This window comes from Vibrio sp. YT-17 (genome assembly GCF_033337375.1).
In the GTDB taxonomy this organism is placed as follows: Bacteria; Pseudomonadota; Gammaproteobacteria; order Enterobacterales; family Vibrionaceae; genus Vibrio; species Vibrio alginolyticus.
This window is the reverse complement of record NZ_JAWOQP010000014.1, coordinates 1-57,671: the sequence shown is the minus strand read 5'-3', so window position 1 is coordinate 57,671 and position 57,671 is coordinate 1. Positions and strand designations below refer to the sequence as shown.

The window sequence follows — 57,671 nt, the reverse complement described above, 5'->3', positions numbered from 1 at the left end:
GAGTGGATGGAAAAGCAGTGGTCTGCTGAAGTAAAAGGTAACTACCGTGAAGAGCTACTGAACGACTCAGCGGACAATGGTCTACGTAAGATGCTATTCGGCATGGGTTCTCTTTCTCTAGGTGAGCTAGCGGGTGAGCGCATGAAAGTGGCACTAGAAGCGAACTCAACTGAAGACGAGCACGATTGTTTCTCAGACAACACGCATAATTCTCACTACTACAACGAGCAAGGCATCTACAACGTTTACACAGGTACATACAAAGGTGTAAACGGCAAAGAGCTATCTGGTCCAAGTATTGCTGATCTTGTTGCTCAAAAAGATAAGAAAGCCGCGACCGACATTCAAAAGCAGTTTGATACAACACTTAGCCAAGTTGGTGAGCTAGTGACTTCTGCAGAGAAGAATAACCAGCATTTTGACCAACTTATTGCGGCGGGTAACGCACAAGGCAACGCGCTGGTAAACGACACCATCATGTCGTTGGTAGCGCAAACTGGTGCGATTGAGCGAGCGGCAAACATTGTCGGCATCGACAGCCTAAGCCCTGATACTGCTGACCACGAGTTTTAATAAGAAAACCATAATAAATAAGGGCTCTTTGTGAGCCCTTTTGCCGTTTGAGCTCGTTGTTATCACCCTTGTTGTCTATGTAGAGCAATGATATGAAGCCATACCTAATTTCTGCGCTAGCCGCGATCCTTTCTTCTTCTGCCATGGCTTACGATGTTAAGTCTGGTGGCAAAACCAGTGTTAAAAAAGATGGCGCGAATGCCTATTCTCTTCCTGCTGCCAACCTGCCGATGAGCAAACGCCTAGATTTTAGTGTGGGTAACAGCTTTTTCCGCAACCCTTGGGTACAAGCGCCAGCGTCAACAGACGCTCGTGATGGCCTAGGTCCGCTTTTTAACACCAACGGTTGTCAGAACTGTCACATCAAAGACGGTCGTGGTCATCCGCCAGAGAAAGATGATTTACATGCCGTGTCTATGTTAGTGCGCTTAAGCATTCCTGCGATGACGCCAGAACAAAAGAAAGCTTACATCAAAGATGGCGGCATACCTGAGCCGACTTATGGTGGCCAGCTTCAAGATTTCGCTCTGCAAGATCAAACGCCAGAAGGCAAAATCGAAATCACTTACACCGATGTCCCAGTGAAATTTAAAGACGGTACGACGGTGACGCTAAGAAAACCTCATTTGAACATTACCGATCTGGGTTACGGCGATATGCACCCAGATACCGAGTTCTCAGCACGCGTGGCACCACCAATGATCGGCCTTGGTTTGTTGGAGAGTATTCCCGACGAAACGCTACTTGCTTGGGCTGATGAACAAGATGCCGACAAAGACGGTATCTCAGGCAAAGTCAATAAGGTGTGGGATATTGAAAAGGACGACTTCTCGATTGGTCGTTTTGGCTGGAAAGCAGGACAACCGACGCTAATGCAGCAAAATGCAGCAGCATTTAATGGTGATGTGGGTCTTACGAGCCATTTATTCCCAAATGAAAACTGTACCTCGAAACAAAGCATTTGTGACGACATGCCAAATGGCGGCAAACCTGAAGTGAGTGAAAATATTCTCGACTTCGTAGAGTTTTACAGCCAACACTTAGCCGTACCTATTCGCCGTAACATCAATGAGCCTAGCGTGAAACTTGGTCAGCAAATCTTTGCTGCGTCTGGTTGTGAAAGCTGCCATAAAACCAGTGTTAAAACGGCGAAGCGACCAGAGTTACCAGCGCTTTCTGAGCAGCTTATCCATCCATACACCGACATGCTTCTGCACGACATGGGTGAAGGCTTAGCCGATAACCGTCCGGAATACTTAGCAAACGGCCGTGAATGGCGAACGGCACCGCTATGGGGCATTGGTTATACCGAAGAAGTAAACGGACACACTTACTTTCTACATGATGGCCGCGCTCGTAACCTGATGGAAGCGGTGTTGTGGCACGGCGGCGAAGCTGAAACGGCGAAACAAAATGTTTTAGCTCTGAACAAAAAAGAACGTGATGCTCTCATTGCGTTTCTGAACTCTCTATAAGGAAGCAACCATGAAAAAAACACTGTTAGTGAGTGCGATTGCCGCAACGTTAAGTTTGGTTGGTTGCCAATCGACCATCGGTTCGAGCTCAGCCAAGCCTGAGAGTACAAGTCATATTTCTCAAAGCGTGTACGAGGTTGAGTTTCAATCAGCTCAGACGTTTTTAGCGCAAACCACAGAACTTGAACAGCGCTTCGCGGATTACTGCGCATCAGAGTCGAAAGATGATGCACAAGTAAAACAGCAATGGCATCAAACGATGCTTGCGTGGATGGCATTACAAGGTCAAGAACGTGGCCCTGCTACGGCGTTGGAGCAAAGCTGGAATGTTCAGTTTTGGCCAGATAAAAAGAATACCACTGGTCGTAAAATGTCTGTACTGACGAAATCTGATCAAGCTTGGAGTGCAGAAGATATCTCCACCCAAAGTGTCACCGTGCAAGGTTTAGGTGCATTGGAATGGCTGCTTTACGATAAAGCGTCGACCTTATCTAGCAACGGCAATACTTGTGTGACAGGCGTAGCGATTGCAGAAAACCTCGATAACAAAGCGCAGATCATCGCGGATTCTTGGGCAGAGAACCCTTGGAAATCGCTAGAGATGACGGAATGGGAGTCTGAGTACATTTCACTGCTCTCGAATCAGCTTGAATACAGCATGAAGAAGTTGAGCCGACCGCTAGCGAAGATTGGTAAGCCTCGCCCGTATTTCTCAGAATCGTGGCGTTCAGAGACCTCGCTTTCAAACTTAAAAGCCAACCTTCAAGGGATGGAAGCGTTGTACTTTGCTAACGGGAATGGTCTAGATGCGCTACTTAGAGAGCAAGGCCATGCAGATCTCGCAGACCGTGTCGTTCATCAGTTTGAAATGGCGTTAGAAACTTGGCCAGAAGATAAGAGCTTGTTTGCTGCACTACAAACAAAAGAAGGCTATCGCATGGTGCTCGCTCAATACAATAAGCTAGAGCAATTGAAGTACCTGATTCACGAAGAAGTGGCGATCGAGCTTGGCGTAGTTATAGGATTTAATGCAACCGATGGTGACTGATCAAACCCGCCGAATCTTGCTGAAAGCCGCTCTATTCGGGGCGGCTACACCTATGATGCCATTTGGTTGTTCTTCAACAAGCTCACGTGAGCCTGCGTTGATCGGCTGCTCTATCATTGGCCGAGACAAATTCGCAGCGGTGGTGGCGGATGAGCATGGTATGCCGCTATCTTCATTGCCGATTCCTGAACGTGGTCATGGTGTAGCAACGAACCAACAAGGCCACGCCGTAGTCTTTGGTCGACGACCTGGTACTTTCTTCATGGTATTTGATTTTCGCTCAGGGCAGATGATCAAACTGCAACTAGCAAAGTCAAATCGCCATTTTTACGGACATGGTGTTTACTCCCATGACGGCACGTTGCTATTTGCCACAGAAGGGGAGAGGGGGACAAGCCGCGGGATCATTGGTGTTTATGATGTACAGAAGCAATATCAAAAGATCGATGAGTTAACAGGCTTTGGCCTTGGCCCTCATGAAGTGATCATGATGCCTGATGGCGCATTGGCGATTGGCGTTGGTGGCGTACACACTAATGGCCGTGAACCTCTCAATCTTGATAGCATGAGACCGAGTCTGAGTTACCTTTCACAAGAAGGGGAGCTATTGGATCAAGTGTCTTTACCGGATCATAAGTTGAGTATTCGCCATTTAGCTCATGATGGTGCGGAAACCGTGCTTTGTGGGCAACAATATCGTGGTGAGCCGGACGAGTATCCAGCCTTGATCGCCATGCACACGCGTGGTGGTGAGATGCAGGATCTACAAGCTGATCCTGAAGAGTGGGCGCGTTTCAATCACTACGTTGCGAGTATTGCAGCAACCGATGAATGGATCTTAGCCACTTCGCCTCCGGGCAGTTGTTATGGTATATGGTCTAAATCTACGGGCAAATTGGTCGAGCTAAGTGCGTTACCAGATGCCTCTGGTGTTGTGGTCTATGGCGATGAGTTCCGAGTCAGTTCTGGGGCGGGAAAAGTGGTAGAGCAAAGACCTGAGGAGTCAAAAAGTACCTTCGCAAGCGGAGTGCAATGGGACAACCATTGGTCGAGAATTATCTAGAAAGATCATTGAGTAATTACTTATAGAGAGTTTTGTTGTCGTTTTCGGCATCAGATTCTTAATTTTAAACCTGCAAGCTGTGAGATATTTGCCATACTTTTTATTATGGCAAGTAGCGCAAGGATCATTTCAGTGTTTGCTAGGGTTTTAATCATGACGGCACTTCTAGTGCCGTTTTGCAGCTTTTCCACCGTCGTTTCTCTCGAAGCTTCAGCGCAAGTCGAGCAAGAGGGAGCGGTACAAAAGCTGTCTGTAGAAAAAATGATCCATTATCCAGAGGTGATTGATCAACTGTATCAAAGCACCAATTACCGTTTGAACTGGGAAAATGAAAGTGATATTGAGCAGTTTCTTTTTCAAGTAAACCTGGTTGCACTTGCGGATGTCACCGATGAATTCGAAAATCAACTTCACCGGATAAACCAAGTAAGGTGGCAGGGAGATAATCTCGACTTCGATTTAGTGATGACAGATTCACTCTTGATGTACCTTAGTTATCTTGAGCAACTCCCCGAAGAAGGGATTAATTGGCTATTTACAGACAAAGCCCATGTTACGTTACCCGCTCCTAGCATCGATACTTTATCGGTTCTGAGTAATGAGATTACGGTTGGCAAACTTGGTCAGTTTTTGGCAAGTCTCCGGTCTCCATTACAAACAGATGATGCTTTCTACTCCGCCTATTCTTCGCTATCGGAACATTCTCAGTACCAATATCCTGCCTATCAACAAACTGGGCTAGCACGTGTTGGCGATATATTAGAAAACAGACCCCTATTGATTGAGCGAATGGAGATCGTAGGCGTAGATGTTTCTTACTTGGATTTAGTCACTGAAGAATATGACGAACAATTAGAGCTTGCGATAAAAGAGTTCCAGCGTATTCATGGTTTGAAAGAAGATGGCGTTATCGGCCCGAATACCATTCGATGGATCAACTTTTCTCCTCAAGAGCGATTGCATCTGCTGGCGTTGAATTCTGAGCGTTCAAGAATTTGGTCGAAAGAAAGGGATAATGTTGTCTTTGTTAACGTGCCTGGATACGAAGTCACGTATTGGCATGATGGTCAACCCTTGTTTGAGTCTAAAGTTGTGGTAGGGAGAGCATCAAGAAAAACGCCCATCATGTCGGTAGCACTGGATTCAGTTATTCTCAACCCAACTTGGAACGTGCCTTGGACTATCATGGTTAAAGACATTATTCCTAAAGTAAAACGTAATCCGATGTATTTGATTAACCATAACATTCAAATCATTCGGTCTTGGACTTCGAACGAAATTATTGACCCTACAACCATCAATTGGGCAACGGTGAATCCGAGAACATTTCCTTATCGTATGCGACAGGCGTCGGGCTTACAAAATGCACTGGGATTGTACAAGTTCAATATGCCTAACCCACAAGCTATTTATTTGCATGACACGCCAAGTAAGAACTTGTTTGAACAGGACAGACGCGCATTCAGCTCAGGATGTGTTCGTGTAGAACATGCGGACCAGTTAGCAGAACTTCTGTTCAAAACTCAGGGGTTGGAAGAACGTTTAGCGAAAAAGCGAGAAAGTTCTCGTCGGTCTAACACGTCAGTTCCTTTGGGAGAGCGCATTCAAGTACACATCATTTATCAAACAGCATGGTTGGAAGAGGGAACGCTTTACTACCGTGATGATATCTATAAGTACGATCACCGCAGTTGAAATCTTTAAGGAAAATTTACAAAACGAAGAATTCTCTTTTCGTTCAATAATTAAGCAATAATTACTGCATCTGAAAATCAAGATGGAGCGTTTTATGCATTTGACGTGACAAATGTGTTTGGTTAATGTCCACGACTTGTCTAGTTGTTGAGCACTGTATTTTGAAATGGTAAGTCGTAACTTTTCCCGCCGAGATTTCCTTAAAATGACCGCTGGTGGTGTGGTGTTGGCGTCTGCCCTGCCATCATTTTCTTGGGCTTCACTCCCTGACGAGCCACGTGCGCTGGCGATGAACAATCTTAATACTGGAGAGATCCTCGAAACATGCTATTTCGATGGAAAAAGATACATTAATGATGAACTTCAAAGGCTGAATGAGTTTTGTCGAGACCATCGACGGAATGAGGTTCATCCGATGGATCGACGCTTGTTCGATCAAATAAGCCAAATTCAAAAGTTAATTGGTACAGAAGCAGAGGTGATCGTCATTTCAGGTTACCGTTCTCCTGCCACTAACGCCTCGCTGCGCAACGGGTCTTCTCGTGTAGCGAAAAAGAGCATGCACATGGAAGGAAAGGCCATTGATTTTCGTTTAGACGGCGTGAAGCTTTCAACGGTTCGTGATGCTGCATTAAGCCTAAAAGCCGGTGGCGTGGGTTATTATCCAGGTAGTAACTTTGTTCATATCGATACGGGAGCTGTTCGTTCCTGGTAGTGCTAGTTGAGACAAGGTTTCTAGTCTCAGAACGTCGTCGATTACCCACAGTTCAAAGCTTGAAGTCGCTAGGCCTTAGTGTCATAGTTGCGGCAGTTTTCATGCAAATTTATTCGGTATAGGTTATCTATGGCTCTGAAATACCAAGTTGTTCCAGTAACATCTTTCTCTCAAAACTGTTCTATTGTCTGGTGTGACGAAACCATGAAAGGTATTGTGGTTGACCCAGGCGGCGATGAAAAGCAGCTCGCTATGCTTATCAAAGAGCTGGGTGTTGACGTGGTAAACCTAGTGCTAACACACGGTCACTTGGACCACGTAGGTGGCACGGAACCGCTGTCTGCACTGCTTGGCGGTACAGAGATTGTTGGTCCTCACAAGGCAGATAACTTCTGGTTGCAAGGTTTGGAAGGTCAGAGCCAAATGTTTGGTTTCCCGCTGACAGAAGCGTTTGAACCGCACCAATGGCTAAATGAAGGTGACACTGTCACTTTTGGTAATCAAGTGCTGAACGTATTCCACACACCTGGTCATACACCTGGTCACGTTGTGCTTTACAGTGAAGAAGCGCGTTTAGCGTTTGTGGGTGACGTTTTGTTTAACGGTAGCATTGGTCGAACTGACTTCCCACAAGGTGATTTCAATACGTTGATTAGTTCTATCAAAGAGAAATTGTGGCCTTTAGGCAATGATGTCACGTTTGTCCCAGGTCACGGCCCTCAATCGACTTTCGGTCATGAGCGTAAAACTAACCCGTTCGTTGCTGACGAGATGCCGCTTTACTAAAAGTGCGTGTACTAAGCATTATTCTGGCTCGGCGGCAGCTAAGTATCGCCGAGTCAGTCCCACAAAATCCTCAGCCTCACGATCTAGATCACTTGCTGATATAAATAGATCGTAGCCATAAAAGCCTCTCTGATACTTCATCCGGTTGGCGAGCATCGCTAACAAACCTTTGTACTCAATCCCATCTCTGTTTATATACGGTTTAGGGTCAAGCACTATATCCTCAAACTTATCTTCACACTGATTTTGTTTCGCGCCTAAGTAAAGCAGTGCTCGCTGGCTGAGGAGAATTTCTGTCGCTATACGAGGGCAGATTGAATTTAAGTAGGGCGAGTAGTGTTTTAGACGAATACCGATCCAAGGTAGCGGTTGGTGCCACCCTTCCTGTTGGTAGCTACAAATACCGATTGACTCAATATTTCGCCATCGGACGACCCAACCTCCTTTAAAAAGGTGTTGCTGAAAGTGAGAAGCTGTCAGCGTAAAAGTGACTTGGCTTTTCTTAATCATCAAGATGGCGAAACCAACGATTGCAGACATCAAAATGACCGACAACATGGCTTGCTTCCATCCCGGAGAAATGGCAACCAAAAACAAAGTGATGAGTGCAACAAGCAACAAAAGTATTCTGTTGATAGGGGAGTCGGGTTTGAAATGTGAATTTGTTAGGTGCAGCGTTTCCATGCTTATAACCTCATCGAATACTTGTCCAAAAATAAGTGGGTAGCTTTATGTGCATTGATTTGCATTTAAAATAAAACAAACCTCTGTTTTTATACCCAGTATTCAATAAATCCGTTCATAAAATATCTGATTAAATAGTAGACGTTCTATACTTTGAGCGCATTTTTCATCGCGTTTCGCCGCTAAAACCTACAAATTGCTTGTGAATTTTGGTATAAAACGCGCTTCAAATTTTCATCCCTGCTGAGATGCAGTGAACTGGAGAAATATTCAATGAGACTTGCTCATAAGCGTAAAGTGCAGATGAAACTGCAAAAACGCATTAAAGCGACAGTAGCAAACTTAGCTGCAGCACCTAAAGCAGTGAAGCCTGTTGCGGAAAAAGCAGTAGCACCTTCTGTTGCTGAAAAAGCTGTTGCGGAGAAAGTAGTAGCTGATAAAAAAGTAGCTGCAGTGAAAACAGTTGATGTTGCCCTTACTCCTAAGCAACAACAAGTATTAGACATCGTTATGGCGAATGCTGAAGGTATTAACCCTAAAGGCATCGGTCTAGCTGCAGGTCAAGAAGATACTAAAGCGGCATCATGGGCTACTGGCGCACTAAAGAAGCTTCTTGAAGAAAACCTAGTTCAAAAAGAGCAGTTAGCAGGTAACAAAGTTATCTACAAAGCAGTTTAATTACCGCTACCGTTCTAGATTGAATACCTCGGCCGATGCCGAGGTATTTTTTTATCTTGGTATTGGAAATAATGCATTAAGTACTGACTTTAACACTGCCAATAAGTGGTTTGTCACATTTTCTTAAATACTATGTAAATTTTTTGGCAGAAAAATACGTACGTATTGTCTTTTATTTTTATTCATAGATAAAAATATAATTTATTGATTTTGCTATTAACAGTCTTTTGTCATGACGGTTGTCCTACGTACTTGTACGTAATACCTTAGGCTAATGCCTTATTGATGAATTACTCGCTTCCGTGTTCATGCCCATTTCGCATTAGACAACATTGTTACATCTTTTATACCGAATACAGCCAATCCTAATGAAATGGATGACAACAATAACCTTGGTGATAAAGGACGTGAACGATGAGTCTAATCCAAAAATCTTTAAAACGAGTGCTCAAAACAACCGCTGTCGCTGCCGCGATGGCACTCGCAGCGACTTCTGTAAACGCTGCTGAAAAAGTCTATCGTTTAAAGCTTGCTGAAACTTGGGGGCCTAATTTCCCAATTTTTGGTGATACCACAAAAAACATGGCCAAAATGGCGGAAGAGATGTCCAACGGACGTTTGCAAATCCGCATTGATTCCGCAAACAAGCATAAAGCGCCTTTTGGGGTGTTTGATATGGTTAAGTCGGGTCAGTATGACATGGGTCACTCAGCGTCTTATTACTGGAAGGGTAAGGTTCCAAACACACTTTACTTCACTTCTATGCCCTTCGGTATGTTGCCAACTGAGCAGTATGCATGGTTTTACTACGGCGGTGGTATGGAGCTGATGGAAAAAGTGTACTCTCCACATAACTTGATGTCTTTCCCTGGCGGTAATACCGATACTCAGATGGGCGGGTGGTTCCAAAAAGAGATCAAGTCCGTCGAGGACTTACAGGGTTTGAAAATGCGTATCCCAGGGTTTGCTGGTGAGATTTTGGCTGAGTTAGGTGCCAAGCCAACGAATATCGCCCCTGGTGAGCTATATACTTCTCTAGAGCGTCGCACAATTGATGCCTTGGAATGGGTTGGTCCATCGCTGGATCTACGTATGGGCTTCCACAAAATCGCGCCTTACTACTACACAGGTTGGCATGAGCCAGCGACTGAGCTTCAGTTCCTCGTTAACAAGCGTACCTGGAATCGTCTACCTGATGACCTAAAAGCGATTTTGCAAGTAGCCATGAAAACGGCCGCTTACGATATGTACACGCAATCGAAACACGAAAGTGGCAAAAACTGGGCATCTATTAAGTCTGAATACCCAAATGTTGAAGTAAAAGATTTCCCACCTGAAGTAGTAGCTGCGTTGCGAGAAGCAAACGATCGTTTGTTGAAAGAACATGCAGAAAAAGATGCTTTGGCGAAAGAGATTCAAGAGTCGCAAGCGAACTATATGAATCAAGTTCGACCATGGTCAGATATTTCGCACCGAGCGTACTTAAACAGTCAAGCTCAACAATAACGTTATGAAGCAGGCGATGCCGAGAGGTTTAGCCTGCTATCGAAGCCCAAGAAAACTTCATAATGAATGCTCCGCACCATAGCGGAGCGCATCTAAACGTTCCACGGAGTTCGGAATGAGAAGTCTTATTTATATTGAGCGATTATTTAACCGCTTTAGCGATTTCCTCGGATGGTTATCCAGCATCCTGTTTATTTTGTTGTTAGCAAACGTTGTGTACGACGTTGTCATGCGTTACGTGTTTAATGATGTGTCTATCGCATTCCAAGAAATGGAATGGCATCTATTCTCTGCCGTGTTCTTGCTTGGTGTGCCTTACGCAATTAAGTCCGGTGGCCATGTTCGCGTCGACATTTTTTATGAACGCTTATCTTACAAAGCACAATCCATCATCGACATCATAGGCACACTATTTTTCTTATTCCCTTTTTGCCTACTGGTAGCTTGGTTTGGTGTTGATTTCGCTAAGGAAAGTTACGCGTTAGGCGAGACGTCTGGTGACCCAGGTGGCTTACCATATCGTTGGATTATCAAAGCGATGATTCCGCTGTCATTTTTCTTTATGGCGGTGAGTGGTATTGGATTGTTACTTCATTCAATCAACAAAATTGTCAACCCTCATCTCATCTATGCCGGTAATAACGGTAAGTCGTAAAAGGAAGTCATTATGATCGGTATAGTGATGTTTTTTGTTGCGCTCTTTGCGCTTCTATTGGGATTTCCCGTTGCCTTTACTTTTGGTGGTATCGCGCTGATTTTTGGTGTTTGGGCTGAAGGCATCGAGATGTTTGCTTTTATGCCATATCGAATTCAGTCCATTATGGAAAATACGGTGCTAATGGCCGTACCGCTGTTCGTTTTTATGGGGCTAGTGCTACAGAAAACGAAGCTTGCTGAACAGCTACTAGAATCAATGGGGCGTTTGTTCGGTGGCGTTCGCGGTGGTATCGCTATTTCTACCGTGTTAGTTGGCGCATTGCTTGCGGCTTCAACGGGTGTGGTAGGCGCATCAGTTGTTGCGATGGGCTTAATATCTCTTCCTGTGATGCTCAAGTACAATTACGACAAAGGTTTAGCGTGTGGGACTATTTGTGCGTCTGGCACGTTGGGCCAAATTATCCCACCTTCTATCGTGTTGATCTTGTTGGGTGATGTACTTGGCGTACCGGTAGGGGACCTATTTCAAGCTGCGATCTGGCCCGGTATTACACTTGTTGGCGCCTATGTGATCTATATTCTCATCTACGCGAAGTTGAACCCTCAAGCCGCACAGGCGATAGAGAGCGATGAGTCGATCAGTCGTAAACAAGAAGTGCTCACCGCACTGAAAGCTGTATTGCCACCTTTAGCATTGATCATCGTGGTATTGGGCTCCATCTTTGCAGGGATTGCAACACCAACAGAGTCAGCGGCACTGGGCGGTGCAGGTGCGATAATTTTATCACTATTGTATAAACAGTTTAGTTGGTCGATGATTTATGATGCATCAAAAGAGACAGTTAAAGTAACCGCAATGGTCTTTGCGATCTTACTTGGTGCGACCGCCTTTTCAATGGCATTTACCTACACTGGTGGTGATTATTTAGTTGAAGAGTGGATGTTAGAACTGCCGGGTGAAAAGTGGGGATTCCTTATTATTACCATGGTGGTGATTCTGATTTTAGGTTTCTTTATCGACTTCGTTGAAATCTGTTTTATCATCGTGCCAATTATTGCGCCAGTCGCTGAATTGATGGGCATTAATATGACGTGGTTTGCGATTCTTATTGCGATGAACTTACAGACGTCGTTCCTCACACCGCCATTTGGCTTTAGTTTGTTCTATCTAAAAGGTGTCGCTCCAGCAGGGGTTACTACGCGAGATATCTACAAAGGTGTGATGCCATTCATCGCGATTCAGATTGTTGTGTTGGCGTCTTTGCTGTTTTTCCCAGGTTTTTACGGTATGAGTTAATCACTCGATAATAAAGAGATTTTGTGAACTGAGAGTTTTTACCTTTTGAGACAAGTTGTTAAGCTGTTAATTATGTCTATGCAGACACAATCGATTCGTTTGTACTGCTAAGATAGTAAGCTGTAAAGGCAGCGTTTCATGGAGGGAAGGGATGCCTCTCAAAGCAAAGTTAATTCTGCTGACACTGATACCCGTGGTATTGGTGTCAGCGAGTATCAGCTGGATCTCTATCTATCAAACCAAGACCCTTGGCAAAAGGGAGGTAGAGATCTTTCATCAAAACCTGATCCAATCAAAAGAAGCGGCGCTGAAAGATACGGTCGACGTCGCTTTTGACTCCATTTCTTACATCTACAACGATCCGACTTTAGAAGAGAGTGTTGCCAAAACGCGTGTGAAAGCGATTTTAAATCGTTTGAGTTATGGGTCGGACGGCTATTTTTTTGCTTATGATAAATATGGTACCAACCTTGTACACCCAGTTCTTCCGGAGCTTGTCGGGGAAAACTTACTCTATCTTGAAGACGAAAATGGCGATCGCTTAATCGAAGCTTTATTGTATCAAGCGCAATCTGGTGGTGGATTTCATCAGTACCTGTGGCAAAAGCCATCTACGGGTGAAGTTGTCCCTAAGCTTAGTTACGCTGCATGGCTCGATAAGTGGGAATGGATGATAGGGACTGGGCTGTATATTGAGGATGTAAGCCGAGAAGTCGCCAATATGCGCGCGGCGGTGAACAAAAATATCGAAACGACATTTTTCTCAGTCGTCGTGATCTTAGCGGTGACCGTTGCTGTAATCATTGTTCTCACTTTGGCGATCAATCTGCACGAGCATCGCCTCGCTGATAAGAACCTGAAAGAACTGGCACATAAAACCGTGATGTTCCAAGAAGATGAGAAAAAGCATTTAGCGCGAGAACTGCACGATGGAATCAATCAGTTGTTAGTCTCCAGTAAATGTCATTTAGACTTAATGAGTCATAGACTGGAAGACGAAAAACTCAAATCCCACTTAGATAAATCACAACGATCGCTCGTTACCGCGATAAACGAGGTGCGGCATATTTCTCATCAGCTCCGTCCAAGCGCCCTCGATGATATCGGTTTAGAAGCAGCACTGACGACCTTGCTACAGGACTTTCATTCCCATTCCGGGATTGATATCGAGAGCAATTTCGATACTCAGCAGCATAAACTGACTTCGGAAGTCGCAACGACACTATATCGCGTCGCTCAGGAGTCTTTGAATAACATTGAAAAACATGCGCGAGCGAAAAAAGTAACGGTTACTTTGCAAAAAATGGGCAATATGCTGCAATTACTCATACGTGACGATGGGCTTGGATTTGTGGTTAACCATGCAGTGCACCAACAAGGGATTGGGTTAAGGAACATGCAAGAGCGTGTAGAGTTCATCGGTGGTGAATTTGAGCTAATGAGTGAGCTTGGCTTGGGAACAGAGATTACCGTGCTGCTTAATTTGGATGAAATAGTTTATGGATAAACCGATTAGTGTAGTGATTGTCGATGATCATCAAGTGGTATTGGATGGCTTCATGGCTCGTTTGGAGTTAGAGCCTGACATCGAAGTGGTGGGTACAGCAAGTAATGGTTTGGAAGCGATAGAGGTCGCAAAGCACTTGCAACCGGACGTCATATTGATGGATATCAGCATGCCAATAATGAACGGTATTGAAGCGACTGGTGTAATTAAAGAAGCGCGCCCAGAGAGCAAAATACTTATGTTGACCATGCACGATAATCGCGAGTACATCATGAAGGTCATGCAAGCTGGTGCCGTAGGATATATGCTCAAGGAAATCTCGGCCGAGAAAATGGTGCAAGCAATAAAAACGGTGAACCAAGGCTCGACGTATTTCTGTGAATCCGTCACACAAACACTCTTTACCCAAGAAGTGGTGCCTGCCACGCAAAAAACGAATCCTCTCAGCCGCAGGGAAGAAGCGGTACTTAAATTAGTTGCTCAAGGAAACAGCAGCAAGAAAATCGCCACTTTACTCAATATTAGTTATCGAACGGTAGAGACGCATCGCCATAACATTAAGCACAAGTTGGACTTACATTCGACGGCAGAGTTAGCAAAATATGCGTTTGAAACTGGGTTGACTGAGTAGGAGAGTAGTGCCCGCAAAAAGCGAGCACGTGGGAGCGAAACTAATCGGCTTTGGTAATGCTACCAAGCTCTAGCATTGGAGCAACATCGATGTCCTCTGCATTCATCATCGTCGAGATGCGTTGAACGGAAGATAGTAGAAGGGATTGCTCCCATTCTTCCAATTTTTGGAATCGATTAATGAAGTGCTCTTGCAGCGGCGTTGGTGCTTGTTTTAAGGCTTCTTGGCCCTTGCTCGTAAGTACAGCATGCACTTTACGCTTGTCTTGAACACTGCGCTGACGCTCAACAAACTGGCCTCGTTCTAGTCTATCTAGAATGGTCGTTGCGGTCGCTTGGCTCATGTTAGTGTGGCTAGACAACTGTTTAATCGTCACGTTATCTAAGTCATTGATAGCGCGCATCAAAATCAACTGTGGAGCAGTCAATCCAGACTCTTTGCTCAGCTTTTTAGAATGTAAATCAATAGCGCGGATGATCTGACGAATCGAGACCAATACTTCTTCGTACTTTTCCAATTTATTCATCCAGTCTGTAGGGAACATTTATCGAGGCGACACTAACTTAAATGCGCCCTTATTTAAAGGGGGGAAATCAAAAATTACCTCTACAATTTTACGCCGTGTCCTCAATACCATTTTGTCGCGCCTTTTCGACAAAATAAGAAGAGCTAAAATTATTATAGCAATAAATGTTTGTGGTCTAACTATTGTAGTAGTGATTTGTTCTATCAAAGGCCGTAACCACACAGTGAAAAGTAAGTTATTGGATTTTTTAATAGCAAAAAGATAGACAAAAACGTGTCAAATGATAGGATCTTGCGCCTTCACGGAATGCAAAACGTATCGTGTTCGAAAGATTTTTTTGTTTGGTACGTAAAAACACTACAAAAATAGAGAGGAACGATGACAAAGGGTATAGATAAGTACAGTATCGATAGTACCGACTATACGGTAGGTCAGGACAACGTTCAAAAATGGGGTTTTGATGTTCATAACCCAGTTTTTGGTATTAGTGCAGGTTTAATTGCGCTGTTTCTTGTCGCTGCATTAGTTCTAGATGCACATACCGCAAAGACGGCACTTGATGGGCTGAAGTGGAAAATTATTGGTTCATTCGATTGGTTGTTCATTATTGCAGGTAACATTTTCGTTATTTTCTGTTTGGCGCTTATCGTCTCACCAATGGGTAAGATCCGACTAGGTGGTAAAGACGCTGTTGCCGATTACTCGTTTATGTCATGGCTTGCAATGCTATTTGCAGCTGGTATGGGTATCGGTTTAATGTTCTGGAGTGTTGCAGAACCTGTCGCTTACTTCACCGGTTGGTATGAAACGCCACTTGGTGTTGAGGCAAATACACCAGAAGCCGCGAGATTGGCACTGGGTGCAACGATGTTCCACTGGGGCCTTCACCCATGGGCAATTTACGGTGTTGTAGCACTTTCTTTAGCATTCTTTGCCTACAACAAAGGTTTACCGCTATCTATGCGTTCGATCTTCTACCCACTTCTGGGTGATCGTGCATGGGGTTGGGCTGGCCACATTGTGGACATTCTGGCTGTGCTTGCGACTTTATTTGGTCTTGCTACATCCCTAGGTCTAGGTGCGCAGCAAGCAGCAAGTGGTATTCATCACGTATTTGGTGTTGAGCCAGGCCTAGGTCTGCAAATCGTCGTTATTACCGTGGTGACTTTACTTGCTGTTGTTTCAGTCGTACGCGGCATCGATGGTGGTGTTAAAGTCATTAGTAACATCAACATGGTTGTGGCGTTCTTGCTACTTCTCCTTGTTGGTCTTATCGGTTGGGCGGCGAGCCTAGGTTCGATTCCAACCACACTTATGGCATATGTAGAGAATATCATCCCACTAAGTAACCCGTTTGGTCGTACGGACGAAGCTTGGTTCCAAGGCTGGACAGTGTTCTACTGGGCTTGGTGGATTTCATGGTCGCCATTCGTAGGCATGTTCATCGCGCGTGTTTCTCGTGGCCGTACCGTTCGCGAGTTCATCACAGCAGTTCTGCTGGTTCCAACGGCGGTTACCGTTGTTTGGATGTCTGTATTTGGTGGCCTGGCGATCGAGCAAGTTGTTGATAAAGTAGGTGAGCTGGGCACAAATGGCTTGACTGACGTATCACTTGCTATGTTCCAAATGTTTGATGTTCTTCCATTTGGTAGCATGCTTTCTATCATCGCTGTTGTGCTGGTACTTGTGTTCTTCATTACGTCTTCTGACTCTGGTTCACTTGTTATCGACAGTATCACGGCAGGTGGTAAAGTCGATGCACCTGTACTTCAACGTGTCTTCTGGGCATTCATGGAAGGTGCAATTGCGGTTGCTCTGCTATGGATTGGTGGCTCCGAGGCGGTTCAAGCTCTTCAGGCTGGTGCCATTTCTACAGCACTGCCATTTACCTTCATTCTGCTTGCAATGTGTGTGAGCTTATTGATGGGTATGCGAACTGAGCGTCAGTAATTCGGCATTTTATAAAACCGTTTGACTAACAATTAATCAAAAGGCCAGCAATTTGCTGGCTTTTTTTGTGCGGTTTTTATGACGCTCGAGACAAAAAAATGACACATGAAAGTTCATATTTTACAAAGAGTTAATGTGCTATTTTGTTTTTTAAAAATTAGTGAATAGTCGTAAAAAAGTGTGTAATATTCATGCACCTTAACTGTTCTCCCAACTCAAAAAACTATAAATATGAAATTATCATTAAAACAAAAGCTTATAGGCGCAAGCCTTTCTGCTGTTGTTGTGATGGCAACAGCACTTACTTGGTTGTCGGCTGGTCAATTATTTGATCAGACTCGTTCAGGTGTCTATTCACGTGCGCAAAGTCTTAGTACTACTGCGTCAGAGGGAATTTCTGATTGGGTCAATATCCGTAAAGATATTGCCACTGCGTTCAACGACTACTCGACCGAGCAAGACGTTGTTCCTTTCCTACAACAAGCTCGCAAGGCTGGTGGCTTCGATGACATCTTCCTTGGTACACCAAACGGTGATATGTACCGCTCTCATCCGGAGCGTAACCGTGCTGATTATGACCCTCGCACACGTCCTTGGTACAAGGATGCTGATGCCGCGGGTAAGCAAATCATCACAGCCGCATATCAAGACGCAATCACGAATGCACTACTTGTGACCATTGCTGAGCCAGTAATGAAAAATGGTCAGTTTGTTGGTGTTGTTGGTGCGGACGTACTGATCGATCAGCTTATCAGCGATGTGATTAACTTAGATGCAGGTGAAAACGCGCATGCGATGCTAATCGACATGAATGAAGGCACCTTCTTAGCGCATCCAGATAAAAGCTTGACGCTTAAGCCTATCACCAGTGTTCTAAAAGATTTTTCAGAAGAGGCAATTGAGCGCGCCGCCGATGAAGGTCGTATCGAAGATACGGTAATCAAAGGAAAAGAGAAGCTTTACTACTTCAATAAAGTTCCTGGTACGCATTGGATGTTTGCGATTGAAATGGATCGCGCAACAGAAGAAGCAGGTCATGCGGTATTGCTACGAGATCTATTGTTCACTGCTGTGGCGATCACGATTGTGGTTATTCTTGCAGTTTCTTGGCTAGTTGGTTTCTTGTTCCGTGACTTGAACCGCGTATCAAATGCACTGGAAGAAATTGCATCTGGCGAAGGTGACTTAACGCAACGCCTAGAACCACGCAGTGATGATGAAGTAGGTAAACTGGCGGAAAACTTCAACCGTTTTGTTGGCAACATGCACACAATGGTTACTAAGCTTAGCCACGTATCTTCTGCGCTTTCAGAGCAAGCACGCACGACAGCACAGCAAGCTGAGGAGCGTAGTCAGCGTATCTCTTACCAGCAAGATGAAATCAACATGGTGGCGACGGCTGTGAACGAAATGGCAGCAGCGACACAAGAAATTGCAGGTAATGCTGATAGCACGGCAAGTAACTCAGAAGAAGCGGTTCAAGCTTGTTCACATGGTTCTAGCCAAGTAACTCAAACGCAAGGCTCTATTCAGAACTTAGCGCAAGAAGTTCAAGTTGCTACTGATGTGATTCAAGAGCTAGAAGCACACGGAAATAGCATCAATACGATTCTATCAACGATTCAAGGCATTGCAGAGCAAACGAACCTACTTGCACTGAACGCGGCGATCGAAGCGGCACGTGCAGGTGAGCAAGGTCGTGGTTTTGCTGTGGTTGCAGATGAAGTCCGCGTATTGAGCCAACGTACTCATGCTTCAACGCAAGAGATTCAAGAAACTATCGAGATGCTACAAGGCACAACAGCCAAAGCGGTCGGTATTATGGGTGACAGTCGTCGTCTAGCTGATACCAGTGTTGATGATGCCAATGCGGCTGCAGCGAGCTTGACGCAAATCCACACTGCTGTTGAGCGTATCAGTGATATGGCAACGCAGATTGCTTCAGCAGCAGAAGAGCAAGCATCGGTAACCACTGAGATCACTCGTAACACTGAAGGTATTCGTGACGTGTCTAACGAGCTGTCAGTCGAAGCTCATCAAGCAGCAGAACAAGCTGCTCACCTGTCTGAGCTATCACACGAACTTGAACAAGAGATTCAACGCTTTAAGCTGTAATCTTGTCTCAACCTAAGTAAAAAGGAGCCATCTGGCTCCTTTTTTGATCGCTATTAAGCGTGAAGTATATTACAGCCAGAACTCACTGATGGGTTGCTCTTCACTGTAATGATGGGCGATTTGCGCTTGCAGTAGCTCTGCGGTAGCAATTGCATCGGTTAATGCATGGTGAGGCGTATAGTCTGGCAGCCCATAACGGCGTCGAGATTGCGCTAGCCGAACCGATTCTGGTTTTTTCCCTTTTAAACGCTCCCAGAGAGAGCCTGAACGTTTCTGTTGAATCGTTTCTTCAAGGTGCAGCGTATCTAAAACAGGAAACTCAATACCTTCCCCTAAACGGCTTTTGAGCGCTTTATCCAGAAACTCTCTCTCGATACGACGGTAATGAACAACAATGATTTTCCCGCTTAAGCATGGTAGCAGCTCGCTTAAGATATCGCCTAAGTCAGGTGCATCGATCAATTCGCTGTGAGTAATACCGTGTATAATGACTGAATCTTCATCGAGTGCACGCTGTGGACGTACCTTCCAATGACGCGAGTTACGTAGGAAAATTCGCTTCAGGTTAAACGGCACCAAACCAATAGTAATGATGTCATGTTTTTCAGGATTCAAACCCGTCGTTTCGAAATCTAACGCCACGAACTCCACCTCAGATAACGGTGTTTCTGGAGCAGGCGGCTTGTTGCTATAAAACGCAATTAAATTCTCATCCTTCGCCATCTCCAGCTTTTGTTCAAACTTCGTTGGCCACTGAATGGTTGGCTTCTGAAAGAGCTTTTTAATCATGCTAAACCTCACTTAAAGCTCTTGTTCGCTTGGTAGCGGAACTTAAGGAAATTTTGACCATTGCTTAGGATCTGGAATGCATCCTTTAGGTTGCGACGTTCAAACTCAGAGAGGTTTTCCGGTTCGATATTGTTATCAGGATCAATGCCTAGTTCCACATCCGTCGCTTGGTGACGAATACGTACCATGGAAATAAATTCTAACGCGTCTTTTAAGTCTTGTGCTCGACCTTTTGGCAAAATGCCAGCATCAATAATGTCGTCAAGACGCTCAAACGAGTTCTGTGCACGTGAACCAACCGCCAGAGAGTGAACGCGAATTAAGTCGACCAGAGGAGCAGTACCGCGACGTTTGAGGTTGATGGAGTTGTTGTGTCTGCCATCTTTTTCCATCACGAAGTCTTTAAAGAAGCCCAGAGGTGGTGTTCTGTTTAGTGCGTTACGAGCCAAACACGCTAAGAAGCGGTTGTTCTTTCGAGCGCGACGAACAATAAAGCTAGTTAACTGTTCTGCCCATTTTAAGCGGCCATAGACGCCATCCAAGTCGAAAAAGATGGAGGCGTTGAGTAGTGCTTTCGGGTTCGGGTTATCAATCCAGTCAGCAAAACACTCTTCCCACTCTGAACGAGTCATGCGCCATAGTGGGTTGGTTGCCATAATATCACCTGTGCAATATTTGTAGCCACAGGCATCTAACCCATCGCTGACGTATTTTGCTAGGGCTTCGAAGTATTTACCATGTTTCTCTTCTTGATAAGTCTCATCTAGAATGATGGCGTTATCTTGGTCAGTCACCAACAGTTGCTCATCTCGCCCCATTGAGCCAAGTGCAAGGAAACAATAAGGAATTGGCGGTGGGCCAAGCTCTTCTTCTGCCATTTCTAGCAGACGCTGTTTGAAGCTTCGGCCAATGACCGACATCGCGCTACCCACCATGTGAGAGTTGGCATCTTCATTGACCAGACGCACGAAGCTGCTTTTCACTTCTTCGGCAACAACAGCTAAATCTTCGATAGTCTGTTGTTGGAAAATACTACTCACCAGCAACAACGAATTCTGAGATTCATAACGAACAATGTCGGTTGTTTCGATAATACCAATTGGTAATTGGTTTTTTACCACTGGTAGGTGATGTACGTTGTAACGCAGCATCGTTAACATTGCTTCATAGATGTAAGCGTTGTGGTCAAGAGACATGACCTCCGTGGTCATCACACTAGACACATCGTCCTGTGGGGACAAACCTTCAGCTAACACACGGGTACACAAATCACGGTCAGTAATGATACCAAGTACTGGGGACTGTGGATCGTCTTCGTCACGAACGAAATCTGGGTCGACGATAAGTAAAGCCGATACGTTGTCATTCGCCATTTGCTGCGCGGCTTGCTGGATTGTCTGACCACGATCAATCGTATGAGCATCGCCAGTCAGCAAGGTTTTCACTTTCGACGTCGTCAGGTCATTGGCGTCTTTGTTTTCTGAAATGGCTTGGCGTAAACGAGCGCTATTTTCAACTTCAACAAAATCCGCAAAGGAATCAAAGTTATCGTAAATTTCTTGGAAAATGTCACCAGGAATACAGTAGAGCAGGGTATCCTCAATGGCTTTTACCGGAAAGCGGACTTTGTTATTGGTGAGCATGCCCATCTGGCCAAATAGGTCACCTTCGTCAAGGCGGTTATACAGCTCACCTTTGCGTCGATAAACTTCAACAACACCGCTTCGCACCACGTATAAATCTTGGATATAGTCTCCAAAATGGATGATGGGGGTATCTTCTCGGTAGTACGAGATTTCGACACTCTCTGTCACCTTGTTTAGTGTTTCTTCAGGGAGTTCATTGAACGGGGGATACTTGGCGAGAAAGTTGTAAATCTCGAGAAGTTCTGCATCCATCGAAGGCGCCTTTTAGTTCGCAAATAATAAAGTAATCTTAACTTAGTTTTAAAACAGAGTCTTATCTGAACCGCGATTTTCGTGCTCAGTCATAAGATTCTGACATATCGCACGATAAGGGAGCTTCATTTTTACTACTATATGGTCACCTCAATTGAAAAAGACGTCGTCGATATGTTTTCTTCGTGATGACTGATTAGATCTTTGGCTGTTTCAGATCGTTATCACGTCTTTAGATTAAGCTATTCTTCTTGAGCCAAGTAGCTCAGGCGATGGAATACAGTGTTTAGATAATTCTCATGAAAGGAAGTCGAATGGTGAGAAATTTATTGCTTGTTTCTTTAGCTGCTTTGCCGGCGATATCAAGCGCAGCGGTCATGGACCAAGCAGAAAAATTTGGGTACGAACACATTCATTTGGATGTTGGTGCCGGAACGACAAACGAAGAATGGTTAGATAACTCTAATGCGACCACAGTTGGACTCGGTGGTAACTATTTGTTTACTGAGAACTGGTTGTTTAATGTTGATTACTCAGCGCAGTTTTTCCATCCGGATGATTTTACTCTTCGCATTGACCGCCTTTTGTTTGGTGGTGGTTACCGTTATGGAGTTACAGAGCAATTCGATATCTACGGGATATATGGAATAGGCGCAATCAAAGCGAAAGCGACGGACGACAAAACGGATAATACGTTGTCTTCCGATAGCGAATTGATTCAAGCTGTAACTGTTGGGGTGAATTACTTGCTCAGTGAAAAGCTTATTGCGACAGCTGAAGTGGAGTTGAACAGTAGTGATATCGTTGATGAGAACAATTTTAAGATCGGTCTTAACTACCAATGGCATAAAGTCATCGGCACTGGTCTTTTTTATCAGTTTAGAGATACTGATTACAGCGGTGAAAGCTCAGATTACGTCAATGAAGTTGGGCTGAGTTTGAAGTTTGTCTACTAGATCGGACGGGTTCGTTTTTGGCGTTAAGTTAAAACAAAAAAGGTCAGCTTATGCTGACCTTTCCTTTTAATGAAGTATGCGACAGTCGATTATAAAACTGCTGCAATGCCTTTACACAGAGGGCCCATATTTGACTTCGTCATACCAGCAACACTGATTCGGCCAGAACCGACAATGTAAATACCGAACTCTTCTTTAAGGCGGTTAACTTGCTCTTTAGAAAGACCAGAGAAAGAGAACATACCATTTTGACGTTCGATGAAACTAAAGTCTGCGTCCACACCCTCTGCTTTTAGTGTCGCTACAAACAGTTCACGCATTTCTTGAATACGGTCACGCATTTCTGCTACTTCAGCTTCCCATTCCGCACGCATTTCGGCGTTGCCAAGAATGTGAGTCACGACAGCGCTGCCGTGTGCAGGTGGGTTAGAGTAGATAGAGCGAATAATGGCTTTAACTTGAGAAAATGCGGTTGTTGCGACTTCTTCTGACTCAGCTACTAACGTGAAGGCACCTACGCGTTCATTGTATAGGCCAAAGTTTTTCGAGAAAGAGCTCGCGACTAGGATTTCTTTGTTGTACTTAGCAAAAGTACGAAGACCTGCAGCATCTTCTTCCACACCTTTAGCAAAGCCTTGGTAGGCGAAGTCGAACAGAGGAAGCAATTTCTTCTCTGCGACAAGTTTCGCCAATGTTTCCCATTCTTCAGCTGTAGGATCGATCCCTGTAGGGTTGTGACAGCAGCCGTGTAGAAGCACGATGTCGCCTTCAGATGCAGATTGAAGATCATTTAGCATCGCATCGAAGTCTTTGTCTTTTGTTTCAGCATTGTAGTAGCTGTATTGTGCCGTTTCGATACCAGCAGCAGTAAATACGCCGTTGTGGTTCGCCCATGTTGGGTTGCTGATCCAGATCTTTACATCGCCTAGTTGACGTTTAATAAACTCGCCGGCAACACGTAGTGCACCAGTACCACCCGGAGCTTGAGCTGTTTTAGCGCGTTTTTCGTTTACAATTTCTGCATCAGAGCCGAAAAGCAGTTTTTGCACTGCAATGCCGTACTCTGCTGTGCCTTCGATGGTTAGGTAAGATTTGGTTTTTTCAGTTTCAACAAGTGCTGCTTCAGCTTTCTTTACTGTCGCAAGAACGGGAGTTTCGCCTTGCTCGTTTTTGTAAATACCTACGCCAAGGTTAATTTTTTCTGCGCGAGCATCTTTTTTAAACTCTTCAGTAAGGCCAAGAATAGGGTCAGCCGGAGCGGCAACTACTTTTTCAAACATAATCTTCATCCATGTTAATCGAAGGGGTGTGCTAACATTTATACCTTTCAGCAATATTGGTTACAACCGTTACTGAAAAGAAAACCTAAAAAAGTTGCGATTTGAAACAGAATTCTAACATAACTAAAGTTTTTGCCATGAAAACGTTTGGTAGGCACAGAGTTTGAAGGGCATTTATGCCATGATTGGAGAAGTTTTGTACACATCCCAATCGTTTCAATTCAGTGCTTTGCGTTAACGCGTTTATAGTTGTCTAGTGAGGATTTGTTGAGACAAAAACGCCCCACCAAAGGTGGAGCGTTTACTGTTAGAAGTATGGATATCGGTTGGGGTTACTTCTTCAGATTGATTTCCGACTCAACCGCATTGGTTTCGATGTCAGGGTTAGAAGAAAGTTTTTCAGTCGCCCAGTCGTTCATATGCTTTAAGATCGCTTTTAATGCGTGTTTTTCGGTTGGTACTTCTGTCTTTTCAACTTCAAGTTTTTGCTTCGGATGCGTACCCGTCGCATCTTCTGCAACGTGTAACCAATCTGGATGCCAGTAATAAGGTTGGCCGGAAGGAGAGCTCCAAGAATGTACGCCGTTGGATTCACCTTTGTATTTAATATCTTCTTCGTTGTATTTCGCCATTATTGTTTTCTCTCATAATCCATGAGTTGAGGTGTGCATCACCATTACTATTTAAATGTAACAGATGTAATGAAAATTAATGTGATAACAATCGACTTATTTTGCCCTTTGAACGCGATAGAAGATGCGTACTTCTCATTCAGAAGAATTTACTATTTGGCAGGTTTTAGCTTTATTTGTGTTTAAAGCATACGACGATGGATTCGCCTACCTAATGCTATTCTTGAACGGTGATAGAGCCTAAACTACTCGTCATTCAAGTGTTTGAGAATCGCCGCTTTTACATGCTCTTCTGTAGCTGTTTCTCCATCAGGGACTTCAAGGTCAGCCTTTTTGTGTTCACCCAAAGCATCTTCAGCGATATGCAGCCAATCAGGATGCCAATAATAAGGGGTGGTACTGCCAGGATGGTCCCAACTATGTACACCTTTATGTTTTCCGCGATACGAGAGATCGTCCATTGTAAAAACTTTCATCGCTTCCTCCTGATTTAAAGACCGTAGCTCGAAGTGAGTTTAACGCACTCAGTCCAACGTAAAACCTTGGCTTTTAGGTATTGCAAAGATGTGAGGCAATATGTGTGTAACAGTCAAAGTATGGGATATAAACGCTCACTTCGTGGCTGAAATATCTATTGATAAGCTTGATAAATTACGTTGCTAAATTGAATACTCCCATATCAGAATGCTGGCGCGAAGTATGCTATGGTGCGGCTGTAAGTGAAATGAGGGAAACATGAACCGATACCGTCAACTGGCTGAGCTGTTCAAAACGCAGATTCAGCAAAATACATGGAGAGCAGGGGAAAAGCTGCCATCAGTGCGTGTAACAAGCCGAAACCATTCTGTCAGCGCAGGTACGGTATTACAAGCTTATCAGTTGCTCGAAGCACAAGGTTGGGTCGCAGCGAAACCTCAGTCTGGATACTTTGTGACTGCGGAGTTGGACCGCTTCGAACCGAGTTCTCCAGCCACTTCCGTTTATCGCTCTAGCATCAACGATGAACTTTACGACTACCTCAAAAATCAGGCCTCATCGAATGCGGTGAAGTTTGGCTCCGCGTTTCCAGACCCAGCATTGTTCCCATTAGAAGCGCTAAACCGCAACCTAGCCAGCTCAGGCAGGAAGATGGGGGCAGAGACGTTATTGGATAACTTGCCGCCGGGCTGTGAGTCTTTACGCCGTTTGATTGCTCAACGGTACATCCAACAAGGTATGGTGTTTACCCATGATGATATTGTCGTTACTTCTGGCGCATTAGAAGCGTTGAATTTGAGCCTTCAGGCCGTGACCCAGCCTGGAGATACTGTTGTAGTTGAATCACCGACGTTTTATGGCGCACTTCAAGCGATTGAACGTTTAGGTCTAAAGGCGATAGAAATAACGGTGGATCCGTTAACTGGACATTCAGTGGATCAAATTGAAGCGACTTTTGCCGACAATGATGTTCGCGCATGTTGGTTAATGACTAACTTTCACAATCCAACAGGAACCTTATTAAGTGACTGGCAGAAGCAACGTATCGTCGAACTGGCTGATAAATACGATGTGTACTTGATCGAAGATGATGTGTATTCAGAGCTTTATTTTTCTGAAAAAAAGCCAAGCTCACTTAAAGCTTTTGATACACAAGAGCGCGTGTTGTATTGTGGATCATTTTCAAAAAGCCTTTGCCCTGGCTATAGGCTGGGCTGGGTGGTAAACAAACGCTTCAATGAGCAACTTCAAAAGCTGCAACTTATCTCGACGTTGTCAGGCAGTGCACCAATCCAGCAGGGTATCGCGCATTACTTGCAAAACGATAGTTATGATAGCCATCTTAGAAAACTGCGAAAGAATCTTGAGCAGCGGCAATTGGCGTTTATTGAACTGGTTGATAAGTACTTTCCCCAATCGATTCGTTACACGCAACCGGAAGGCGGCTATTTTCTTTGGATAGAACTGCCGAAAACAAAGTGCGGAAAAGCGATTTATCAGAAGTTATTGGAAGCGAACATCACTGTAGCATTTGGTCAGTTGTTTTCTATCGCTCCAAATTATGAGAACTACCTGAGGCTTAATACATCGTTACTTGTAAATGATGAATTAGAACAAGCCGTGAAGACGGTCGGAGAATTACTTCATTAGCCAACTGTTTACCTGTTTTTTGCTCAAACTGTATCAGTGGACGATACCGAAGCTGTGTTTCAATCATGGGCAGACAACCATTTAGGTTAGGAGCCGTAATGAAAAAGCAGTTGGTAAAGCATGAACTTAGGTTGATGGGTGTTGCTATTTTTAGCGCATTTTTGTTGGTTTTTGCACACTTGATATTGGCGAAATCTTTTTCTCATATGGTTTGGACGGAATACACTGCTGCCGTTATCCCATTTGTGATGTTTGGCTTGTGTGTGGTTGGAGTAAAATACGCAGCGCGAGCAGATGAGGATGACGACGAAAATAACAACTAGAGTGCATACATCGGTTGCTAGAAAATCATTCGTACAAAATAAAAGACCTCCACATGGGAGGTCTTTTTAATTCCATATCACTAAAAAGTGATTAGAAGTTCGCAGAGCGAGGAGTACGTGGGAATGGGATCACGTCACGAACGTTGCCCATACCAGTTACGTAAGATACTAGGCGCTCGAAGCCCAGACCGAAGCCTGCGTGTGGCACTGTACCGTATTTACGTAGGTCGCGGTACCAGCTCATATGTTCAGGATCGATACCCACTTCACGCATACGTGCATCTAGAATGTCTAGGCGCTCTTCACGCTGAGAACCACCGATGATTTCGCCGATGCCCGGTGCTAGAACGTCCATCGCTGCAACTGTTTTACCGTCATCGTTAGCACGCATGTAGAATGCTTTAATGTCTTTCGGGTAGTTCTTAACGATTACAGGTGCTTTGAAGTGTTCTTCAGCAAGGAAACGCTCGTGCTCAGAAGACATATCGATACCCCATTCAACTGGGAATTCGAACTCACGACCTGAATCAAGAAGGATCTGGATTGCGTCAGTGTAGTCAACTTGCGCGAAGTCAGAAGAAACGAACTGCTCTAGACGAGTGATTGCTTCTTTGTCGATGCGTTGAGCGAAGAACTCAAGGTCATCGCGACACTCTGCAAGCACTGCTTTAAACACGTACTTGAGCATGTCTTCAGCCAGTTTCGCTACATCATCCAGTTCTGCGAACGCAACTTCAGGCTCAACCATCCAGAATTCTGCTAGGTGGCGGCTTGTGTTTGAGTTTTCAGCACGGAAAGTAGGGCCGAAAGTGTAAACTTTGCTTAGCGCACAAGCGTAAGCTTCTGCGTTTAGCTGACCAGATACGGTTAGGAACGTCTCTTTACCGAAGAAGTCTTCGTTGTAGTCCACTTTACCAGCGTCAGTGCGAGGAAGGTTTTCCATGTCTAGCGTAGATACGCGGAACATTTCACCAGCGCCTTCAGCATCTGAAGCCGTGATCAACGGCGCAGATACCCAGAAGTAACCTTGCTCGTGGTAGAAGCGGTGGATTGCTTGAGATAGGCAGTTACGTACACGTGCTACTGCACCGATTACGTTTGTGCGCGGACGTAGGTGCGCAACTTCACGTAGGTACTCGATTGAGTGACGAGTTTTTGCCATTGGGTAAGTTTCAGCATCTTCAACCCAACCAACCACTTTAACGTCAGTGGCAGCAAGTTCGAAGTCTTGACCCTTTGCAGGAGATTCAACAATCTTACCAGTTACTTCAACAGAGCAGCCAGTCGTTAGCTTTAATACTTCGTCTTCGTAATTATTAAGATTATTTGGGACCACGGCCTGAATCGGGTCGAAACAAGAGCCGTCATATATGGCAAGGAAAGAGATTCCAGCTTTGGAATCACGACGTGAACGGATCCAGCCACGAACAGTCACTTCGCTGTCTACTGCTAGCTGACCTTTCAATACGTCTGATACAGGCGCGTAAGTCATGTTTTCAATATTCTCCATTGAGGTAAAAATTCAACTCAACGCTTACTTAAAGTACTTGTCTAATAACATTTTTGTTCAAAAAACAAGCTAAGCGCTGAGTTGGGTAGCATTTTACAGATTCAACGAGACATATTACCTGTCAATTCGCTCGCATCAACCTTTATATTCGTTTTGATGGGGAGAATCTCTCTATTTATTCACTCTTTTGTGCTCTGAAAGTGTGAATTGGTTTAGTAATTGCTCTAAACGTTCGGATAGATGCTCTAAATCAACACTAATATCACGCGTGTGCGATGCTGATTGCGATGTGTCGTTAGCATGCAGTGTGATCACATCTATTTTAGATTGAATATGCTGACTTACATCAGATGTGGTTTGCGTCTGGTTTTGGATATCTTCTGCATGTCTGAGCACTTGGCGCATTTCGTCAACAACGTTATGCATTGTGGCTGATAGTGCCTCGACATCGACAGAGCGTTGATGAGCAAACTGGCAGACGGTATCAACAGAAGTTAATGACTCTTCACTTCCTTGCTGGAATTGAGAAATGATATGTTCAATATTACCAGTGGCCTCAGCCGTCCTAGAAGCCAGGTTACGCACTTCTTCCGCGACGACCGCAAAACCGCGCCCTTGCTCTCCGGCACGGGCGGCTTCAATAGCAGCATTCAACGCGAGCAGATTGGTTTGTTCTGCAATACCCTTAATAACCACAAGAATGGACGACACTTCTTCGGTTCTTTGGTTTAGAGAGCTGATTTTTTCCCGTACGGTATCAATGTTACTTACTAGTTGTTTGATGTCTTCACTTACATTGTGTGCTTGGCTTGCACTATGAGTGGCGACATCAACGGTGTGATTGACCAAAACAGTAGCGTTGTTAGTCGAGTCCTCAACAGCAGTTTGTTGCTGCAGCATATCGGTGATATTGCTTTGTACTTCGCTGGTCTCTAGCTGTTGGTTATTGGCCGCTTTATCTGTGGACTGCGCGACAGCAGTTAGTTTACTCGCGGAGTCGGCAAGTGAGTGAGAGGTGTCTTGCACACGTTCTAAGCTTTCGGAGACCGTGTCCATGAATGAATTGATGGCTGTAGAAAGTTGGCCCACTTCATCCTGTTGGTGATGCATCAGTCGTTGAGATAGATCTTTACTATGGCTCACATTCGACATGAATTTCGACGTTCTTTGAATTGGTCGTACAATGATTTTCTGAATCAAACTCATCGTTATGATGAAGCCCACAAATGCGATTACGGCCATTATTCCCATCGCAAACATTGCCTGTTTACTGATCATTGAATTGACATGATTCATGTTGTATTCCAAGCGAATCGCGCCCAACACTTCTCCTGCTGGTGCAACGTGGCAAGAAACGCAGTTGGTGCCACGGTAATTTTCGCTCGATTTCATTGGTAGTGCGACTACTAACCCTTTGCCCCAATCGGCTGAGATTGGTTCAATCACCAGTTCACCATTCAACGCTCGTTGATCAATATCATCGACAGGCTGCTGGTTTTGTTGCCCAGGTCCGTAAAGTTTGGTCACAGTATCAGCTCGCAACACGCGAACTGCTTCAATGCCTTCTTGGGCCAGGGCCTTTTGACGTAAGGTTTCTTTTTGCGACATGGTGCCCGTAAGCATCATCATATTTAGGCTATCGAAATAATTACTAGCCTTATCATGGAGTTGTTCACTAAGAACATCATTGATTAAGGTTTTTTGTTGATGGTATTGGTAAGCCGTAGAGGCAGCTAGAACGCAGCTGAAGACAGCAATTAACGCCAGTAAGAGCTTAAAAGTGATAGTTGAGCGCATAAATTTATAAGTGTAATTGGAACGAACTGCACAATATTAATGTGCACAAATGCGCACTGCGAACAACGAAATGAATGATTGTGACCCCACACATGTTGGGGATATGTAATTGTGATGTGAGTGCTGTGTAATCAAATGTTTGGCGCGTGACAGAAATACGGCGCTTTGGTGTGAGTGATAGCAAAGAGGCCAGGAACCAGCGGAAGTTTTTGCTACGCTTGTATGGGGTAACGCTTGTCTCTTGGCAGCGAATTCCTTAGTATTGCCTGTCTTTTTAAAGCCTGAGAATCAAGATGAAAACAGAATTATACAAAGAGTTTATGTTCGAAGCAGCACACCATTTGCCACACGTACCAGAAGGTCACAAGTGTGGTCGTTTGCACGGACACTCTTTCCTTGTTCGTCTTTATGTAGAAGGTGAAGTTGATCCACATACAGGTTGGGTAGTGGATTTTGCAGAGATCAAAGCTGCATTTAAACCAATTTACAATCGCTTAGACCATTACTACCTAAACGACATTGAAGGGTTAGAGAACCCGACTAGCGAAGTGTTAGCAAAATGGATTTGGCAGCAGCTTAAGCCAAGCTTACCACTGCTAAGTAAAGTCGAAATCAAAGAAACGTGCACAGCGGGTTGTATTTACAAAGGCGAATAAGTCACTTTCTATTGAGCATTAAACAAAGGCAAGCGAGAAGCTTGCCTTTGTTGTGTCTGAATGGCCCAATTTTGATTATGCTTCACCAGCTAGCTTAATGGGTGTCGTAGAATCCATTCTTTTTCATTATCACCCAATGTTGTTTCCTCTGTATTAATGAATCCGCACGCATCAAGAAAACTGATAGCGTATTGCTGACTTTGTGGGACAGTGGCGCAAAGAGAGGTGCTTTTAGGGTTAATGGTATACGCATAAAGGAACAGTTTACGCAATGCCTCACTCCCAACCCCTTGACGTTGGAAACGTTGATCAATCATCAAGTACTTAAGCTCCAGTTCGTATCGTTTAGCAAACGGCGCATGTTGGGAGAAACCTTTATCGATAACAAGATAGCCTACTAATAGATCATCAGAATAAATCGTAAAGAACGCCTCTGACTTACTACGTTTTTGATAAGCCATTTCAAACGGTGTAAAAAATCCTTTTTGCTCTTCTTGCACATCCAATTGCATCAAACTTGAAAAATCTTTCAGTTTGGTGGGTTTAATCGCAATCATCGCTCAATCACAAATTGGCGGCATACCTTTATGCCACCACGAGTTTTTATAGAGTATTAGATCTATTTTAAGTAACTAACCGAGTGAAGAAAAGCTAGCAATGAAGAGGGTAATAATAACCTTGGTGAATATAGGCGCCCAATGTTGTGAGTAAGTGAGCACTGTCTGCCGTTTCTACGCCTTCAACAATGACCGTGCAGCGATACGTATTGCCCATAGCAATTAACTGACGCAAGGTTTCTATCTTTTTATCATCAGATTTTAGGCCAATAACAAATTCTCGGTCGATTTTGAGGTAGTCCGGATTCAGCTTGCTGATAAGCGCCACATTATTATTGCCGGTGCCAAAGTCATCAATACTGATTTTACAATCCAGAGCTTTTAGTTTCGCGACATTGTCATAAATCTCAGAGGTATAGTACATCGATGCATTTTCTGTGATTTCGATTGTCAGCAAACGGCAATCCCGATTAGATAGCTCTCTATATAGGATTGAAAAGTTACGCCCTCGCAGCAAAGAAGGACAAACGTTAATGCTGATAGGGATGGGCAACGCTTTTTGTTTGGTGTAGATGGAATCAATCACCAGTAAGGTATGAGTTAGCAGCAATCCATTGCGGATCAGTGTTTCAATAAACCGTTGCGTATTTTTTACCTTAAACCGGGAGAGGGCTTCGTAGTGCACAATCTTTTGTGCCGAAGTGTTATAAATCGGCTCCAGTTTTATTTTGAACTGTCGAATTGCGCACAAGTAAGCCATAAAGGCTTGTAGGGAGCGGTGACGCAGTATAATGAGAAAAAGTAAGCTCAGTAGAATGATACTTTGAAACGGCCCAGAGATGTAATACACCTCTTTATAGCCACTATTCTTTACGTGATAATTGAAAAAGCGTTCATTGGTGTTACCAATCTCTAACGACGTTCCGGTATTCGTTGATAGCTTCATACCGGAAAGAAAAAAACGTGAAATATGATTTTCAACATTGTCGGATAAGTTAATGTTTTTAACACGAACCAAAACAGTTGCGTTATTTAAGTCAAATGATTGGGTAGTGTAATTGCTATTGTTACTCCACTCTTCAAACGCTTTTTTGCTGACAGGGACAACGGTTTCTGGAGTGACTAAGCATCGAATATTGAAACGATCTAGCATCATGCTCGACTCCACCAACTTCACATTATCAAATAGTGACTTCAGTTCGCTTTCATTAGCAAAGCAACTCCTGCGGGAAAGGTTCTCTGCAATTTCGAAGGCGTTATCCAGATAATTATGTTTAACGATGCTGTTTATCGCGTAGTAACAGATAGCAAAGAAAATGATCGCAGTGATCAACACAACCCACATTGCTTCTGAATAGATCTTTTTATTACGCAGGCAAATACGAAGCGCTTTGCGAAGACTATTGGTTGTGTATTGATTGATCTTCTGTTGATGTTCGATGCCATTCTGATGGTTATTTTGCATAGTAAAAGGAATGAAGTATCCGGTCCGGTGAATGTTTTCGATAATGTTTTTGTTAGTGGTTAAATGTTCTTCCGTGAGCTTGCGAAATTTCTTTCTTAGAGCGGCCACCGCGTTTTTAAAGCCATTTTCAGGCAGTGTCATTTTGTATTGTTGAGTGATTTTGCTTTCTATTAACCGCTGACTAATCGGCGTATTTAAACTGCCGTATGTGGCGATAGTTGACAGAATGGCGTACTCATTTGGGTTGACAGGAATGGAGTGGTGGAGTGACTGATTGAGCTCTAGAGATATTTCGTTTTCGGACAAGCAAACGCAGATTTGGTTTCCAATTTCAAACCTAATCATGTGTTGATGTGCTCCAAGTTTAATTTTTGGCTACGTTATCAATAAAGCTAGGGAAGAGATGTGATTTTTTACTGAGATATCCATAATATTTGGATATATTCAACATTTTAGGTTTTTTTTTACTTGTCCTGATAACGTATTCTCCTAGGTTTTTGGGGTATAAAAAAACCCGAGCATAAACTCGGGTTTTGATTGGTATTCAGAAAGTCGTATTAGCAAATCACTTTGATTGCTAGACCACCTTGAGATGTTTCGCGGTATTTCGCGTTCATGTCTTTACCTGTTTCTAGCATGGTTTCGATAACCTTATCTAGAGAAACAGTTGGAGCTGAAGAGCGACGTAGTGCCATGCGAGTTGAGTTGATTGCTTTTACTGCCGCAATACCGTTACGCTCGATACATGGAACCTGAACCTGACCTGCAACTGGGTCACACGTTAGACCTAAGTTGTGCTCCATCGCGATTTCTGCTGCCATACATACTTGCTCTGGGCTACCACCCATAAGCTCAGCAAGGCCTGCTGCTGCCATAGAACATGCCACGCCAACTTCACCCTGACAGCCAACCTCTGCACCAGAGATAGACGCGTTGCGCTTGTAAAGACCACCGATTGCGCCAGAAGCCGCAAAGTAACGGATGTAATCTTTTTCAGTCACAGTTTGGATGAACTTATCGTAGTAAGCCAGTACCGCAGGGATGATGCCACACGCACCGTTAGTTGGTGCTGTAACAACGCGGCCACCTGCTGCGTTCTCTTCGTTTACTGCGAAAGCAAACATGTTTACCCAATCAACAACAGACATTGGGTCGTTTGTCGTCTTTTCTGAAGTAAGTAGCTGCTGGCGAAGTGCTGCTGCACGACGAGGCACGCGTAGTGGACCAGGCAAAATACCTTCTTCATTCATACCGCGATCCATACACTCGCGCATTGTGCGCCAGATGTTCGCGAAATAAGTACGAGTTTCTTCATCTGAATGAAGCGCATGCTCATTCTTCATGGTTAGTGCGCTGATGGACAATCCACTTTCGTGGCATTGGTTAACCAGTTCCTCTGCCGTTGTAAACGGGTAAGGTACTTTTACTGGGTTCTCAGCTTCTTTACCGAAATTTTCTTCATCAACGATGAAACCACCGCCGATAGAGTAGTAAGTCTTTGAGTACACTTTTTCGTCTTCGATCCACGCGTGGATCTGCATGCCGTTTTCGTGTAGCTCTAGGTTTGTTTTGTGGAAGTTCATTCCACCTTCACGTGGGAACGATACTGTGTGACAGTGCATGCCAACAGGAAGGCGTTCAGTTTCTTCTACACGAGCGATAAAGCCCGGGATAGAATCGATATCAACTTTCTCAGGAGTGTTGCCTGCAAGACCCATGATGATAGCAATATCTGTGTGGTGACCTTTCCCTGTCAGTGATAGTGATCCATAAACGTCAACGGTGATTTTAGTGATGTCGCGCAGTTTTCCCATTGCACGAAGATCATCAATAAACTCTTTACCCGCTTTCATTGGGCCTACAGTGTGTGAGCTTGAAGGTCCAACACCGATTTTATAGATATCAAAAACACTAATCATATCGATTACCTCAGAAGAAAGCCTCCCAAGGGGAGTTGGGAGGCTTAATTTTATCGTTATATTTTTGGATTAATCATACTGCACTGGGCAGAGATGATTAAAGAGCGCCGTAGATTACAGAACTAATTGCAGCAAGACCACAGATTGCTGTGAAAATTTGCACAGGTGCTGAAGTTTTGTACTTAGCCATCGCAGGAACTTTTTGCATTGCGAAGATTGGCATCAAGAATAGGATTGCCGCAATCATTGGTGCACCCATTGTTTCAATCATACCTAGGATGCTTGGGTTAACGATAGCAACGATCCAAGTTGTGATTACAATGAAGATTAGAGACATCTTCTCGATCTTGCTTACTGGTGATTTTGAACGAGATTTCACTAGACCAACTAGACCTTCGTGCGCACCTAAGAAGTGGCCAAAGTAGCTAGAGGTGATCGCTGCGAAAGCAACCAATGGACCCATGTAAGAGATCAGTGGAGATTCATGCACGTTTGCTAGGTAAGAGAGAACAGAGATATTTTGCTCTTGCGCCGTTGCTAGTTGCTCTGGAGACAGAGAAAGTACAACAGAGAAAACGAAGAACATAACAAAGCCCATCAGCATCATTGCTGCGCCACCAGTGATAGCGTCAGTTTTCTTAACTGCGTCATCACCATATACACGACGTTGCTCTTTAGAGAACTGAGAAATGATTGGGCTGTGGTTGAAAGAGAACACAATAACAGGGATTGCTAGCCAAACGATAGCTGGCATTGCACCCCAGTCAGGTGACACTTCCATCATTGAAGTGTTCCAACCAGGAATTAGGTATACAGACAGTGCTAGTAGGATGAACACGAGAGGGTAAACCATTGCTGAAGTTGCTTTCAGCATAAGCTCTTTACCGAATACTACGCCTGCTGTCATTGCAGCAATAAGTGCACCAGAAAGTAGCCAGCGAGGAATAGATTCCATGCCCATTTGGTTAACTAGGAAAGAGTCAACTGTGTTTGTGATACCAACACCGTAGATAAGTACGATTGGGTAGATAGCGAAGAAGTAAGCGAACGTAATAAGGTTTGCGCCAGTCTTACCAAAGTGCTCTTCTACTGTGTCGGTGATGTCCGCTTCAGGGTTTTTCGCAGAAAGAACGAAACGAGCTAAAGATTTGTGTGCGAACCAAGTCATTGGTGCTGCGATTAGGGCTAGGATTACTAATGGCCAGAAGCCACCTGCACCTGCTTTAATAGGAAGGAACAGTACACCTGCACCTACTGCCGTACCAAAAAGGGACAGACACCAGGTAAAGTCTTTGTAAGAAAACTTACTAGACGATTGTGCGGTAGAAACCGCAGAAGTAGTTGTATTCATTTTTTAGTTACTCATTTTGGGAACAGGAAATAAGTCGGGAGTAATTTTGCAAGATTTTACACTAGGAAAATTAGATCTAAATCATTTATTGCTTACGCTTATTGAATGATATGTCAAAAACCTGCTTTTTATCACGAAAATGATGTGCTACTCGTGATTTCTGCTAATGAGTAAAATTAGAAAAACTTATCAATAGGGCTGTTTGTATAAATTTATTTCACCGCAAGCGTTTGCGGTGAAAATGGAAAATTAATCTAATGTGAATGAATGTTTATGAAGCAACGTTTTATTAATATTGATGCGCATAATGATCGCGCCTATAAAAGCACCGATATCAACAACTGTTTAATGTGAAATAATATGTTTTTGCATTGATTCGATAATTTGTGCCGTCATGCCCCAGATGAAATGCTGTCTATATGGGATAGCAAATACACGATGACTGCTTCTTTTTAGGTCAAATTTGGTGCTATACAATTTTTTGGGGTTCAGAATATGGTTGGCTGGAACCTCAAAAACTGACTCTACTTCATTTGGGTCAATATGCGTTTTATATTCCGGAGAAACAAAAGCCAAAAAAGGTGTCACATTAAATTGACTAATCGTTGGTAGTGTAGGCAGTTGACCAAACACATGAATATGCTCATCTTCTATCCCAACTTCTTCTTTGGTTTCCCTTAAAGCGGTATTCACGAGCTGAATATCTTCCTGCTCATATTTGCCACCGGGAAAGCTGATTTGTCCCGGATGATGGCGTAAGTGGGCTGCACGCTTAGTCAGAATGACTTGTAACCCGTCATCGCGTTCCACAAAACCGATTAAGACTGCCGCATCTCTCAGGGACTTTTCTTTCATCCATTTCAGTCGTGCAAGGGACTCTTTGTGGTAGCCCGTTGGAAGCCGAAATTGAAAGTTCTGTAGTAAATGAGTTTTGTCGATAACCAAACTGAGTCCTTATTTATCGTGCCTAACCATTATTTATTATACTCAAAGACGGCAAAGCGTATGGCGTTATCGTTACTGGTTACCAAATAAAACATTCGCATTAAAGCACTCGCCAGCACTTTCCCTCTTTGTGTTGTGTGTCTCACTCTGCTTGAACATATTAATTTGAAACTTATAAGGTTATACACCATTCTTTATTTTAGGACGTCACTATAGGACAAGTATTGGCCAATGAAAGGGATTATTTTCACCGAGTTCATGGAGTTAGTAGAAGAGAAATTCGGTCTTGATGTGTTAGACCAAGTTCTCGATCTTTCTAACGATGAAGGTGTTTACACCGCTGTTGGTAGTTACGATCACAAAGACTTGGTTAAGTTGATCGTGAATCTCAGTAAAGTATCTGGTGTTCCCCCCGAGCAACTGCAAGAAGTGTTTGGAGAGTGCGTCTTTTTGAATTTACTTCGCTCCATTCCTAGTCACGCCAGTTTGCAACAGTGTGAAACGACGTTTCAATTTGTTCGCCATGTTGAAGACTTTATTCATGTCGAAGTTAAGAAGCTTTATCCTGATGCTAACCCTCCGCAATTTGATTTCATTAGTGAAAACCAATCCCAATTGGTATTTGACTACCACAGCGCAAGATGTATGTCTCACGTATGCTTAGGATTGATAAAAGGTTGTGCTGCACATTTTGGTGAGGTAGTTCATATCAAACATCAAAACCAGTCAGAAGATGGCAGCAAAGTACGTTTTTGGTTAGAGGCTCAATAAGAACGATATGACGGGAAGTTCCTCATTAGAAAGGAAACTCAAACGAGAAGTTGCATCAAGAAAAGCAGCTGAGCAGCTGTTGGAACAGAAAAGCTTAGAGTTATATGAATCCAACCAGCAACTCAGTGTTGCATTGAAAAAGCTAGAGCTTAAATCTAAAAAGGATCTTCGTAAGTTTGAGTTTGAAGAGCAAATTGATGCCACGTTGATTAAGTTCGGTCGTACTTTTTTATCGAGCACGTTCGATGAAGCAATGATAGCGAGCTTTATTGAGCAGCTCACTTCTAACTCGATCATTTCTGCGGCTTACTTGTTTCTTGACGCTACAAAGCTGAGCTCATTACGTCGTCATCACTTTGGTCACTTACAGCTTCGTCATAACAACGAGATTTTAACCTCTCCTAATTGGCAGGGAGAGAATTTGCATTTGCCAGTTATCATTGATGGGGAAACGGTTGGGGAGTTGATTTTCTCTGTGTTGCAAGATCAAATCGATCAGTCTTTTATTTCCAAACAGATGGAGCTCGTGTCTGACTTAGTTCATGGTGTTATTGGTCGACACTTAAGTTTAGAGCGAGAGGTCGAGCTGAGAAAGCGGGCTGAGGAATCAGAAAAAGCGACGAAGGAGTTTGTCGCCATGATTAACCATGAGCTGCGAACTCCTCTCAATGGCGTATTGGGTAGTGCGGAGTTATTGAGTCGAACCCAATTAGAAGAAGAGCAGCGTCAATACTTGAGCAATCTGACTCAATCAGGGGACTTATTGAGAGTTATCATTAATGATCTTCTTGATTTCAGTAAGATGAATGCCGGTATGATGGAAATCATACATAAAGTCTTTGCCTGGGAGGAACTTGAAAAAGCCATCATGGGTGTATTTGCAGCTAAGGCTGCGGAAAAACGCATCCATTTCTCTATCGACAAAAAGCTGGGGATCCCGGAATTTTTAGTCGGTGACTTAGAGCGTATTACACAAATTTTGGTTAACTTGGTGGGAAACGCGATTAAGTTTACTCACTTGGGTGGCGTCGTGTTACGGGTGGAATGGCTTAACGGCACGGCTTATTTTGAGGTTGAAGACACTGGTATTGGCATCCCAATAAAAGCACAGCCGTCACTCTTTGATCCATTTGTCCAAGTTGATCGCTCGGCGAAACGCAGCTTTGAAGGCTCAGGTTTAGGTCTCGCGATTTGTAAAAACCTTGTGGATTTGATGCAAGGTCAAATTAGCTTTGAAAGTGAAGAGCGCAAAGGGACAACTTTTAAAGTTGCTATTCCTCTTGAGGAAGGGCAAGCACAAGGCACAGCAGAGGGGGAATTGGTCACCATAGAGCGAAGCGATTTAGCAGGACGCTCAATATTAGTGGTTGATGACATCAGAATGAATCAAGTCATTGTTACTCAAATGCTGAAAAAACTCGACATCACACCTGACTTAAAAGCCAACGGCAAAGAAGCATTAGAAGCGGTGAAAAGTAAAGACTACGAACTGATATTCATGGACTGCCGAATGCCAGAAATGGATGGCTATGAGGCGACGATGTATCTGAGAGAGCGTGGCTTTACTCATCCTATTATTGCATTAACCGCTGGCACTACCATCGAAGAGCGTCAAAAGTGTATTGATTCAGGCATGGACGACATCCTCACTAAGCCGTACACCGCAACCGATATTGAACAGATTATGTGTAAGTGGCTTGAGCAGTAGACGCTGCCTTTTAAAAAAGAATTTTTGTTGGCCAACGGCTAAAAGCTAAAGTACATGCAAATAAAGCACACAAAAAACGCACCACGCTGGATAATGCCGATCATTTAACGATGTTTTTTGGGTCATTCTAGCGAGCCTTGGCGATACTGAGAATCTAGTAGCAGCACGATGAGCGGTTAATGAAACAAATTTGACCACAAAGTGCTTGAATAGAAGAACCTGTATCACGCTCTTTCGTCGCTGTGCAGGGTGATGAGATACAGAAATATGCCACTCGCTGTTAAACGAGCGGCATTATCCGTTCTGGAGGCATTTTAGATTGTTTTCGTCAATAGCATTAAAGCGACGTTGTCCGCGGTTGAAATCTACGATTGCAGCGCTGGTAAAATCTTTGAAAGCTTGTCCAACGTTTCTTGATACTCAGAGGCGCAATCGCTATCTGCCACGACGCCGCCGCCAGCCCAAGCGTAAAGTTTGTTTTGTTCCGCTACAAGAGTTCGGATAGTAATGCTGGTGTCCATACGACCATGGCGTGAAATGTAGCCAATACTGCCGCAATACGCGCTGCGTCGATGCGGCTCCAGTTCTTCAATGATCTGCATTGCGCGAACTTTAGGTGCGCCCGTAATTGAACCGCCTGGAAAACACGCTCGCAGCAAATCCGCAGGAGCGTATTGTTCATCCAAATTTGCACGAATGGTGCTCACCAAATGATGCACGGCAGGGAAGCTTTCAATATCGAACAGCTTTGGAGCGTGAACGCTACCCGGTGATGCAACTCGACCAATATCATTACGCAGCAAATCGACAATCATCAGGTTTTCTGCCTGATCTTTTTCCGCTGTCTGCAAGTCATGGGCATTAGCGTTATCTTTCGTTGGATCTTCGCTGCGTGGGCGAGTACCTTTGATTGGTTTTGTTTCAATGACGCGATCTTTGAGCTCTAAAAAGCGCTCTGGAGAGATACTCAAAATCGAAGACTCAGGCATACGGATAAACGCTGAGAATGGCGCTTGGTTTGCGGACTCTAATTTCAGATACGCTTGCCACTCGCTGCCTTGATACGGTGCGTTAAAGCGCTGCGCCAAATTTATCTGATAACAGTCACCGCTCAACAAGTATTCTTGCACCTTGTCAAAGCGAGTAGCGTAGCTCTCTTTCGTCATGTTTGACTGCCAAGCACCAGACAAAGCGAAGTCAACGGTTTGTTCTGCTTTTTGCTCGTTTAACCACTGCCAAGCTTGCTCGATATTCTGACCAACTAGGCATGCTTTTTTAAGCTTGTGGTCAACAACAACGGCCCATTCATACAGACCTACCGCCATATCCGGCGTGTTGAGATCTTTTTCTGCCACTTCTGGCATCGTTTCTACGCGGCGACCTAAATCGTAACTGAAGTAACCGAGCGCACCACCAACAAAAGGCAAATCCAATTCTTTATTTAACTCTACGTGAGGAAGCCACTGTTCTTGCAATTGATGAAGCAGCGTGAATGGGTCATCTTGAGTTGAATAGGCATTCGATGGCGTTTCAACTTGTGTGTTGTCGGCAGTGGTTTCTAACGTTGCAATCGGGTTGGCGACCAACACATCGAAGCGGCTATCGATATGCGTTTTTGATGCAGAACGCAGCAACATCGCCCAAGGTAGGTGTTGAATGCGAGAAAAAAGGTGAAGAGCAAACTCTGGTGCGTATTCCAACGCTTTAAAATCAATGAATTGATTGTCCATGTTGTTCATTTGTGTAATTTGTGACAAAGAGATCGTTCACTGCATGGCATGTCATGGGCAGCAAGAGTATCATATTCCTCTGTGTAGCCAAACTCCCTCTATTCATAGGGTTTTGAGATGGTTTACAAGTAGGCAACTTCAGCATTTCGTGTGTCGATATCAGCCGTTCGACAATTGTTTATAAAAAACGAAGCTCAAAAGAGCAATAAGCTCAACAAACACGATTGAAGCCAAGCCAATAATGGAAGCATAACTATAACGAGGCATGTAATGACGGTAATACGCAAGCAGGATGTGATCAGCAGTGTCGCTGATGCGCTACAGTATATTTCTTACTACCACCCGCTAGACTTTGTTCAAGCTCTTGAAAAAGCCTATCACCGCGAAGAGAGTCAAGCCGCGAAAGACGCGATTGCTCAGATCCTAATTAACTCCCGAATGTCCGCAGAAGGTCACCGTCCAATTTGTCAGGATACTGGTATTGTGACGTGTTTCGTCAACATCGGTATGGGCGTGCAATGGGATTCGACCGACATGACGGTTCAGCAGATGGTAGATGAAGGTGTTCGACAAGCGTACACGAACCCTGATAACCCGTTGCGTGCGTCAGTACTTATGGACCCTGCTGGTAAACGTATTAATACCAAAGACAACACGCCTGCCGTCGTACATATCAACATGGTTCCGGGCGATAAAGTTGAAATTCAGATCGCTGCGAAGGGCGGCGGTAGCGAAAACAAAACTAAGATGGTGATGCTAAACCCATCTGACGATATTGCTGAGTGGGTAGAAAAAACGCTACCAACAATGGGGGCGGGCTGGTGTCCTCCTGGCATGCTTGGCATTGGTATCGGCGGTACGGCTGAAAAAGCAGCGGTATTGGCAAAAGAATCTCTAATGGAACACATCGATATTCAAGAGCTTATTGACCGTGGCCCACAAAACGCAGAAGAAGAGCTTCGTTTGGATATCTTCAATCGCGTGAACAAACTTGGTATCGGCGCGCAAGGCCTTGGCGGTTTGACGACTGTTGTCGACGTTAAAATCAAAACTGCGCCAACGCACGCGGCTTCTAAGCCTGTTTGTTTGATACCGAACTGTGCGGCGACTCGTCACGTGCACTTCACGCTTGATGGTGGCGGCCCAGCAGAGCTAACACCACCTAAACTAGAAGATTGGCCAGACATCACTTGGGAAGCGGGCGAAAATACGCGTCGCGTAAACTTAGATACAATTACTAAAGAAGAAGTACAAGAGTGGAAGACAGGCGAAACGGTTCTTCTATCAGGTAAAATTCTGACTGGTCGTGATGCTGCGCATAAACGTATTCAAGGCATGCTAGATAACGGTGAAGGTCTACCTGAAGGCGTAGATCTAAACGGTAAGTTCATTTACTACGTAGGCCCTGTCGATGCAGTTGGTGATGAAGTCGTTGGTCCTGCTGGCCCAACAACATCTACGCGTATGGATAAATTCACCGACATGATGCTAGAAAAGACCGGCATCATGGGCATGATCGGTAAAGCTGAGCGTGGCCCTGCAACGGTTGAATCTATCAAGAATCACAAAGCGGTTTACCTAATGGCTGTCGGTGGCGCTGCGTACTTGGTGGCGAAAGCGATCAAGAAAGCTCGCGTTGTCGCATTTGAAGATTTAGGTATGGAAGCGATTTACGAATTTGAAGTTGAAGATATGCCAGTAACAGTGGCTGTCGACTCAAATGGTGTTAACGCGCACCAAATTGGTCCAGACACTTGGAAAGTGAAAATTCAAGAGATGGAAGCATAAGGCAAAGGGCAATCTTGCTGCGTCTCAGTAGAGAGAATGTGACAAGGTGCTGATTTACCTAGCAAACAATTGACAAAAGTGCAGCGAAACCTGCACTTTTTGTCTATATAATTAAGGATATAAACCTTTAGGCATAGCAATCAAACGTTATGCGAACAATAATTAGGAGACGGCATGCCTCGTTTTATTCAGATTCTACAAATTATTCTTGCTGTAGTGATAGGTGGCTTTGTTGGCTATGACTTGATTCTTCACGGTATCAGCATCTTTGATGAAAAGTACGTGACCATCACATGTGTGTTGTGGTTGATTTTAGAAATCGCTCTATTTGTTATCTATAAGTTAATCGAAGACGACTAGGCTTAAAGAAAGCGGGTTCCTGTTTAACATAGTAATCAGCGCATATAGAGTTACTAATGCTGTAGATTAAGTAAGCCTCTGAACCACTCAGGGGCTTTTCTTTTTTAACACAGCATTAAGCCGGATGTTTTGTTCATCTTTTATTAAGGTATATAAAGTTAAACTCATAGGATTCGGGATAGAACAGTATTCATAGCTCGAAATTCGAAGTCGCTGACAACGTTGTTTTAAAGTGGAGTAAGATAAAGAAGCGTAATGAAGAGAATAAAGAAAGAAGTTAATGACTTTATCAACAGAGGTATGGACTCTAATGTTCGAATTGCTGTCACCGGACTTTCTCGTGCCGGTAAGACGGCATTCATCACGTCATTAGTGAATCAGCTTCTTCATACTGCAACCCATGACAATTTGCCTCTTTTGACTGCGGCTAGAGATAAGCGCCTTATTGGGGCGAAGCGTGAGCCTCAATCGAATATGATGGTGCCACGCTTTGCTTACGATGAGGCGATGAGCCAAATTCATGCCACTCCACCTCAGTGGCCAGTACCGACACGTGATGTGAGTGAGATTCGCTTAGCGCTCAAGTACAAACCAAATAAAACTACGAAAAAGCTGTTGAGTAAAACCGCAATTTTAAATGTTGATATTATCGACTATCCAGGAGAGTGGTTGCTCGACCTGCCTTTATTGGACATGGACTTTGCAACGTGGTCGCAAACTCAGTTTGATGCACTTAAAGGCCAGCGTGGCGATTTAGCCAAAGCTTGGCTTTCTGAACTGGAGAAAGTGGATCTCTTTGCAGAAGTGAATGATAAACTACTTGAGAAAGTTGCACACACATACACAGAGTACCTTCATTCTTGTAAAGACTCTGGCCTTCATTGGGTTCAGCCTGGCCGCTTTGTATTACCTGGTGAGCTAGCAGGCGCGCCGGTGCTACAGTTTTTCCCGTGTCGTGTTGATTCAGAAAGCAAAGCGCCCAAGGGCAGTAACTTAGCGATGCTAGAAGCCCGTTTTCAGGAATACCAACAGAAAGTCGTGAAAGCGTTTTATAAGCATCATTTTGCGACCTTCGATCGCCAGATTGTACTGGTGGATTGTTTGCAGCCTCTCAATGCTGGTGATGAAGCGTTTTACGACATGCGCCAAGCGCTAGAACAGATCATGCATAGCTTCCGTTATGGTCGTAGTAGCTTTTTGCGTCGTTTGTTCTCACCAAAAATCGACAAAGTGTTGTTTGCTGCTACAAAAGCGGATCATATCACGCCCGATCAGCACCCAAATTTGGTGTCTCTGCTCCAACAAATGGTGCATCCAGCGTGGCAAACGGCAGCCTACGAGAATATTGAGATGAGCTGCATGAGTATCGCTTCCATCCAAGCAACCACGACGGGGTTTATTTCCTCTGGAGATAAGACCATCCCGGCGTTACAAGGAACAACATTGGGTGGTGAGCCGATGACTATGTTTCCCGGAGAGGTGCCGAAAAAGCTACCAAATGCAGCGTATTGGCAAAACAACGGGTTTGATTTTACGTCGTTTCGTCCGATGCCCTCACCGAATGATGAGCCAATGAAGCACATACGCTTAGACAAAGCATTGGATTACCTGATTGGAGATAAATTGAAATGAGTGAGTTGAAGCAAAAACAAGTTTTCTCTGAAAAGGTAATGGAAAAAGAGCAGCAATCGAATCAACCGGAGTTGACGGCGCAGCAAACATTCGGCGAAAAAGAAACATTTGTACCTGTTGAAGTTAAAGAAGCGCACCAGGAGACCGAACAGGAATTGCAACTCGAGCATGTCATTCGTCCAAAATCGGGCAGAAAATGGCTCGCGACTGGCGCATTTGCAACTTTTGCTGGTCTGGTTGGCTGGCAAGCGGTGGACTCGGTTATAACCGCAATTCAGGCTTCTGATTGGCTAGCCTTAAGCTGGACGGGGTTTATTGCTGCGATCGCTTCGCTTGGTTTAGGAGCTATGGGTAAAGAGCTTTGGAAACTGCGAAAACTACGAAATCATTTTAGTGTTCAAGAAGAAGCAGAAGCACTTGTTAATAGTGAGAGCGTTGGGAAAGGGAAAGCCTTTTGCGAAACCGTAGCAGAACAAAGTGGTGTGATGGCAGAGAATCCGGGCTTTGATCGTTGGCAGAACAGTATTAACCCTGCTCATAGTGACGCTGAAATTCTTGATATGTATGACTCGATGGTTGTGAGCCAACAAGACAAGTTGGCAACGAAAATCGTATCACAGCACGCAACCGAGTGTGCGGCCCTAGTCGCCGTGAGCCCTCTGGCTGCCGCTGATATGTTGCTGGTGGCTTGGCGAAATTTCAAAATGATCGACAACCTCTCCAAGGTATATGGGGTAGAGCTAGGTTATGCATCTCGCATCAAGTTACTAAGAGCGGTATTTGTCAATATGGCGGCGGCTGGTGCCAGTGAGCTCGCTATTGATGCCAGTATGGATTTGATGTCGATGGATCTTGCTGGCAAAGTTTCTGCTCGTGCGGGGCAGGGACTAGGTGTTGGTATTCTAACGGCACGTTTGGGCTTGAAAGCGATGACCTTATTGCGTCCACTACCCTGGTATCCTGACCGTCAGGTTAAGTTGGGCACCATACGCAAGGCAGTGGCGGCGAAAGTTGCATCAATTACGATGAAACCGTAACGAATATCAACTTTGATGGATAGGATTGCTTGACGCCATTCCAAGCATGATAGAAACTACTGTCAACTTTTCCTGACAGTTGTGAATTGGGATATTTTAAGTGCGTCTTGAAGTCTTATGTGAAGATCGACTCGGCTTGACCCGAGAACTGCTCGATATTTTAGCGTCTAAAAGCATCGACTTGCGTGGTATCGAAATCGATATTAGCGGTATTATCTATTTGAATTGCCCAGATATTGATTTTGATACGTTTAGTGAGCTGATGGCTGAAATCCGCCGTATTCCGGGGGTGAAAGACGTACGTAAAATCCAGTTTATGCCGATGGAGCGCCACAATACGGAGCTGCTCTCGTTAGTTGATAACTTGCCCGATCCGGTTTTTGCCATTGATCTTAAAGGTGCCGTAGACATGGCAAACATGTCTGCACTTTCATTGCTTGGCCTTCACAAGCAAGAAGTGATTGGTACTCAAATCGGTGCTTTGTTACCAAGTGTTCGTTTCTCTCGTTGGTCTGAAGGTGTTAATGGTCGAACGCGGGAAAACCTTGTGATTGATGGCTTGGACTATGTTCTAGAGTTGATGCCCGTTTATATCCGAGACGAAGCGCAAAACTCGACTCTAGCGAGTACTCTAATGACGATTCGCTCTAGTCAGCAAGTTGCCAGAATTGAAGAAGCGCTACCGCTGCATAATCCTCTGGGTTTTGAGCACTTTGTTGGTATATCGAACCGTCATAAAGCACTAATGAACCAAGCTAAAAAGCTGTCTGTGCTTGACCAACCATTGTTGATTGAGGGCGAAACGGGGACTGGTAAGGAAATGCTTGCTAAAGCTTGCCACAGCCGTTCTAGCCGCGCGAGCAAGCCATTCCTAGTTTTGAGTTGTGCTTCGATGCCTGACGATGTAGCAGAAACCGAACTTTTTGGTCATGCGCCGGGTTCATTCAATCATGAACAAGGCCACAAAGGCATCTTTGAGCAAGCAAATGGCGGCACGGTATTTCTTGATGAAATCGGTGAAATGAGTTCGCACCTTCAAATCAAGCTGTTACGTTTTCTACAGGATGGTAATTTCCGTCGTGTCGGTGCAGAAGATGAGATGCATGTCGATGTTCGTATCATCGCTTCAACAAAACATAACCTTGCCGAGCTTTCTGAAGCAGGAATGTTCCGTGAAGATTTGTATTATCGTCTCAACGTACTTACGCTCAGCATTCCTCCGTTACGTAAGCGCTCAAACGACGTTGCACCATTGCTTGAGTTGTTTGTGGCGAAACATGCTCAACAGCTTGGGATTGATAAGCCAGAGTTTGATGATGGTCTAGTTGATGCCCTTGCAAATTATCAGTGGCCAGGAAACATGCGCCAGCTGGATAACATGGTTCTTCGAGCGCTCACGGAAATGGATGGTGATATACTAAACGCGGATCACTTCAATTTACCTCAGCCTCAGTCAGTCGGCACTGGTAGTGCAACGCTTAACATCGACGGTTCTTTGGATGAGATCATGCGTGATTATGAATCTCAAGTTCTGGAACGTTTGTATCAGTCATTCCCATCAAGCCGCAAGCTTGCTAAGCGCTTGAATGTATCGCATACCTCAATCGCTAATAAACTGCGTGATTACGGTATACGTAAGAATTAATCGAATTGAACGAAAAGACGGGATTAATCATTTGTAATGGAAGATAACAGCTCATCTATCGCCGTTCATAAGTTGGACGGTGACTTGCTTCTTCGTACCGCTGAAATCGGTGACGCAGATATGATTGCCGAATATTTTCAAGCGAACCGAGAATACCTGAAACCGTTTGAACCGAAACGTGAAGAGGCTTTTTTCTCAGTGAACGGTTGGTTGCAAAAGCTTATCAAGCTCAATGAGCTGCATCGAATGGGATTGGGGTATTATTGCCTTTTAGTCAGAGCCTCTTCGGGTGAAATGCTAGGTACGATATCCTTTAGTAGTTTGAGTCGTTTTCCTTTTTATTCTTGTAACGTCGGATATTCTCTCGCTGAAAAAGCGCAAGGGCATGGTTATATGCGTCGTGGATTAACCATGGCTTGCGACTACATGTTTAACGTTCAGAAACTGCATCGTATTCAAGCTGGCTACATGCCTCACAATAAACGCAGTGAATCTGTGCTAGAGCATGTAGGGTTCAACCGAGAAGGGTATGCAAAAGATTACCTTTTGATTAATGGTGAGTGGCAAGACCACGTTCTAACGTCGCTTATTAATCCGAATTGGCAGCCAGAAGGACGATAGTATGGAACGATTGGAAAAGCAGTTAGCACTTGTAATCGAGCTCGATAAACTCAAAAGCATTTTGCGCCGAACTCGAGTTAAAAGTGCTGAAGGGCGCCTCGAAAATAGTGGTGAGCATAGTTGGCATGTCGCACTGATGGCAATATTGATGGAAGAGCATGCGAATGCACCTGTTGATATTTGCCGAGTGATGAAAATGTTATTGATACATGACGTAGTAGAGATCGACGCGGGCGATACCTTTGTTTATGATACTGCTGCGTCTCAAGAGCAAGCAGAAAAAGAAATTAGAGCTGCAGAGCGCTTGTTTGGTATGTTACCCAGCGATCAGGAGCAAGAGCTATTGGCGCTTTGGCATGAATTTGAAGCCGCGCAGACCGATGATGCTAAGTATGCAAAAGCACTCGATCGGTTAATTCCAATGCTCTTGAACTACCATAATAATGGTCAGAGTTGGAAGGAACATGGTGTCTCACGCGAACAAGCACTTACCATTAATAAACGAATTGAATTTGGCTCTGTTACCTTATGGGACAAAGCGAAAGAGTTGATTGAAGAAGCCACAGAGAAAGGTTGGCTGAAATCGTAATAAAGGAGACTGAATGTCTTATTTGCCTTTGGACGAATACCAAAGAAAATGGATTTTTACGCATCAGTCGATGCCTGTGCCAGAAGAAGATTTGGCTTTTATTAAGCCGATGAGCCAAGCCCGCTCAGCACAATTTTGGAAAGAAAATATCAGTGCTCAAAGCCCTGATATGGATAGACTAAGTTCCCAAGACTGGCCAATGAACGAGGCGAATTGGTCTGAAACTGTGGATTGGATGGCTGCGTGGGAGTCGGATGATCCTGACATGCCAGCGGAAGCTGAGGCACATATCGATTGGCAAGACGATGTAACCGTTTACTTTTGCTACGAGAAGTACAATGTCATCGAAACGAAATGGTCTATTTTTAAAAAGCACTGGAAGAACTTTCTCTTTTATGACGATGGTCCGATACTAATAGGACGTCGCCGTTCGCAAGCACTTTGGTTTGATTCAAAAGGCAATGTGAAACTCGGTGTTCGTCAATAAAGAGTTATAAAACAAAGCCACCTTTCGAGGTGGCTTTGTTTTTCTAAAGGCTGGATAATGGACTCAACACACCACCAGCCCCGCGCTCGATAACGTGAGTATAGATTTGCGTGGTTTTTACATCAGTATGCCCTAATTGTTCCTGAACAGTTCTAATGTCTGCGCCAGATTCCAATAAATGCGTGGCAAAACTGTGTCTTAGTGTGTGGCAAGTTACAGTTTTCTCAATGCTTGCGTCGCTTGCCGCGCGCTTTACCGCTCTTTGTATTGCGCTTTCATTGATATGATGCCTCCGGAGTTCACCAGTGTCTCGATCTGCGCTTAACTTTGTTGATGGAAACAAAAAGTGCCAGTTAAAATCTAGCTCCGCTTTTGGGTATTTACGTCGTAAACCTTCAGAGATATATACGCCCGCATAACCAGGCATGTGCCTATCTTTAAAGTAGTAGTTTCTTGCTAAATTAACTTGAGCTTTGAGTGGTTCATGTAGTTCTTTGGCTAATGTGACTGTACGATTTTTACCTCCTTTTCCTTGCCAAACGCGAACTGCACCATAATCATAATCGATGTCTTGAACTCTTAAGCGTAAACATTCCATAACTCGAAGCCCGGAGCCGTAAAGTAGCTGAATATGGAGTCTATACCTCGGGTCGATATGCTGAACGAATCTTCGGATCTCCTCCCTGGTTAACACAACGGGAAGTTTCTTTTCGGTCAAGGATTTCTGAAATCTCATATCAAGTGATAGTGGGGTTTTAAAATAATCACGATATAAAAATGATATTGAGTTCAGCGCCAAAGCTTGCGTTTTTACCGCAACTTTTTCTTCTACCGCTAAGTAACTCAGAAATTGAATGACATCATCTTCTGCTAGTGTTGATGGGTGGGCGAGCTGGTGAAAAGTGATAAAACGTTTTATCCAAAATAGATAACTTTCGATAGTTTTATTCGCATAATGACGAGTAAGCATGTGCTCTTTTACACTAAGTAAAAACTGACTTTTCATGATAAATTAATCTGTTTATTTATACAGCTCCGTTAATGTATCACCATTTTTGAAATTAGCGTGCTGTGCGCCGCCTAATTGCGCGCGCCACCACACATATTCATACTGTTTTTCTATTTGTTTCATGCATATAAGTGCTACGATTGATAGCGCTTTTGATAAGAAAGAAGGCGGTAGCCTGCCAGAAAAACGGCAAATCGCCGTATAGAAAGCGTTAGGGCTTCGAGGAAATGGTTAACAAATGTCTTTAAATGCAGCAAAAGCTGAATTACGTTCAGCGGATAGATCTTTAAGTAACATGAAAGCGGCACCAAACTTTGAAATTTTTGAAGAGGAGTGGAGAGATTTTCTCAACTGCATTGAAAAAGTGTGGAATAAGACCGAACGTGGTTGTCAGAGTTTTAGAGACAAATTCCAGCCGTGGCAAGGACAGTTCTCGAGAGAACGTAAAAAAGATGCTTTACTCAAATATGTAAAGCAAGCTCGTGACGCTGACAATCATTCAATCCAAGAGGTTGCTGAAGTCAAACCCGGTAGTAGGACCATTGACTTTGTTAACCCTAAAGGTGGCTATATAGAGTCGATGAAGATTGTAAATGGTAATATTGTGGAATTTAAAGGCGATCCTATAGTCGTGCAAGATCATCCGCCAACAGTTGTAGCGCTCAAAGTTAAAAACAATGGTAATTGGTATAATCCACCACGTGAGCATAAAGGGCTGCAATTAAAAACACAGCACCCTGTCGAAATTGCCGAGTTAGCTTTAACCTATTATCGGAACTTTGTCACCGAGGCTGAAGCTAAATTCTTTTAGCTTCGCCCTAACAAACTGTTTAAGAGTGATTCGCAACGCGTGGCATTTTCACTATGCGTTGGTTTTAGTGTTTAAGGTGGTATGCGGTGGCATCGGTATTGCGTTGCTCACACCTTAACAGGGCGTTAGCTTAAATAAGAAAGGTTCAGGATATGAAGCAGGTTTTTGACTTGTTGGTGAGTTGTGTAAAAGGTTATGAAAATGGGAAACAACAGCTTTTCAATTTGCATGTGGAGCCAATTCAACAGAAGATCGATGGGATACATAAAGATTATTTAAAATCGTTTACACAAGTCCGACGGTCACTAGATAAAAAAGAAGTACCAACTGCAGAGCTATTGGATTTTTTGGAAGAACGCAGAATTGATCTTTTAGCTCAACGCGAATTAACGAAAGCTCTTGCTTGTGAGTTACAACAAGCAGATCGGAGGCTAATTGGTCCCAAAACTTGGAAGTGTTTCATCGAGTACTGTAATTCTGTGGAAGCATATTTTCATACTGGAAATGCACCAAGTGGGTATAGCTGGTATTCAGACTTTATACGTTTTATGAAAGTTAGTCGTAAAGCGAACTTGCAGGATATTTATTTTACTAAGTTGGACGGTGGCTTCGGAAATGATCCTCGTAAAGACTTGATTGCTGAGATTGACTTTGTGCTCGAAAGAAAGCTTCCAGCTGCTTTGAAAAAGGTACAATCAAATTACGCAAAACTAAGGAGCTCGCTACTTTAAGCTAACAAACTGTTTAAGAGGGATTCGCAACGCGTGGCATTTTCACTATGCGTTGCTCTTAGTGTTTAAGGTGGTATGCGGCGGCTTCTGTATTGCGTTGCTCACCCCTTAACAGGGCGTTATGCCCTCAGAAAATAGGGATATCATGAAACTTATAGATTTTGAAAATCAGCTAAAAGCTTATTTAGCTGATATAGAGAATCCTCGACCATTCGTTTGCTCGGGTAGTCCTCTTGATAGTGAGTTGTTTATCGTAGGATTTAATGCCGCAACAGAAATGAAGGCTCAGTTTTGGGATTTTTGGAGTCAGGACTCAGGTTTTGATAGAAAGGTGTGGTTTGATACCTATGTAAAAGAGCGGGCAGATAAACCGTTGAACGAAGGTAAGACTAGGCGTTTAAGAGTGAGTCGTACAAGGCGTTGTATTGACTTGATAACAGATGGTGTGTCTCCGATAAAGGCTCTTGAAACAAATTTATATATGTCGGCAACAACTCAAGCGAATGAGCTAGGTAAAGAGTTAATGGATCCATCAACATTCAACTTTCTACTGTCGACAATCAAACCTAAGTTCTTGCTTGTTCACGGAAAGGATGCAAAAGAGCATCTAGAAAGTTTAACGTTAACAAAGCTTGAGCAAAACCATGCCAACAAAGTAATTATTCAAGGCAATGATATTACAGTTTTTCCAGTTAGCCACTTATCCAGAGGTTGGTCTAACGAAAGTTGTAAAGCGTTGGGAGTAGAAGTAAAAAGGTTAATCGGTGTGTCAAAGGCATAACAAAGCATTTAAGAGTGATTCGCAACGCTTGGCGGTTTCGCTTCGCTCAAGTATAGCCAAGCGTCGCTCACACCTTAATGCGGCGTTATGCGTATTCACTCAATCGTGTAAGGGATTAGGATTGAACAAAAGAGAAATCGAGAGTATTACTCAGGTAGTCTTCCCGACACACCAAGATGAGTTCCAACATGCAGAAGTGCTTGTTGTGTTGGGTAGTTACAAAGCAACTCAATATAAGATGCCAACTGCTGTACGACTGTACAAGGAGAAAAAAGTCTCCAAGCTACTGTTGTCAGGCGGCAACTTAGCAATAGATCAAAAGCCCGAGTTTGAGTCGATGAAAGAGTATGCATTGGATAATGGTGTGCCAGATTCGGATATTATCTTAGAACGACATGCAAAAAATACAGTAGAGAATGCACAATATTCTTCAGAGATTATCGTAGAGAGTGAAATCGCGAAAAGGTCGGTGGCAATACTGACAACGGCTTTCCACATAAAGCGGGCAAAGTACTTATTCAAAAATGCTTTACCTCAATATTTGGAACTTCACAGTTACTTTGTAAACGATCGAAGTACACGGAGGGATAATTGGTGGCTCACCGAGAGTGCCATCTCTCGTGTAATGCACAGCCATGAAGTGATAAAGCGTTTAGGCGTTAAACCATACGCATAACAAATTGTTCAAGAGTGATTCGGCACGCGTGGCATTTTTACTATGCGTTGGTTTTAGTGGTTAAGGTGGAATGCGGAAGCTTCGGTATTGCGTGCCTCACACCTTAACAAGGCGTTAGTCGCCAGAAAAAGCTAGCAGTCAAAATCATGTTTCTGAGCTCAAAATTTGGCAGCTGTTTGTTTGGTACACAGATTCATCGTCGATGGTCAAAATTCAGTTTCAACTGTTTCAAGTCCCAAGTTTTGTAACTGTCCTAGCGGTTGTTTTGTTCTTTGGTGCTGACAGAGCAGGGCAATCGAGAGTCGGTTTTTGGTTGCAAACCTGCTCGGTGAGTTTGTTGGTACAAAAGCCGATTTACTCGCTGAAGTGACTTTTTCTTTGGTGTGGTAAGTTTCACGTGGTTTCAGTGATTTTGTTGAAAGTCCGCACTGTGAGATTGGTTTTCCAAAAGCGCTTTTTGGTGTTGTCACTCCGTTTTCTACGGCGTTGTTTGTTCTAAGTGGTTTCATTGAGTAGCCGCTTTGAGACTGCGCCTGACTTAAGTGCATCAAAACACATAAGGTTTGTTGTTTGCAAAGTTTAGTTCGGCTTAAAATTGTCGCTCGGTGCCTCGCGACTAACAAACTGCTCAAGAGGGATTCACAACGCGTGGCATTTTTACTATGCGTTGATTTTAGTGATTAAGGTGGTATGCAGCGGCATCGGTATTGCGTTGCTCACCCCTTAGCAGGGCGTTATAGCGCACGATAAAATTGAATATGGATGGTCATGGATAATATCGAAAAAGAGCTCTATCAAGCAGCAATAGAACTAGTAAATATGCGATATCCTTCTGGTTGGGGTGGAGCTGCGGCTGTTAGAACAGAGTCAGGAAAAATATTAACAAGCATTGCTCCTGATACTAAAAACGATGCTCTTTCACTATGCATGGAGGTGGGAGCGTATTTAGAGGCTCACAAACTCAATGAGCGAGTGACCCACTCATTATGCCTGTGTCGTGAGAGCGAGAACGATGAATTTCTAATTTTGTCACCATGCGGAGTTTGCCAAGAGCGCCTCGTCCATTGGGGTGGGGATGTCAAAGCAGCAATTACGACTTCAGGGAATGCATTGGTTTTCAAGACTATACGAGAATTAATGCCTCATCATTGGTCACTTGTAAACGGCAAAGCGCTATAACAAACTGTTTAAGAGTGATTCGCAACGCGTGGCATTTTTACTATGCGTTGGTTTTAGTGTTTAAGGTGGTATGCAGTGGCTTCGGTATTGCGTTGCTCACACCTTAACAGGGCGTTATAAGTAGTTAAAGCTATGGAGAAAATGATGAGTGCTGAAGTTCGAGGTATAGATAGATTCTTTCCCACTCAAAGAGCGCAAGTTTTGTTTTGGGCAACACCTTTCGCAGTAATGGCTATTTTTTGGCAATCTCCTAAATTGATTCAATCATTTATGCCATTACTACCTTCAGAATTACATTGGTTCGGAGTCTGGTTTTTCGTTCTTTGTACTTTTGCTTTTTCATTTCTTTTATTGGTGTTGGAACTATGTGTATATGCAAGTCAGAACAAACATTCTAGGACGCATCACTACACTTATCATGCACCTGAAATGAATGCGAAATGGTTGTTTAAAAACGCAAGACCGAAACATTATTTGTTTTTGACACTGGTTTTTTTTGCGGGCGTTTGTATGGAACGCTACTTATAACAAAGCATTTAAGAGTGATTCGCAACGCTTGGCAGTTTCGCTTCGCTCAAGTTTAGCCAAGCGCCGCTCACACCTTAATGCGGCGTTAGTTGCCAAGGGGAAAAGCGCAGCTAAAGCGGAGTATTTAGGGCTAATGGTCTGTGCTGCTTTTGCCTGATTCTGTGTTTAGGCGTAAGTTTGCTGAAGTTGCGTTCGATGTTTATTAGTGTGGTTTTGGTTTGCCGTTTCAGAAGCCGATTCACTTGTCGAGAGTCAGCTCTGTGATATTGTCTTTTCAAATGAGCGTTTTGGTGTTGTTAATCCGTTTTCTACGGCGCTTTGAGTCCCAAGTGGTTTCAGTGACAGGCGCTTTGAAACTACGCCTGATTTGAGTTTTTCAAAGCACGTAAAAACAGCGCTGGCAAAGCGGTAATCAACTCCAAATCAAAGCCTTGGATCTGGCAACTAACAAAGCATTCAAGAGGGATTCACAACGCTTGGCAGTTTTGGTTTGAATCAGCTTTAGTGTTTACGGCACAATGGTTTAGATTGGGTGGTTTGCGTTGTTCACCCCTTAATGCGGCGTTAGCATACTTTGATAGGAGTTTAGATGACCACGATAGTCGAACAAATTGTTAATCGTGAAATTGACTCGGTCATCGTGTACGAATCTGACAAAGTTATAGCTTTTGCAGACCATGACCCAATCAACTTTGGACATATTTTAATTTGTCCTAAGACTCAATATCGTACTTTCATCGACTTGCCCGAGTCTGTGTTTTTAGAGATCACCGACGTCGCAAGAGATTTATATAAGCCTATAGAAACTAAGTTCAATCCCGATGGTATCGGCTTTATGCAAAACAACGGAGAGGCACCTCATTTCAACGAGCTCGACCATTACCATTTGCATATTTTCCCTCGGTTCCATGGCGACCAGTATGGTTGGGTTAGTAGTGAACTTGGAATTCAACCTATGGATAAACTTAGAGAATCACTTAAAGATCTATGAGCGTTGAAAAAGTAAGCTAACAAATTGTTCAAGAGTGATTCGGCACGCGTGGCATTTTGACTATGCGTTGGTTTTAGCGGTTAAGGTGGTATGCGGAAGCTTCGGTATTGCGTGCCTCACACCTTAACAAGGCGTTATATTTTGAGGAGATTTTGTGCAATACATTTGTGAAGATGAAGATAAATTAAACGATTTGCAAACTCCAAATGGTACGAGTGTTGTTATACAGGATGGAGATGGTGTTTATCAAAAAGTCTATCTCGACGATGACAACTTTTTAGCAGATCGCTTTCATCGTAAGATTAAATCAGAGATGGAATGGTTTGAAAAAATAATTAGACACTCTCCAACAGTTGGTAGTTTTTATGAAAACCTACTGCGCACAACCTTAAAAGAGTTCGCACCAGCAAACAATTGCATTGGGACTGGTTTTGTCTTTGATTCGACAAGAAAAAAGCATGGCAAGCAAATTGATGTGCTTGTATATGATGATTCCGATCGAAGTGTCATCTATAGGTGTGATGAGTTTGTAGTCATCCATCCATCTAGTGTTATTTCAACTATTGAGGTTAAGAAAACACTGAATAGTACAGTTCTAAAAGATGTTGTAAAAAGCACCTTTTACAATAACTTAGGGCAAGAACCTTTGAACTTGAATAAAGTTCAAAGCATAAAGATATTTTCTTATAAGCTTCAGTGTAAAAAAGAAACAATTTGTAAGGCGTTAGTCAGTGCTTTAGAGGATTGCATAGAGTCGCTAAGAGTTTCTTGTGATGGGGTAAATGGACGCCTGCCAATTACATATTGCTCATTACCTAGTTTGTACTTTCTTGATGAACCTTTCTATATAACGACCAATCTGGTTAAAAATGAAGATGGTTCATTTTCAATCGTTACTAATGTTCATGATACAAAAGGTAGTGGTTCAATTGGAGCGCTACTTGAATCAGCGATTCAAGAAAACAAACATAAAGTGCTCGAACATGAGAAAAACTTCTTGCAAAATGTGCTAAGGAGATCTCCCGATACTATCGATGTAAAAGGCGATATTTGTCTTGTCGACTACATATCTTACCGAGATTTTATCAATGTTTTTCCCAAGCATAGAAAAGCGTTATCTGTTTTAGAATTTGATGGTTTTAAACCAACAAGCTTAATGCTACCTAAGGGGGAGGACTTGTCTAAATATGCCAATCCAAATGCATTTTTTGATTCAGCTAGAGCTACTTTTGAAATGTATAAATACGATGCAGACTCTCCAGAGGTAAAGCTTTTAGCTGCGGCGAGCTTCAAAATATAACAAACAATTTAAGAGTGATTCAGCACGCTTGGCATTTTTGGTTTGGGTTGAGTTCGGTGTTTACGGTAGTCAAATTGAGTGTCGTAGCCGCGTGCTTCACACCTTAATTGGGCGTTATGTGTTACGAGGTAAATGAATGAAAGAGCAGACGGTTGGTGAGCTAACTAATACTCTAATCAATCAGCC

54 protein-coding genes (1 of these 54 running past the window's edge) are annotated in these 57,671 nt (G+C 43.8%); 37 read left to right on the top strand and 17 right to left on the bottom strand.

Features of this window, described 5'->3' with window-relative positions; all coding sequences use genetic code 11:
- From R7F67_RS14680 to R7F67_RS14650, 7 genes are all read left to right on the top strand, one after another.
- Window positions 1-573, top strand: the final stretch of a protein-coding gene (locus R7F67_RS14680; RefSeq protein WP_054577693.1) for an imelysin family protein. 690 nt of this gene lie to the left of the window's left edge; the window shows 573 of its 1,263 coding nt (coding positions 691-1,263); its start codon lies off the left edge, out of view; the stop codon is at window positions 571-573.
- A 92-nt stretch (window positions 574-665) separates the two neighbouring features.
- A complete protein-coding gene (locus R7F67_RS14675; protein ID WP_065274667.1) occupies window positions 666-2,048 on the top strand; it encodes a di-heme oxidoredictase family protein in 1,383 nt (460 codons plus the stop codon).
- A gap of 10 nt (window positions 2,049-2,058) precedes the next feature.
- A complete protein-coding gene (locus R7F67_RS14670; protein WP_054866138.1) occupies window positions 2,059-3,096 on the top strand; it encodes an imelysin family protein in 1,038 nt (345 codons plus the stop codon).
- Window positions 3,077-4,159, top strand: a complete 1,083-nt coding sequence (locus tag R7F67_RS14665; protein ID WP_258476015.1) for a DUF1513 domain-containing protein — start codon at window positions 3,077-3,079, stop codon at window positions 4,157-4,159. Before R7F67_RS14670 ends, R7F67_RS14665 begins: the two co-directional genes overlap by 20 nt.
- Before the next feature lie 153 nt (window positions 4,160-4,312).
- The gene (locus R7F67_RS14660) at window positions 4,313-5,854 is read left to right on the top strand and encodes a murein L,D-transpeptidase (RefSeq protein ID WP_005376852.1); all 1,542 of its coding nucleotides are present in this window, start codon (window positions 4,313-4,315) and stop codon (window positions 5,852-5,854) included.
- Between the two features lie 166 nt (window positions 5,855-6,020).
- On the top strand, window positions 6,021-6,569 hold the full coding sequence (locus R7F67_RS14655) for a DUF882 domain-containing protein (protein ID WP_031778936.1): 549 nt from the start codon (window positions 6,021-6,023) through the stop codon (window positions 6,567-6,569).
- A 129-nt stretch (window positions 6,570-6,698) separates the two neighbouring features.
- Complete coding sequence (locus R7F67_RS14650; protein WP_005376855.1) at window positions 6,699-7,355, top strand: MBL fold metallo-hydrolase; 657 nt, start codon at window positions 6,699-6,701, stop codon at window positions 7,353-7,355.
- Between the two features lie 18 nt (window positions 7,356-7,373).
- Here the strand turns inward: R7F67_RS14650 and R7F67_RS14645 are convergent, their stop codons facing one another.
- Window positions 7,374-8,039, bottom strand: a complete 666-nt coding sequence (locus R7F67_RS14645; RefSeq protein WP_005386825.1) for a DUF2982 domain-containing protein — start codon at window positions 8,037-8,039, stop codon at window positions 7,374-7,376.
- Between the two features lie 273 nt (window positions 8,040-8,312).
- On the opposite strand from R7F67_RS14645, the gene R7F67_RS14640 reads away from it, so the two are divergent.
- The 6 genes from R7F67_RS14640 to R7F67_RS14615 all read left to right on the top strand — a co-directional run bounded on the left by R7F67_RS14640 (window position 8,313) and on the right by R7F67_RS14615 (window position 14,315).
- Window positions 8,313-8,717, top strand: coding sequence for a hypothetical protein (locus R7F67_RS14640; RefSeq protein ID WP_005376863.1), 405 nt, complete (start codon window positions 8,313-8,315; stop codon window positions 8,715-8,717).
- Between the two features lie 414 nt (window positions 8,718-9,131).
- Window positions 9,132-10,223 carry a TRAP transporter substrate-binding protein gene (locus tag R7F67_RS14635; RefSeq protein ID WP_017636112.1) on the top strand — a complete coding sequence of 364 codons (1,092 nt, stop codon included), beginning with the start codon at window positions 9,132-9,134 and terminating at the stop codon, window positions 10,221-10,223.
- 115 nt (window positions 10,224-10,338) lie between these two features.
- Entirely contained in the window at window positions 10,339-10,878 is a 540-nt protein-coding gene (locus tag R7F67_RS14630) for a TRAP transporter small permease subunit (protein ID WP_053306570.1), read from the top strand.
- Between the two features lie 12 nt (window positions 10,879-10,890).
- The gene (locus tag R7F67_RS14625; RefSeq protein ID WP_318057249.1) at window positions 10,891-12,177 is read left to right on the top strand and encodes a TRAP transporter large permease subunit; all 1,287 of its coding nucleotides are present in this window, start codon (window positions 10,891-10,893) and stop codon (window positions 12,175-12,177) included.
- Between the two features lie 151 nt (window positions 12,178-12,328).
- Window positions 12,329-13,684, top strand: a complete 1,356-nt coding sequence (locus R7F67_RS14620) for a cache domain-containing protein (RefSeq protein WP_053306569.1) — start codon at window positions 12,329-12,331, stop codon at window positions 13,682-13,684.
- The gene (locus R7F67_RS14615) at window positions 13,677-14,315 is read left to right on the top strand and encodes a response regulator (RefSeq protein ID WP_005376875.1); all 639 of its coding nucleotides are present in this window, start codon (window positions 13,677-13,679) and stop codon (window positions 14,313-14,315) included. The genes R7F67_RS14620 and R7F67_RS14615 overlap by 8 nt, the downstream gene beginning before the upstream one ends.
- A 40-nt stretch (window positions 14,316-14,355) precedes the next feature.
- Here R7F67_RS14615 and R7F67_RS14610 read toward each other — a convergent pair whose 3' ends face one another.
- Window positions 14,356-14,832 (bottom strand): MarR family winged helix-turn-helix transcriptional regulator, encoded by a 477-nt coding sequence (locus tag R7F67_RS14610; protein WP_005376877.1) that lies wholly within the window; start codon window positions 14,830-14,832, stop codon window positions 14,356-14,358.
- Window positions 14,833-15,219: 387 nt separating this feature from the next.
- On the opposite strand from R7F67_RS14610, the gene R7F67_RS14605 reads away from it, so the two are divergent.
- Together R7F67_RS14605 and R7F67_RS14600 are read left to right on the top strand one after the other, a co-directional pair.
- Entirely contained in the window at window positions 15,220-16,791 is a 1,572-nt protein-coding gene (locus R7F67_RS14605) for a BCCT family transporter (protein WP_005376879.1), read from the top strand.
- Window positions 16,792-17,022: 231 nt separating this feature from the next.
- Window positions 17,023-18,906: a methyl-accepting chemotaxis protein gene (locus R7F67_RS14600; protein WP_005376880.1), complete on the top strand. Its 1,884-nt coding sequence runs from the start codon at window positions 17,023-17,025 to the stop codon at window positions 18,904-18,906.
- Window positions 18,907-18,975: 69 nt separating this feature from the next.
- On the opposite strand, the gene R7F67_RS14595 is transcribed toward R7F67_RS14600, so the two are convergent.
- Both R7F67_RS14595 and R7F67_RS14590 read right to left on the bottom strand, forming a co-directional pair.
- Window positions 18,976-19,695 (bottom strand): 3'-5' exonuclease, encoded by a 720-nt coding sequence (locus R7F67_RS14595; RefSeq protein ID WP_005376881.1) that lies wholly within the window; start codon window positions 19,693-19,695, stop codon window positions 18,976-18,978.
- Between the two features lie 8 nt (window positions 19,696-19,703).
- Window positions 19,704-21,593 (bottom strand): DUF294 nucleotidyltransferase-like domain-containing protein, encoded by a 1,890-nt coding sequence (locus tag R7F67_RS14590; protein ID WP_017636107.1) that lies wholly within the window; start codon window positions 21,591-21,593, stop codon window positions 19,704-19,706.
- A 314-nt stretch (window positions 21,594-21,907) separates the two neighbouring features.
- Here R7F67_RS14590 and R7F67_RS14585 point away from each other — a divergent pair, with 314 nt between their 5' ends.
- On the top strand, window positions 21,908-22,549 hold the full coding sequence (locus R7F67_RS14585) for an outer membrane beta-barrel protein (protein WP_017636106.1): 642 nt from the start codon (window positions 21,908-21,910) through the stop codon (window positions 22,547-22,549).
- 89 nt (window positions 22,550-22,638) lie between these two features.
- On the opposite strand, the gene R7F67_RS14580 is transcribed toward R7F67_RS14585, so the two are convergent.
- From R7F67_RS14580 to R7F67_RS14570, 3 genes are all read right to left on the bottom strand, one after another.
- Window positions 22,639-23,829 carry an amino acid aminotransferase gene (locus tag R7F67_RS14580; protein WP_005376884.1) on the bottom strand — a complete coding sequence of 397 codons (1,191 nt, stop codon included), beginning with the start codon at window positions 23,827-23,829 and terminating at the stop codon, window positions 22,639-22,641.
- Between the two features lie 332 nt (window positions 23,830-24,161).
- Window positions 24,162-24,461, bottom strand: coding sequence for a hypothetical protein (locus tag R7F67_RS14575; RefSeq protein ID WP_005376885.1), 300 nt, complete (start codon window positions 24,459-24,461; stop codon window positions 24,162-24,164).
- Between the two features lie 245 nt (window positions 24,462-24,706).
- Window positions 24,707-24,937 (bottom strand): hypothetical protein, encoded by a 231-nt coding sequence (locus R7F67_RS14570; protein WP_005376886.1) that lies wholly within the window; start codon window positions 24,935-24,937, stop codon window positions 24,707-24,709.
- A 259-nt stretch (window positions 24,938-25,196) separates the two neighbouring features.
- On the opposite strand from R7F67_RS14570, the gene R7F67_RS14565 reads away from it, so the two are divergent.
- Both R7F67_RS14565 and R7F67_RS14560 read left to right on the top strand, forming a co-directional pair.
- A complete protein-coding gene (locus tag R7F67_RS14565; protein WP_054577020.1) occupies window positions 25,197-26,588 on the top strand; it encodes a PLP-dependent aminotransferase family protein in 1,392 nt (463 codons plus the stop codon).
- A gap of 98 nt (window positions 26,589-26,686) precedes the next feature.
- Complete coding sequence (locus R7F67_RS14560; RefSeq protein ID WP_017636102.1) at window positions 26,687-26,911, top strand: hypothetical protein; 225 nt, start codon at window positions 26,687-26,689, stop codon at window positions 26,909-26,911.
- A gap of 91 nt (window positions 26,912-27,002) precedes the next feature.
- Here the strand turns inward: R7F67_RS14560 and asnS are convergent, their stop codons facing one another.
- Window positions 27,003-28,403, bottom strand: coding sequence for an asparagine--tRNA ligase (gene asnS / locus R7F67_RS14555; RefSeq protein ID WP_017636101.1), 1,401 nt, complete (start codon window positions 28,401-28,403; stop codon window positions 27,003-27,005).
- 189 nt (window positions 28,404-28,592) lie between these two features.
- Complete coding sequence (locus R7F67_RS14550; RefSeq protein WP_042522778.1) at window positions 28,593-30,218, bottom strand: methyl-accepting chemotaxis protein; 1,626 nt, start codon at window positions 30,216-30,218, stop codon at window positions 28,593-28,595.
- Window positions 30,219-30,511: 293 nt separating this feature from the next.
- Here R7F67_RS14550 and queD point away from each other — a divergent pair, with 293 nt between their 5' ends.
- On the top strand, window positions 30,512-30,874 hold the full coding sequence (gene queD / locus R7F67_RS14545; protein ID WP_005376896.1) for a 6-carboxytetrahydropterin synthase QueD: 363 nt from the start codon (window positions 30,512-30,514) through the stop codon (window positions 30,872-30,874).
- Window positions 30,875-30,963: 89 nt separating this feature from the next.
- On the opposite strand, the gene R7F67_RS14540 is transcribed toward queD, so the two are convergent.
- From R7F67_RS14540 to R7F67_RS14520, 5 genes are all read right to left on the bottom strand, one after another.
- Window positions 30,964-31,431 carry a GNAT family N-acetyltransferase gene (locus R7F67_RS14540; protein WP_017820448.1) on the bottom strand — a complete coding sequence of 156 codons (468 nt, stop codon included), beginning with the start codon at window positions 31,429-31,431 and terminating at the stop codon, window positions 30,964-30,966.
- Window positions 31,432-31,525: 94 nt separating this feature from the next.
- Complete coding sequence (locus tag R7F67_RS14535) at window positions 31,526-33,241, bottom strand: EAL domain-containing protein (RefSeq protein WP_042522777.1); 1,716 nt, start codon at window positions 33,239-33,241, stop codon at window positions 31,526-31,528.
- A 212-nt stretch (window positions 33,242-33,453) separates the two neighbouring features.
- Window positions 33,454-34,815: an L-serine ammonia-lyase gene (locus tag R7F67_RS14530; protein WP_042522776.1), complete on the bottom strand. Its 1,362-nt coding sequence runs from the start codon at window positions 34,813-34,815 to the stop codon at window positions 33,454-33,456.
- A gap of 97 nt (window positions 34,816-34,912) precedes the next feature.
- Window positions 34,913-36,166, bottom strand: coding sequence for an aromatic amino acid transport family protein (locus tag R7F67_RS14525; RefSeq protein ID WP_005388284.1), 1,254 nt, complete (start codon window positions 36,164-36,166; stop codon window positions 34,913-34,915).
- A gap of 345 nt (window positions 36,167-36,511) precedes the next feature.
- Complete coding sequence (locus tag R7F67_RS14520) at window positions 36,512-37,111, bottom strand: CoA pyrophosphatase (protein ID WP_005376901.1); 600 nt, start codon at window positions 37,109-37,111, stop codon at window positions 36,512-36,514.
- A 231-nt stretch (window positions 37,112-37,342) separates the two neighbouring features.
- Between R7F67_RS14520 and R7F67_RS14515 the strand changes: the two genes are divergently transcribed.
- Together R7F67_RS14515 and R7F67_RS14510 are read left to right on the top strand one after the other, a co-directional pair.
- On the top strand, window positions 37,343-37,882 hold the full coding sequence (locus tag R7F67_RS14515) for a heme NO-binding domain-containing protein (protein WP_005388282.1): 540 nt from the start codon (window positions 37,343-37,345) through the stop codon (window positions 37,880-37,882).
- A gap of 7 nt (window positions 37,883-37,889) precedes the next feature.
- Window positions 37,890-39,590: an ATP-binding protein gene (locus R7F67_RS14510; protein WP_005388280.1), complete on the top strand. Its 1,701-nt coding sequence runs from the start codon at window positions 37,890-37,892 to the stop codon at window positions 39,588-39,590.
- Window positions 39,591-39,955: 365 nt separating this feature from the next.
- Here R7F67_RS14510 and pabB read toward each other — a convergent pair whose 3' ends face one another.
- Window positions 39,956-41,320, bottom strand: a complete 1,365-nt coding sequence (pabB, locus tag R7F67_RS14505) for an aminodeoxychorismate synthase component I (protein ID WP_318057248.1) — start codon at window positions 41,318-41,320, stop codon at window positions 39,956-39,958.
- A 270-nt stretch (window positions 41,321-41,590) separates the two neighbouring features.
- On the opposite strand from pabB, the gene R7F67_RS14500 reads away from it, so the two are divergent.
- The 8 genes from R7F67_RS14500 to R7F67_RS14465 all read left to right on the top strand — a co-directional run bounded on the left by R7F67_RS14500 (window position 41,591) and on the right by R7F67_RS14465 (window position 49,479).
- Window positions 41,591-43,108 carry a fumarate hydratase gene (locus R7F67_RS14500; RefSeq protein ID WP_054577018.1) on the top strand — a complete coding sequence of 506 codons (1,518 nt, stop codon included), beginning with the start codon at window positions 41,591-41,593 and terminating at the stop codon, window positions 43,106-43,108.
- A 174-nt stretch (window positions 43,109-43,282) separates the two neighbouring features.
- Complete coding sequence (locus R7F67_RS14495; protein WP_005376906.1) at window positions 43,283-43,468, top strand: hypothetical protein; 186 nt, start codon at window positions 43,283-43,285, stop codon at window positions 43,466-43,468.
- Between the two features lie 255 nt (window positions 43,469-43,723).
- On the top strand, window positions 43,724-45,100 hold the full coding sequence (locus R7F67_RS14490; protein WP_017820443.1) for a YcjX family protein: 1,377 nt from the start codon (window positions 43,724-43,726) through the stop codon (window positions 45,098-45,100).
- Window positions 45,097-46,137, top strand: a complete 1,041-nt coding sequence (locus R7F67_RS14485; protein WP_005388274.1) for a YcjF family protein — start codon at window positions 45,097-45,099, stop codon at window positions 46,135-46,137. Before R7F67_RS14490 ends, R7F67_RS14485 begins: the two co-directional genes overlap by 4 nt.
- Window positions 46,138-46,237: 100 nt before the next feature.
- Window positions 46,238-47,782, top strand: coding sequence for a transcriptional regulator TyrR (gene tyrR, locus R7F67_RS14480; RefSeq protein ID WP_054577016.1), 1,545 nt, complete (start codon window positions 46,238-46,240; stop codon window positions 47,780-47,782).
- 36 nt (window positions 47,783-47,818) lie between these two features.
- Window positions 47,819-48,403: a ribosomal protein S5-alanine N-acetyltransferase gene (gene rimJ, locus R7F67_RS14475; RefSeq protein WP_005388271.1), complete on the top strand. Its 585-nt coding sequence runs from the start codon at window positions 47,819-47,821 to the stop codon at window positions 48,401-48,403.
- A gap of 1 nt (window position 48,404) precedes the next feature.
- Window positions 48,405-48,992, top strand: coding sequence for an HD domain-containing protein (locus tag R7F67_RS14470; RefSeq protein ID WP_005376917.1), 588 nt, complete (start codon window positions 48,405-48,407; stop codon window positions 48,990-48,992).
- 13 nt (window positions 48,993-49,005) lie between these two features.
- On the top strand, window positions 49,006-49,479 hold the full coding sequence (locus R7F67_RS14465) for a DUF2947 domain-containing protein (protein ID WP_017636094.1): 474 nt from the start codon (window positions 49,006-49,008) through the stop codon (window positions 49,477-49,479).
- A gap of 43 nt (window positions 49,480-49,522) precedes the next feature.
- Here R7F67_RS14465 and R7F67_RS14460 read toward each other — a convergent pair whose 3' ends face one another.
- Window positions 49,523-50,485, bottom strand: coding sequence for an integron integrase (locus tag R7F67_RS14460; RefSeq protein ID WP_017636093.1), 963 nt, complete (start codon window positions 50,483-50,485; stop codon window positions 49,523-49,525).
- Between the two features lie 241 nt (window positions 50,486-50,726).
- Here R7F67_RS14460 and R7F67_RS14455 point away from each other — a divergent pair, with 241 nt between their 5' ends.
- The 4 genes from R7F67_RS14455 to R7F67_RS14440 all read left to right on the top strand — a co-directional run bounded on the left by R7F67_RS14455 (window position 50,727) and on the right by R7F67_RS14440 (window position 53,487).
- Window positions 50,727-51,299: a hypothetical protein gene (locus R7F67_RS14455; RefSeq protein WP_025818894.1), complete on the top strand. Its 573-nt coding sequence runs from the start codon at window positions 50,727-50,729 to the stop codon at window positions 51,297-51,299.
- Between the two features lie 152 nt (window positions 51,300-51,451).
- Window positions 51,452-52,030 (top strand): hypothetical protein, encoded by a 579-nt coding sequence (locus R7F67_RS14450; protein ID WP_318057247.1) that lies wholly within the window; start codon window positions 51,452-51,454, stop codon window positions 52,028-52,030.
- 145 nt (window positions 52,031-52,175) lie between these two features.
- The gene (locus tag R7F67_RS14445; RefSeq protein ID WP_318057246.1) at window positions 52,176-52,811 is read left to right on the top strand and encodes a hypothetical protein; all 636 of its coding nucleotides are present in this window, start codon (window positions 52,176-52,178) and stop codon (window positions 52,809-52,811) included.
- Between the two features lie 121 nt (window positions 52,812-52,932).
- Window positions 52,933-53,487 (top strand): YdcF family protein, encoded by a 555-nt coding sequence (locus R7F67_RS14440; protein ID WP_080642315.1) that lies wholly within the window; start codon window positions 52,933-52,935, stop codon window positions 53,485-53,487.
- A 206-nt stretch (window positions 53,488-53,693) separates the two neighbouring features.
- Here R7F67_RS14440 and R7F67_RS14435 read toward each other — a convergent pair whose 3' ends face one another.
- Window positions 53,694-53,996 (bottom strand): hypothetical protein, encoded by a 303-nt coding sequence (locus tag R7F67_RS14435; protein ID WP_318057245.1) that lies wholly within the window; start codon window positions 53,994-53,996, stop codon window positions 53,694-53,696.
- Between the two features lie 259 nt (window positions 53,997-54,255).
- On the opposite strand from R7F67_RS14435, the gene R7F67_RS14430 reads away from it, so the two are divergent.
- The 4 genes from R7F67_RS14430 (at window position 54,256) to R7F67_RS14415 (ending at window position 57,485) form a co-directional block, all read left to right on the top strand.
- Window positions 54,256-54,666: a cytidine deaminase gene (locus R7F67_RS14430; protein WP_021033956.1), complete on the top strand. Its 411-nt coding sequence runs from the start codon at window positions 54,256-54,258 to the stop codon at window positions 54,664-54,666.
- Window positions 54,667-54,810: 144 nt separating this feature from the next.
- Complete coding sequence (locus tag R7F67_RS14425) at window positions 54,811-55,194, top strand: hypothetical protein (protein ID WP_217844270.1); 384 nt, start codon at window positions 54,811-54,813, stop codon at window positions 55,192-55,194.
- A 589-nt stretch (window positions 55,195-55,783) separates the two neighbouring features.
- Complete coding sequence (locus R7F67_RS14420) at window positions 55,784-56,185, top strand: HIT family protein (protein ID WP_213962175.1); 402 nt, start codon at window positions 55,784-55,786, stop codon at window positions 56,183-56,185.
- Between the two features lie 154 nt (window positions 56,186-56,339).
- Complete coding sequence (locus tag R7F67_RS14415; protein WP_047104539.1) at window positions 56,340-57,485, top strand: DUF6602 domain-containing protein; 1,146 nt, start codon at window positions 56,340-56,342, stop codon at window positions 57,483-57,485.
- The last annotated feature ends 186 nt before the right edge of the window (window positions 57,486-57,671 follow it).

Coding starts and splice junctions, on each gene's coding strand:
- R7F67_RS14595 (WP_005376881.1), bottom strand. CDS start 19,695: ATGATTAAAAAGCTCTTTCAGAAGCCAACCATTCAGTGGCCAACGAAG.
- R7F67_RS14455 (WP_025818894.1), top strand. CDS start 50,727: ATGTCTTTAAATGCAGCAAAAGCTGAATTACGTTCAGCGGATAGATCT.
- R7F67_RS14565 (WP_054577020.1), top strand. CDS start 25,197: ATGAACCGATACCGTCAACTGGCTGAGCTGTTCAAAACGCAGATTCAG.
- R7F67_RS14490 (WP_017820443.1), top strand. CDS start 43,724: ATGAAGAGAATAAAGAAAGAAGTTAATGACTTTATCAACAGAGGTATG.
- R7F67_RS14535 (WP_042522777.1), bottom strand. CDS start 33,241: ATGATTAGGTTTGAAATTGGAAACCAAATCTGCGTTTGCTTGTCCGAA.
- R7F67_RS14655 (WP_031778936.1), top strand. CDS start 6,021: ATGGTAAGTCGTAACTTTTCCCGCCGAGATTTCCTTAAAATGACCGCT.
- R7F67_RS14445 (WP_318057246.1), top strand. CDS start 52,176: ATGAAACTTATAGATTTTGAAAATCAGCTAAAAGCTTATTTAGCTGAT.
- R7F67_RS14540 (WP_017820448.1), bottom strand. CDS start 31,431: ATGATTGCGATTAAACCCACCAAACTGAAAGATTTTTCAAGTTTGATG.
- R7F67_RS14460 (WP_017636093.1), bottom strand. CDS start 50,485: ATGAAAAGTCAGTTTTTACTTAGTGTAAAAGAGCACATGCTTACTCGT.
- R7F67_RS14605 (WP_005376879.1), top strand. CDS start 15,220: ATGACAAAGGGTATAGATAAGTACAGTATCGATAGTACCGACTATACG.
- R7F67_RS14580 (WP_005376884.1), bottom strand. CDS start 23,829: ATGTTTGAAAAAGTAGTTGCCGCTCCGGCTGACCCTATTCTTGGCCTT.
- R7F67_RS14495 (WP_005376906.1), top strand. CDS start 43,283: ATGCCTCGTTTTATTCAGATTCTACAAATTATTCTTGCTGTAGTGATA.
- R7F67_RS14665 (WP_258476015.1), top strand. CDS start 3,077: ATGCAACCGATGGTGACTGATCAAACCCGCCGAATCTTGCTGAAAGCC.
- queD (WP_005376896.1), top strand. CDS start 30,512: ATGAAAACAGAATTATACAAAGAGTTTATGTTCGAAGCAGCACACCAT.
- R7F67_RS14635 (WP_017636112.1), top strand. CDS start 9,132: ATGAGTCTAATCCAAAAATCTTTAAAACGAGTGCTCAAAACAACCGCT.
- R7F67_RS14640 (WP_005376863.1), top strand. CDS start 8,313: ATGAGACTTGCTCATAAGCGTAAAGTGCAGATGAAACTGCAAAAACGC.
- R7F67_RS14510 (WP_005388280.1), top strand. CDS start 37,890: ATGACGGGAAGTTCCTCATTAGAAAGGAAACTCAAACGAGAAGTTGCA.
- R7F67_RS14470 (WP_005376917.1), top strand. CDS start 48,405: ATGGAACGATTGGAAAAGCAGTTAGCACTTGTAATCGAGCTCGATAAA.
- R7F67_RS14450 (WP_318057247.1), top strand. CDS start 51,452: ATGAAGCAGGTTTTTGACTTGTTGGTGAGTTGTGTAAAAGGTTATGAA.
- R7F67_RS14420 (WP_213962175.1), top strand. CDS start 55,784: ATGACCACGATAGTCGAACAAATTGTTAATCGTGAAATTGACTCGGTC.
- R7F67_RS14530 (WP_042522776.1), bottom strand. CDS start 34,815: ATGATTAGTGTTTTTGATATCTATAAAATCGGTGTTGGACCTTCAAGC.
- R7F67_RS14560 (WP_017636102.1), top strand. CDS start 26,687: ATGAAAAAGCAGTTGGTAAAGCATGAACTTAGGTTGATGGGTGTTGCT.
- asnS (WP_017636101.1), bottom strand. CDS start 28,403: ATGACTTACGCGCCTGTATCAGACGTATTGAAAGGTCAGCTAGCAGTA.
- rimJ (WP_005388271.1), top strand. CDS start 47,819: ATGGAAGATAACAGCTCATCTATCGCCGTTCATAAGTTGGACGGTGAC.
- R7F67_RS14570 (WP_005376886.1), bottom strand. CDS start 24,937: ATGAAAGTTTTTACAATGGACGATCTCTCGTATCGCGGAAAACATAAA.
- R7F67_RS14645 (WP_005386825.1), bottom strand. CDS start 8,039: ATGGAAACGCTGCACCTAACAAATTCACATTTCAAACCCGACTCCCCT.
- R7F67_RS14515 (WP_005388282.1), top strand. CDS start 37,343: ATGAAAGGGATTATTTTCACCGAGTTCATGGAGTTAGTAGAAGAGAAA.
- R7F67_RS14590 (WP_017636107.1), bottom strand. CDS start 21,593: ATGGATGCAGAACTTCTCGAGATTTACAACTTTCTCGCCAAGTATCCC.
- R7F67_RS14650 (WP_005376855.1), top strand. CDS start 6,699: ATGGCTCTGAAATACCAAGTTGTTCCAGTAACATCTTTCTCTCAAAAC.
- R7F67_RS14465 (WP_017636094.1), top strand. CDS start 49,006: ATGTCTTATTTGCCTTTGGACGAATACCAAAGAAAATGGATTTTTACG.
- R7F67_RS14430 (WP_021033956.1), top strand. CDS start 54,256: ATGGATAATATCGAAAAAGAGCTCTATCAAGCAGCAATAGAACTAGTA.
- R7F67_RS14575 (WP_005376885.1), bottom strand. CDS start 24,461: ATGGCGAAATACAACGAAGAAGATATTAAATACAAAGGTGAATCCAAC.
- R7F67_RS14630 (WP_053306570.1), top strand. CDS start 10,339: ATGAGAAGTCTTATTTATATTGAGCGATTATTTAACCGCTTTAGCGAT.
- R7F67_RS14675 (WP_065274667.1), top strand. CDS start 666: ATGAAGCCATACCTAATTTCTGCGCTAGCCGCGATCCTTTCTTCTTCT.
- R7F67_RS14435 (WP_318057245.1), bottom strand. CDS start 53,996: ATGAAACCACTTAGAACAAACAACGCCGTAGAAAACGGAGTGACAACA.
- R7F67_RS14660 (WP_005376852.1), top strand. CDS start 4,313: ATGACGGCACTTCTAGTGCCGTTTTGCAGCTTTTCCACCGTCGTTTCT.
- R7F67_RS14585 (WP_017636106.1), top strand. CDS start 21,908: ATGGTGAGAAATTTATTGCTTGTTTCTTTAGCTGCTTTGCCGGCGATA.
- R7F67_RS14425 (WP_217844270.1), top strand. CDS start 54,811: ATGAGTGCTGAAGTTCGAGGTATAGATAGATTCTTTCCCACTCAAAGA.
- R7F67_RS14485 (WP_005388274.1), top strand. CDS start 45,097: ATGAGTGAGTTGAAGCAAAAACAAGTTTTCTCTGAAAAGGTAATGGAA.
- R7F67_RS14620 (WP_053306569.1), top strand. CDS start 12,329: ATGCCTCTCAAAGCAAAGTTAATTCTGCTGACACTGATACCCGTGGTA.
- R7F67_RS14500 (WP_054577018.1), top strand. CDS start 41,591: ATGACGGTAATACGCAAGCAGGATGTGATCAGCAGTGTCGCTGATGCG.
- R7F67_RS14625 (WP_318057249.1), top strand. CDS start 10,891: ATGATCGGTATAGTGATGTTTTTTGTTGCGCTCTTTGCGCTTCTATTG.
- R7F67_RS14615 (WP_005376875.1), top strand. CDS start 13,677: ATGGATAAACCGATTAGTGTAGTGATTGTCGATGATCATCAAGTGGTA.
- R7F67_RS14550 (WP_042522778.1), bottom strand. CDS start 30,218: ATGCGCTCAACTATCACTTTTAAGCTCTTACTGGCGTTAATTGCTGTC.
- R7F67_RS14525 (WP_005388284.1), bottom strand. CDS start 36,166: ATGAATACAACTACTTCTGCGGTTTCTACCGCACAATCGTCTAGTAAG.
- R7F67_RS14670 (WP_054866138.1), top strand. CDS start 2,059: ATGAAAAAAACACTGTTAGTGAGTGCGATTGCCGCAACGTTAAGTTTG.
- pabB (WP_318057248.1), bottom strand. CDS start 41,320: ATGGACAATCAATTCATTGATTTTAAAGCGTTGGAATACGCACCAGAG.
- R7F67_RS14600 (WP_005376880.1), top strand. CDS start 17,023: ATGAAATTATCATTAAAACAAAAGCTTATAGGCGCAAGCCTTTCTGCT.